The sequence below is a fragment of the Terrabacter aeriphilus genome (assembly GCF_039542985.1).
GTDB lineage: Bacteria > Actinomycetota > Actinomycetes > Actinomycetales > Dermatophilaceae > Terrabacter > Terrabacter aeriphilus.
In genome coordinates, this window is the sequence record NZ_BAABIW010000014.1 from 110840 (window position 1) to 166155 (window position 55316).

55 protein-coding genes, 3 tRNA genes and 1 pseudogene (2 of these 59 running past the window's edge) are annotated in these 55316 nt (G+C 73.9%); 30 read left to right on the plus strand and 29 right to left on the minus strand.

Translation table 11 applies throughout. The features are described from left to right. On the plus strand, positions 1-79 hold the 3' end of the coding sequence (locus ABD979_RS09675) for an ANTAR domain-containing protein (RefSeq protein ID WP_345507265.1). The gene continues 665 nt to the left of window position 1, outside the view; only the last 79 of its 744 coding nucleotides appear in the window; its start codon lies beyond the left edge, outside the window; it ends in the stop codon at positions 77-79. A gap of 88 nt (positions 80-167) precedes the next feature. On the opposite strand, the gene ABD979_RS09680 is transcribed toward ABD979_RS09675, so the two are convergent. Continuing rightward, positions 168-482: a MerR family transcriptional regulator gene (locus tag ABD979_RS09680; protein ID WP_345507266.1), complete on the minus strand. Its 315-nt coding sequence runs from the start codon at positions 480-482 to the stop codon at positions 168-170. Positions 483-624: 142 nt separating this feature from the next. Here ABD979_RS09680 and ABD979_RS09685 point away from each other — a divergent pair, with 142 nt between their 5' ends. Next, positions 625-1068: an Hsp20/alpha crystallin family protein gene (locus tag ABD979_RS09685; protein WP_345507267.1), complete on the plus strand. Its 444-nt coding sequence runs from the start codon at positions 625-627 to the stop codon at positions 1066-1068. A gap of 10 nt (positions 1069-1078) precedes the next feature. Next, positions 1079-1426, plus strand: a complete 348-nt coding sequence (locus ABD979_RS09690; protein ID WP_345507268.1) for a hypothetical protein — start codon at positions 1079-1081, stop codon at positions 1424-1426. Here ABD979_RS09690 and ABD979_RS09695 read toward each other — a convergent pair. The 9 genes from ABD979_RS09695 to ABD979_RS09735 form a co-directional block, all read right to left on the minus strand. Beyond that, on the minus strand, positions 1404-2087 hold the full coding sequence (locus tag ABD979_RS09695; protein WP_345507269.1) for a GAP family protein: 684 nt from the start codon (positions 2085-2087) through the stop codon (positions 1404-1406). The genes ABD979_RS09690 and ABD979_RS09695 overlap by 23 nt on opposite strands. Before the next feature lie 67 nt (positions 2088-2154). Continuing rightward, the gene (locus ABD979_RS09700; protein ID WP_345507270.1) at positions 2155-2586 is read right to left on the minus strand and encodes a DUF6325 family protein; all 432 of its coding nucleotides are present in this window, start codon (positions 2584-2586) and stop codon (positions 2155-2157) included. Between the two features lie 88 nt (positions 2587-2674). Beyond that, complete coding sequence (locus ABD979_RS09705; RefSeq protein WP_345507271.1) at positions 2675-3007, minus strand: DUF202 domain-containing protein; 333 nt, start codon at positions 3005-3007, stop codon at positions 2675-2677. Then, positions 3004-3369 (minus strand): YidH family protein, encoded by a 366-nt coding sequence (locus ABD979_RS09710; protein ID WP_345507273.1) that lies wholly within the window; start codon positions 3367-3369, stop codon positions 3004-3006. Before ABD979_RS09710 ends, ABD979_RS09705 begins: the two co-directional genes overlap by 4 nt. Before the next feature lie 101 nt (positions 3370-3470). Beyond that, positions 3471-3887 carry a copper chaperone PCu(A)C gene (locus ABD979_RS09715; RefSeq protein ID WP_345507274.1) on the minus strand — a complete coding sequence of 139 codons (417 nt, stop codon included), beginning with the start codon at positions 3885-3887 and terminating at the stop codon, positions 3471-3473. A gap of 167 nt (positions 3888-4054) precedes the next feature. Next, on the minus strand, positions 4055-4798 hold the full coding sequence (locus ABD979_RS09720; protein ID WP_345507275.1) for a response regulator: 744 nt from the start codon (positions 4796-4798) through the stop codon (positions 4055-4057). Further along, the gene (locus tag ABD979_RS09725; protein WP_345507276.1) at positions 4774-6633 is read right to left on the minus strand and encodes a sensor histidine kinase; all 1860 of its coding nucleotides are present in this window, start codon (positions 6631-6633) and stop codon (positions 4774-4776) included. Before ABD979_RS09725 ends, ABD979_RS09720 begins: the two co-directional genes overlap by 25 nt. A gap of 73 nt (positions 6634-6706) precedes the next feature. Beyond that, entirely contained in the window at positions 6707-7210 is a 504-nt protein-coding gene (locus ABD979_RS09730) for a pyridoxamine 5'-phosphate oxidase family protein (RefSeq protein ID WP_345507277.1), read from the minus strand. Then, positions 7207-7884, minus strand: a complete 678-nt coding sequence (locus ABD979_RS09735) for a hypothetical protein (protein WP_345507278.1) — start codon at positions 7882-7884, stop codon at positions 7207-7209. The genes ABD979_RS09730 and ABD979_RS09735 overlap by 4 nt, the downstream gene beginning before the upstream one ends. Positions 7885-8065: 181 nt before the next feature. Between ABD979_RS09735 and ABD979_RS09740 the strand changes: the two genes are divergently transcribed. Continuing rightward, the gene (locus ABD979_RS09740; protein ID WP_345507605.1) at positions 8066-8587 is read left to right on the plus strand and encodes a universal stress protein; all 522 of its coding nucleotides are present in this window, start codon (positions 8066-8068) and stop codon (positions 8585-8587) included. Positions 8588-8597: 10 nt separating this feature from the next. Here the strand turns inward: ABD979_RS09740 and ABD979_RS09745 are convergent, their stop codons facing one another. The 5 genes from ABD979_RS09745 to lysX all read right to left on the minus strand — a co-directional run bounded on the left by ABD979_RS09745 (position 8598) and on the right by lysX (position 16605). Further along, a complete protein-coding gene (locus ABD979_RS09745; protein WP_345507279.1) occupies positions 8598-10019 on the minus strand; it encodes a cation:proton antiporter domain-containing protein in 1422 nt (473 codons plus the stop codon). Positions 10020-10129: 110 nt separating this feature from the next. Then, entirely contained in the window at positions 10130-11008 is an 879-nt protein-coding gene (locus tag ABD979_RS09750; RefSeq protein ID WP_345507280.1) for a sigma-70 family RNA polymerase sigma factor, read from the minus strand. Between the two features lie 182 nt (positions 11009-11190). Further along, positions 11191-12180 carry an SGNH/GDSL hydrolase family protein gene (locus ABD979_RS09755; protein WP_345507281.1) on the minus strand — a complete coding sequence of 330 codons (990 nt, stop codon included), beginning with the start codon at positions 12178-12180 and terminating at the stop codon, positions 11191-11193. Further along, positions 12173-13288: an alpha/beta hydrolase gene (locus tag ABD979_RS09760; RefSeq protein ID WP_345507282.1), complete on the minus strand. Its 1116-nt coding sequence runs from the start codon at positions 13286-13288 to the stop codon at positions 12173-12175. The genes ABD979_RS09755 and ABD979_RS09760 overlap by 8 nt, the downstream gene beginning before the upstream one ends. After that, positions 13279-16605 (minus strand): bifunctional lysylphosphatidylglycerol synthetase/lysine--tRNA ligase LysX, encoded by a 3327-nt coding sequence (gene lysX, locus ABD979_RS09765; protein ID WP_345507283.1) that lies wholly within the window; start codon positions 16603-16605, stop codon positions 13279-13281. Before lysX ends, ABD979_RS09760 begins: the two co-directional genes overlap by 10 nt. A 145-nt stretch (positions 16606-16750) precedes the next feature. On the opposite strand from lysX, the pseudogene ABD979_RS09770 reads away from it, so the two are divergent. Together ABD979_RS09770 and ABD979_RS09775 are read left to right on the plus strand one after the other, a co-directional pair. Continuing rightward, positions 16751-17643, plus strand: a pseudogene (locus tag ABD979_RS09770) (thiamine pyrophosphate-binding protein); the annotation flags it as partial. A gap of 12 nt (positions 17644-17655) precedes the next feature. Then, entirely contained in the window at positions 17656-18471 is an 816-nt protein-coding gene (locus ABD979_RS09775) for a thiamine pyrophosphate-dependent enzyme (protein ID WP_345507606.1), read from the plus strand. A gap of 20 nt (positions 18472-18491) precedes the next feature. Here the strand turns inward: ABD979_RS09775 and ABD979_RS09780 are convergent, their stop codons facing one another. Continuing rightward, complete coding sequence (locus ABD979_RS09780) at positions 18492-18953, minus strand: MarR family winged helix-turn-helix transcriptional regulator (RefSeq protein WP_345507284.1); 462 nt, start codon at positions 18951-18953, stop codon at positions 18492-18494. 75 nt (positions 18954-19028) lie between these two features. Between ABD979_RS09780 and ABD979_RS09785 the strand changes: the two genes are divergently transcribed. The 4 genes from ABD979_RS09785 (at position 19029) to ABD979_RS09800 (ending at position 21510) form a co-directional block, all read left to right on the plus strand. Then, positions 19029-19220 carry a hypothetical protein gene (locus ABD979_RS09785; RefSeq protein WP_345507285.1) on the plus strand — a complete coding sequence of 64 codons (192 nt, stop codon included), beginning with the start codon at positions 19029-19031 and terminating at the stop codon, positions 19218-19220. A 181-nt stretch (positions 19221-19401) separates the two neighbouring features. Next, complete coding sequence (locus ABD979_RS09790; RefSeq protein ID WP_345507286.1) at positions 19402-19725, plus strand: hypothetical protein; 324 nt, start codon at positions 19402-19404, stop codon at positions 19723-19725. Between the two features lie 132 nt (positions 19726-19857). After that, a complete protein-coding gene (locus ABD979_RS09795; protein WP_345507287.1) occupies positions 19858-20184 on the plus strand; it encodes a hypothetical protein in 327 nt (108 codons plus the stop codon). Between the two features lie 45 nt (positions 20185-20229). Then, positions 20230-21510, plus strand: coding sequence for an FAD-binding protein (locus ABD979_RS09800; RefSeq protein ID WP_345507288.1), 1281 nt, complete (start codon positions 20230-20232; stop codon positions 21508-21510). A 62-nt stretch (positions 21511-21572) separates the two neighbouring features. Here the strand turns inward: ABD979_RS09800 and ABD979_RS09805 are convergent, their stop codons facing one another. Beyond that, a complete protein-coding gene (locus tag ABD979_RS09805) occupies positions 21573-25274 on the minus strand; it encodes a PKD domain-containing protein (protein ID WP_345507289.1) in 3702 nt (1233 codons plus the stop codon). Positions 25275-25563: 289 nt separating this feature from the next. Next, positions 25564-27168: an O-methyltransferase gene (locus ABD979_RS09810; RefSeq protein WP_345507290.1), complete on the minus strand. Its 1605-nt coding sequence runs from the start codon at positions 27166-27168 to the stop codon at positions 25564-25566. Positions 27169-27268: 100 nt separating this feature from the next. Between ABD979_RS09810 and ABD979_RS09815 the strand changes: the two genes are divergently transcribed. Then, positions 27269-29407 (plus strand): glycosyltransferase, encoded by a 2139-nt coding sequence (locus ABD979_RS09815; RefSeq protein ID WP_345507291.1) that lies wholly within the window; start codon positions 27269-27271, stop codon positions 29405-29407. 25 nt (positions 29408-29432) lie between these two features. Here ABD979_RS09815 and ABD979_RS09820 read toward each other — a convergent pair whose 3' ends face one another. After that, complete coding sequence (locus tag ABD979_RS09820) at positions 29433-29966, minus strand: MarR family winged helix-turn-helix transcriptional regulator (RefSeq protein ID WP_345507292.1); 534 nt, start codon at positions 29964-29966, stop codon at positions 29433-29435. Positions 29967-30054: 88 nt separating this feature from the next. Between ABD979_RS09820 and icmF the strand changes: the two genes are divergently transcribed. Continuing rightward, positions 30055-33333, plus strand: coding sequence for a fused isobutyryl-CoA mutase/GTPase IcmF (gene icmF / locus ABD979_RS09825; RefSeq protein ID WP_345507293.1), 3279 nt, complete (start codon positions 30055-30057; stop codon positions 33331-33333). 122 nt (positions 33334-33455) lie between these two features. Then, complete coding sequence (locus ABD979_RS09830; RefSeq protein ID WP_345507294.1) at positions 33456-34223, plus strand: helical backbone metal receptor; 768 nt, start codon at positions 33456-33458, stop codon at positions 34221-34223. A gap of 126 nt (positions 34224-34349) precedes the next feature. Here the strand turns inward: ABD979_RS09830 and ABD979_RS09835 are convergent, their stop codons facing one another. Both ABD979_RS09835 and ABD979_RS09840 read right to left on the minus strand, forming a co-directional pair. Further along, positions 34350-35612, minus strand: coding sequence for a cupin domain-containing protein (locus tag ABD979_RS09835; RefSeq protein ID WP_345507295.1), 1263 nt, complete (start codon positions 35610-35612; stop codon positions 34350-34352). After that, positions 35612-35896 (minus strand): BatC protein, encoded by a 285-nt coding sequence (locus ABD979_RS09840; RefSeq protein ID WP_345507296.1) that lies wholly within the window; start codon positions 35894-35896, stop codon positions 35612-35614. Before ABD979_RS09840 ends, ABD979_RS09835 begins: the two co-directional genes overlap by 1 nt. Positions 35897-36006: 110 nt before the next feature. Between ABD979_RS09840 and ABD979_RS09845 the strand changes: the two genes are divergently transcribed. Then, positions 36007-36210, plus strand: a complete 204-nt coding sequence (locus ABD979_RS09845) for a hypervirulence associated TUDOR domain-containing protein (protein WP_345507297.1) — start codon at positions 36007-36009, stop codon at positions 36208-36210. Between the two features lie 46 nt (positions 36211-36256). On the opposite strand, the gene ABD979_RS09850 is transcribed toward ABD979_RS09845, so the two are convergent. Then, positions 36257-37078 carry an MBL fold metallo-hydrolase gene (locus ABD979_RS09850; RefSeq protein ID WP_345507298.1) on the minus strand — a complete coding sequence of 274 codons (822 nt, stop codon included), beginning with the start codon at positions 37076-37078 and terminating at the stop codon, positions 36257-36259. Positions 37079-37138: 60 nt separating this feature from the next. Between ABD979_RS09850 and ABD979_RS09855 the strand changes: the two genes are divergently transcribed. The 7 genes from ABD979_RS09855 (at position 37139) to ABD979_RS09885 (ending at position 40834) form a co-directional block, all read left to right on the plus strand. Continuing rightward, positions 37139-38134: a hypothetical protein gene (locus ABD979_RS09855; RefSeq protein WP_345507299.1), complete on the plus strand. Its 996-nt coding sequence runs from the start codon at positions 37139-37141 to the stop codon at positions 38132-38134. Between the two features lie 97 nt (positions 38135-38231). Beyond that, positions 38232-38304 (plus strand) — tRNA-Thr (locus ABD979_RS09860). Between the two features lie 57 nt (positions 38305-38361). After that, a tRNA-Met gene (locus ABD979_RS09865) sits at positions 38362-38438 on the plus strand. Positions 38439-38593: 155 nt separating this feature from the next. After that, the gene (gene rpmG, locus ABD979_RS09870) at positions 38594-38764 is read left to right on the plus strand and encodes a 50S ribosomal protein L33 (protein WP_034801502.1); all 171 of its coding nucleotides are present in this window, start codon (positions 38594-38596) and stop codon (positions 38762-38764) included. An 86-nt stretch (positions 38765-38850) separates the two neighbouring features. Beyond that, positions 38851-39297, plus strand: coding sequence for an FAS1-like dehydratase domain-containing protein (locus ABD979_RS09875; RefSeq protein ID WP_345507300.1), 447 nt, complete (start codon positions 38851-38853; stop codon positions 39295-39297). Next, the gene (locus ABD979_RS09880; RefSeq protein ID WP_345507301.1) at positions 39297-39743 is read left to right on the plus strand and encodes a MaoC/PaaZ C-terminal domain-containing protein; all 447 of its coding nucleotides are present in this window, start codon (positions 39297-39299) and stop codon (positions 39741-39743) included. Before ABD979_RS09875 ends, ABD979_RS09880 begins: the two co-directional genes overlap by 1 nt. Before the next feature lie 17 nt (positions 39744-39760). Beyond that, on the plus strand, positions 39761-40834 hold the full coding sequence (locus ABD979_RS09885; RefSeq protein ID WP_345507302.1) for a UDP-N-acetylmuramate dehydrogenase: 1074 nt from the start codon (positions 39761-39763) through the stop codon (positions 40832-40834). Between the two features lie 39 nt (positions 40835-40873). On the opposite strand, the gene ABD979_RS09890 is transcribed toward ABD979_RS09885, so the two are convergent. The 4 genes from ABD979_RS09890 to ABD979_RS09905 form a co-directional block, all read right to left on the minus strand. Further along, positions 40874-41599 (minus strand): hypothetical protein, encoded by a 726-nt coding sequence (locus ABD979_RS09890; RefSeq protein WP_345507303.1) that lies wholly within the window; start codon positions 41597-41599, stop codon positions 40874-40876. 95 nt (positions 41600-41694) lie between these two features. After that, the gene (locus ABD979_RS09895) at positions 41695-42771 is read right to left on the minus strand and encodes an adenosine deaminase (protein ID WP_345507304.1); all 1077 of its coding nucleotides are present in this window, start codon (positions 42769-42771) and stop codon (positions 41695-41697) included. A gap of 101 nt (positions 42772-42872) precedes the next feature. Further along, the gene (locus ABD979_RS09900) at positions 42873-43394 is read right to left on the minus strand and encodes a DUF5709 domain-containing protein (RefSeq protein ID WP_345507305.1); all 522 of its coding nucleotides are present in this window, start codon (positions 43392-43394) and stop codon (positions 42873-42875) included. A 74-nt stretch (positions 43395-43468) separates the two neighbouring features. Further along, a complete protein-coding gene (locus ABD979_RS09905; RefSeq protein WP_345507307.1) occupies positions 43469-44809 on the minus strand; it encodes an aspartate aminotransferase type Ic in 1341 nt (446 codons plus the stop codon). A gap of 191 nt (positions 44810-45000) precedes the next feature. On the opposite strand from ABD979_RS09905, the gene ABD979_RS09910 reads away from it, so the two are divergent. The 7 genes from ABD979_RS09910 to ABD979_RS09940 all read left to right on the plus strand — a co-directional run bounded on the left by ABD979_RS09910 (position 45001) and on the right by ABD979_RS09940 (position 51200). After that, positions 45001-45073: transfer RNA gene (locus ABD979_RS09910), tRNA-Trp, on the plus strand. A 113-nt stretch (positions 45074-45186) separates the two neighbouring features. Continuing rightward, complete coding sequence (gene secE / locus ABD979_RS09915; protein ID WP_345507308.1) at positions 45187-45456, plus strand: preprotein translocase subunit SecE; 270 nt, start codon at positions 45187-45189, stop codon at positions 45454-45456. A 24-nt stretch (positions 45457-45480) separates the two neighbouring features. Continuing rightward, positions 45481-46407 (plus strand): transcription termination/antitermination protein NusG, encoded by a 927-nt coding sequence (gene nusG / locus ABD979_RS09920; RefSeq protein ID WP_345507309.1) that lies wholly within the window; start codon positions 45481-45483, stop codon positions 46405-46407. A gap of 93 nt (positions 46408-46500) precedes the next feature. Beyond that, positions 46501-46935 (plus strand): 50S ribosomal protein L11, encoded by a 435-nt coding sequence (rplK, locus tag ABD979_RS09925; protein ID WP_345507310.1) that lies wholly within the window; start codon positions 46501-46503, stop codon positions 46933-46935. A 121-nt stretch (positions 46936-47056) separates the two neighbouring features. Beyond that, a complete protein-coding gene (gene rplA / locus ABD979_RS09930) occupies positions 47057-47773 on the plus strand; it encodes a 50S ribosomal protein L1 (protein ID WP_345507311.1) in 717 nt (238 codons plus the stop codon). A 152-nt stretch (positions 47774-47925) separates the two neighbouring features. Next, complete coding sequence (gene ggt / locus ABD979_RS09935) at positions 47926-49860, plus strand: gamma-glutamyltransferase (RefSeq protein ID WP_425583953.1); 1935 nt, start codon at positions 47926-47928, stop codon at positions 49858-49860. Positions 49861-49991: 131 nt separating this feature from the next. Continuing rightward, complete coding sequence (locus ABD979_RS09940; protein WP_345507312.1) at positions 49992-51200, plus strand: thiolase family protein; 1209 nt, start codon at positions 49992-49994, stop codon at positions 51198-51200. A 39-nt stretch (positions 51201-51239) separates the two neighbouring features. Here ABD979_RS09940 and ABD979_RS09945 read toward each other — a convergent pair whose 3' ends face one another. Next, positions 51240-52148 carry a DUF3152 domain-containing protein gene (locus ABD979_RS09945; protein WP_345507313.1) on the minus strand — a complete coding sequence of 303 codons (909 nt, stop codon included), beginning with the start codon at positions 52146-52148 and terminating at the stop codon, positions 51240-51242. Positions 52149-52540: 392 nt separating this feature from the next. On the opposite strand from ABD979_RS09945, the gene rplJ reads away from it, so the two are divergent. Both rplJ and rplL read left to right on the plus strand, forming a co-directional pair. Next, on the plus strand, positions 52541-53128 hold the full coding sequence (gene rplJ / locus ABD979_RS09950) for a 50S ribosomal protein L10 (RefSeq protein WP_345507314.1): 588 nt from the start codon (positions 52541-52543) through the stop codon (positions 53126-53128). Between the two features lie 66 nt (positions 53129-53194). Next, on the plus strand, positions 53195-53581 hold the full coding sequence (rplL, locus tag ABD979_RS09955; protein ID WP_345507315.1) for a 50S ribosomal protein L7/L12: 387 nt from the start codon (positions 53195-53197) through the stop codon (positions 53579-53581). 157 nt (positions 53582-53738) lie between these two features. On the opposite strand, the gene ABD979_RS09960 is transcribed toward rplL, so the two are convergent. Beyond that, positions 53739-54866 carry a pyridoxal-phosphate-dependent aminotransferase family protein gene (locus ABD979_RS09960; protein ID WP_345507316.1) on the minus strand — a complete coding sequence of 376 codons (1128 nt, stop codon included), beginning with the start codon at positions 54864-54866 and terminating at the stop codon, positions 53739-53741. Continuing rightward, positions 54866-55316, minus strand: the final stretch of a protein-coding gene (locus tag ABD979_RS09965; RefSeq protein ID WP_345507317.1) for an FAD-binding oxidoreductase. 941 nt of this gene lie beyond the right edge of the window; the window shows 451 of its 1392 coding nt (coding positions 942-1392); its start codon lies off the right edge, out of view — the gene reads right to left on this strand; it ends in the stop codon at positions 54866-54868. Before ABD979_RS09965 ends, ABD979_RS09960 begins: the two co-directional genes overlap by 1 nt.

The window sequence follows — 55316 nt, forward strand, 5'->3', positions numbered from 1 at the left end:
CAACGTCAAGCTGCACGCGGTGGCGCAGGCAGTACGGAGTGGCGATCACGAGATCGGCGTTCCGAGGAGTAGCCCATGACGGGCTGCCTCGAGCGATGGTGAATGTGACTGCCCTCGGTGGGTACTGGCGCAGTGAGCCGCTGGCCGGGTTCAGCCGCGCAGCTCGGTCAGTGGCGTCCCCCGACGCGCAGGGCGGCGACGCGGGCCCGCAGCGCCCGGTTCTCCTCCTGGAGCTCGAGCAGCATCCGGATGCCGGCCAGGTTGACGCCGTCGGCGAGCAGGGCGCCGATGCGGCGCAGCCGGGTGAGGTCGTCGGCACTGTAGCGGCGCGTGCCGCCGGGGGTGCGGTGCGGCGTCAGCAGGCCTCGGGCCTCGTAGAGCCGGAGGCTCTGCACCTCCATGCCGACCAGCTCCGCGGCGACCGTGATGCCGTAGACGCCGCGCGCGGGGTCGGGCGCGGTCGCGTGGTCGTCGCCCGCCATCCGTGCCTCCTCCGCCCGGTGGTGTCGGGCTCTTGCGCACAGTGTGCCAGTCGTGCTACACAAAATCTACAGCGCATGCCACAGATCGACAGACGCGATCGTGGCCACACCGGAGCATCTGGACGCGATGGAGGTGACAACGATGCTGATGCGCACCGACCCGATCCGAGAGTCCTTCCGTGACCTCGACCGCCTGGCCCAGCTGGCCATCGGCGGCAACGGCACCCTCGCCCGCCCCTCGGCCATGCCGATGGACGCGTGGCGCGACGGCGACACCTTCCACGTCGAGCTCGACCTGCCGGGCGTCGACCCGGGGTCGATCGACCTCGACGTGGAGCGCAACGTCGTCACGGTCAAGGCCGAACGCCGCGCACGCGCGAGCGACGCCGAGCTCATCGCCGCCGAACGCCCGCGCGGCGTCTTCAGTCGCCAGCTCGTGCTCGGCGACAGCCTCGACACCGAGCGCATCGAGGCGAGCTACGACGCCGGCGTGCTGAGCCTCGCGATCCCCGTGGCCGAGCGGGCCAAGCCGAGGCGCATCGAGATCGCCCAGCCGGGCGAGGGCCGGGCGACCATCACCGCCTGAGGCGAGTGCGATGACCGAGCCGATGACGTATGCCGGGTCGACCCGGCAGACCGACGTGGACGAGGCGTTCCTCGAGATCGTCCTGGGTGACCCCGACCTGCTCGACGCGCAGTTCGCGGAGATCGTCCGCGCGGACGGGCCGCGCGCCACACCAAGCCCGACGCCGGGGCCTCCCGGACGACGGCGGGCTCCCGGCGCCGGGCGCGGGAGCGGGGCGGCCCCCGGCGGGACCCGCCGCGAGGGGGACTCCATGGCGCCGCGTCGGGAGCGGTCGCCCCCGTCGAGCCGCGGGCACGCGCCCGCCGAGCCCGGCGCGCGGACCCCCGACCGCCGGGTCAGACCAGTCCGAGGCCCGTGAGCCCCTTGACCGCGAACCACGCCCCGAAGACGAGCCCGACCCCGATCACGAGCGGCCGGTTGTGCCGCGTCAGCCAGCCGGCCGCCGGCCCGAGGACGTCGTCGGCCCGGCGTGGCGCGACGAAGGCCACGACGAGGGCGGCCACCTGCAGCGTCTGGGCCAGCACCACGAAGAGCACGAACGTCAGCACTCCCGTCGCGGTCGGCAGCGCGGCGTCGTGGATGGCCGCGACGGCTCCCAGCGTGAAGACCCAGAACTTCGCCCCGACGACCATGCTCAGCGCGCCGAACAGGTAGGCCCTGCCCGGGCGCATCGAGGCGGTGGCCTCGAGCCACCGCGGGGGTGGGGCGTCCTCGTCGGGTTGGTCGAGCGCCTTGCGCCCGGCCATGACGAGGAGCAGGACGCCCAGCACGAGCAGGAGCGAGGCCGTGAACGGCGACGCCGCGTCGGGTCCGGGCGCGCTCGTGGTCGGGGTCTCGGGGCGAAGCACGACGCCGAAGACGAGCCCCTGCAGCAGCCGGACGGTCGAGACGCCCGCCACCCAGGCGAGGGCGGGCACCCGTCCTCCGCCCTGGAGGAGCAGGAGCACGACGACGACCTGGATGGGGACGACGGCGCTGCCCACGACGAGCGGCAGCAGCGCGCCCCAGACGCCGTTCACGGCGACACCCGACGATGGGTCATCGGCACGTCCGGCTGGTCGGCTCCGTGCGGGAGCGGTGGGGTGCTCACCCGCTGATCGACTCGAGCGCCTCTCGCACGTCCTCGGCCGGGATGCGCTCGAGCGTGAGCAGCTGGCCGCCGGACGCCTGCACGGCGGCCGCGATGTGGGCCGCCCAGACGTTCTCCCAGACGACGACGACCACCGACGAGCCGGGCGCCATCTCGGCGGCGATGGCGAGGGCGTCGTCCTCGCCCACCATGTCGGGCAGGTCGGCCGGGAACCCGAGCAGCTCCTCGACGCCCTCGGTCGTCTCGGCGTCGAGCATCGTCACGGCGCCGGTGTCGTCCTTGCGCACGACGAGCACGTCGAGCACCCGCACGACGCCCTCGGCCACGGCGCGCGCCACGGCGGCCGCGACACCGGTGCCACGCAGGTCACCGGTGAAACCGATGACGGCGATGTCGACCGGACCGACCGGTCGCACGGCTCTGCTCATGCGCTCACCTCCTCGACGGGGCTCCATGCTCGCGCGGGTCGGGTGGCGGCCACGTCACCCGCACCGGGTGAGGCGGAGGGTGGGTGGCTCAGTGCCCGGCGATGACGAGGACGCCGACGAGGGCGGCGACCGCCGTGACGGCCGTGGCCAGCGCCACCCGGGCCATGACGGCGCCCTCGGGGCCGCGGTGACCGACCCGTCGTAGCACGAGATTCGCGTCCCGGTGCCGACGCCGCGCGACGACGGCGAGGTCGATGCTCCAGCCGAGACCGAGGAGGCACACGGCATACCCGTACGCCCCCAGCTCACCCGGGAGCACCCGGAGGCCCACGAGCGAGCCGACCGCCACCGACAGCGCGGTGCGCCGCCACGCGAGCGACGTGCGCTCGGCCTGCAGGCCCGGGTCGGCGGGGGAGGTCACCCGAGGACCCCGACGAGCACGGCGATCGCGACGATGCCGAGGATCACGGCTATCGGCAGCTTGAGGCCGGAGGACGGCAGCGGCGCGAGGTGGCGCATCGCCCGCTCCGTGCGCACCCAGGAGATCCAGGCCTGGGCCGTGGCCGCCACCCCGGCGAGCACGAGCAGGACCGAGATCGTGACGCGCAGCCACGCCGCGACCGGCACCTGCAGCGCCTCGACGGCGAGGCCGGCCGCGACGAAGGCGAGGGCCGTGCGGATCCAGGCGAGGAAGGTGCGCTCGTTCGCGAGGCTGAAGCGCGGGTCGGGGTCGTCGCCGGCCTCGTAGACCGACCTCGGGAACCGGCTGCGCTCCGGGGTCACGGCGTGCTCCTCATCGGTGGTGCGGCTGGGGTGGTGCGACTGGGCGGTGCAACAGGTTGGCGGAGCGGCTCGCTCGCGTCTCGCCCGTCGGGACGCCACCATCATCCACCGGGTCGGTGGTGCGGCGGCGGGCGGCCTCCGCGCAGCCCTCCCGGTCGGAATAGACGACTGCCGGGCAGGTCGGTCCCGACCGGGGTCTCCGGCCCGTCGGTGCCCTGTCGCATCACGACGCGCGTGGCGTAGACCGTGCTCACGGCGAGCAGGCGGTCGGCGGTGTCGCCGTCGTTCGACAGGGTCGTGAAGAGCCCCGTGTTGGTGCCGCCCAGCAGATTGCGGTCGGCGGGGGCGTCGATGCGGGTGGCGAGGAGCCGGATCGCGCCGGCCTCGGCGTTGACGCTCGTGCCGCGGGCCGGGTTGGTGATCCGGGCCTGGGTGGGGTCGGGCTGCGACGTGCACGCGGTGAGGGTGACGGCGCACCCGAGCACGAGCGCGGCCGACGCGATCCGGCGGGTCCTCATGCCGTCACGCTAGGGGCGGGCCGGGCGTCGGCGACTCCCCCTCCGCGGGTGATCGGAGCGCCCGCCCGGGCTGCGCGCGCAGGCGAGGCGGCACCCGCTCGGGGGATCGGGTGCCGCCTCACCCCCTCATCGCCGCGGGCGCGCGCGGCGTTACACCGCGCGCCGACTCATCCCTCGGCGTCGGGGTTCGGGTGCTGCGCGCCCCAGACCGCCGCCTGCGTGCGGCGCTCGAAGCCGAGCTTGGCGAGCAGCCCCGACACGTAGTTCTTGACCGTCTTCTCGGCGAGGTGCAGCCGCTCGCCGATCTGACGGTTGGTCAGGCCGTCGGCGATGAGCGCGAGGATCTGGTCCTCGCGGTCGGTCAGGGCCGGGGCGGGGCGACCGTCGACCATGACGCCGTGCCGACGGCCTCCGTGGAGCGGCGCACCGGGACCCTCGCCCCTGCCGCCCGCAGGGGCGTCGGGGGAGCGGAGTCGGGCGAGCAGCCGTTCGACGAGCGCGGGGTCGATGAGCGAGTGGCCGCGTGCCACGTGCGCCACCGCTTCGGTGAGCGACGGGCCGCGGATCTGCTTGAGCAGGTAGCCCGAGGCGCCCGCCATGACCGCCGCGAAGAGCGCGTCGTCGTCGTCGTAGGAGGTGAGCACGATCGAACGGGTGCCCGGGCTCGTGACCGCGATCTCGCGGCACACGTCGATGCCGTTGCCGTCGGGCAGCCGGGCGTCGAGCAGCGCCACGCGCGGCGCGAGGACGGGGATGCGGCGGCGGGCCTCCGCCGCCGTCGCGGCCTCGCCCACGACGGTGAAGCCGCCGTGCGACTCGAGCAGGTCGACGAGCCCGCGCCGCACGATCTCGTGGTCGTCGAGCAGGAAGACGGTGACGGGGCCGGTCAGCTCGTCAGGGGCACGGTCCACGTCAGGGTCCTTCCTCGTGCGTGCGAACGGAGCGAGCTCTCGCCACCGCGGGCCCGGGCGCGCACGCGTAGGTTGCGCAGGCCGTGACCGCCCCGGTCGCGGGGGTCGTATGCCCGCGCCGGCCCGTCGCCCGCACCCTCGGGTCGGTCGCCGGTCGGGTCGTCGGTCGGGACCCCCGTCCGGTCGTCGTCGGTGTCGGCGTCGGCGTCGGGGAGGTGGGTGGTGTCGGTGACCTCGACCGTGACGGTCTCGGCCGAGGCCGCGACCGTCACGGTGACCCCGGTGGCGCGGGCGTGCTTGACGACGTTGGTGAGGGCCTCGCGCAGCACGGCCGTGACGTCGTGCAGCAGGTCGGGGTCGACGACCGTCGCGACCGGGCCCTCGAGGTGCAGGGTCGGCTCGAAACCCAGACCGCTGCTCGCGGCGCCGACGACGGTGAGCAGCGCCGAGCGGACATCGGCGGTGGTGGCGTCCTGGAGCTCGAAGATGGTGGCGCGGATCTGGCGGATCGTCTCGTCGAGATCGTCCACGGCCCGCCCGACGGCGGCCGACACGGCATCCGGGTCACGGCGGGTGCGCGCGGCGTCGAGGAGCAGGCCGGTGGCGAAGATGCGCTGGATGACGTGGTCGTGCAGGTCGCGCGCGATGCGGTGCCGGTCCTCGAGCAGGACGAGGCGCTCCTCGTCGGTGCGGCGGTCGGCCAGCTCGAGGGCGACCGCCGCGTGCGCCGCGAACTGCTCGGCCATCTCGACCTCGGCGACCCCGAACGGCCGGCTGCCCGGGCCCCGCGCCACGACGACTGCACCGCGCACGCCTGCCTCGTCCACGAGCGGGCAGGCCATGACCGGCGCGTCGGAGCTCCCACGCACCCGGTGCCGCAGCCTCGGGTCGGCCGGTCCGGGGGTGTCCGCCAGCACCGCGCTGCGCTCGCGCAGGGCGGCTGCGGCCAGCTGGGCGACCGCCGGCGCCGGGTAGGACGTGCCGACGAGCTCGTCGGCGCCGAGCCCGCGGGCCACCTCGACGAGCAGCTCGTCGTCGTCCGTGGTGGAGCCGTGGTCCGGACCCCGCGCCCGACGACCCTCCGGACCGTCACCGTCCGGTTGGGCCCGCGTGGCGCGGGGCAGGGCGATCGCCACGACGTCGGCGTCGGCGAGGCGCAGCACGGCGTCGGCGATGCGGACGAGCACGTCCGACCCGAGGCCGGGCCGCAGCAGGTCGCTCGTGATCTCGGCCGACGCGCGCAGCCACTCCTGGCGCAGCCTCGACTCCTCGTAGAGCCGGGCGTTCTCGACGGCCACGCCGGCGCTCGCGGCGAGCGCGACCACCAGCTCCTCGTCGGCCTCGGTGAAGTCCGTGCCGTCGAGGCGGTCGGCCAGGTAGAGGTTGCCGAACACCTCTCCGCGCGATCGCACCGGCACCCCGAGGAAGCTCTGCATCGGTGGGTGACCGTCCGGGAAGCCGGCGGAGCGCCGGTCGTCGGCGATGCGGTGCAGGCGGATCGGGGCGGCATCCTCGATGACGGCACCGAGCACGCCGCGACCCGTGGGCAGGTGGCCGATGCGCTCGACGTCCGGGGCGTCGAGGCCCGAGTGGACGAACTGCTCGAGCCGCCCGTCCACGCCGAGCACCCCGAGCGCGGCGTAGCGGGCCCGGGCCACCTCCCGGGCGGCCTCGACGATGCGGCGGAGCACGGCGGGGAGGGCGAGCTCGGACACGACCGAGCGGTTGGCCGCCAGCACGGTGCGCAGGCGGTCGTCGGCCCCGGCGGCCGGCTCGGCCCCGGGTGCCGGCTCGGGTGGCCCTTCCGGCCGGCGGGTCGCGCGCGACGACCTCATGCCTCCAACATAGGGCGGCCCGGGCGCCGCGGGGGCCGAAGCGGCCGGCTCCGGCCCCGCGCGCACCCCGACCTCAGATGGCGTCGTGGGTCGGGAGGGGCAGCTCCGGGGAGCCGAAGACGCGGCCGGTGAGCCGCTCGACGGTGATGCCGATGAAGACGTTGCGCACCCCGCCCGCCCAGGGCTCGGCGCCGTCGACGGTCCACAGGTGCGTGAGCAGGGCGGGGGAGGCGACGGCCTGGGCGCGGCCGCGGGCGATGACGCTCCACCCCGTGTGACGCGCGCGGTCGAGGTCGTCGACCTCGAAGGCCACGTGGGCCGGGTGCACGAGCTCGGACAGCACCCCGAACGGGGAGGTGCGGAAGACGATGAGGTCGGCCGCCAGGGCGTAGCTGACGGGGAAGATCTGCGGGCCGTGCCCGGCGTTCCAGCTGACGCGACCGATGTCGTGCGACTCGAGCAGTGCCTGGCTCTGCGCCGTCGAGAGGTCGGCGTAGCCGAGGCGGCGCCCGGCACGCCGGGCCGGGTGCGTCTCGCGGGCCGTGGCGGCTCGGCCCGGGTGCTCCGAGGCCCTCATGACCCGCCCCCCGCCGCGCCGACGCCGAGTCGCCGACGGCGGCCGCCGTGCCCGGGCGTGAGGCCGGTCGGCGAGTGACGGTCGCGGGCCGCCGACCGTGCCTGCTCGCGGCAGCGCTCGAGCTCGGCGCGCACCCGGGCCAGCTCGGCGCGCACCTCGAGCAGGGCAGCCAGCTGCCCGCCCACGGTCCGCGACCACGCCTCGACGGCGCGCCAGTCGGCGCACCACGTCAGGGGGATGCTCGCGTCCTCGCGACCGGTCGGCACGGCATACGGCGACGGTGGGCCGGGCGGGGCGGCGGGCGGCGGGACGGAGGCTGCGAGCCGTCGCGCGCCGGCCTCCCGGTGGCTGACGCGCAGGCCGTCGACGACGACCACGAGGTCGAACACGTCGGTCGGGGGTGCCGCGACGAAGGGGCGGCAGGCCACCCGGTGGCCGGCGACCGTGAGCTCGTGGGTGATGCCGGCGGCGATGGCCTCGTCGATGCCGGCCGTGGTCGCCGCGACGTCGGGTGCCGCGCTCGCGACCGCGGCCGCGTGCGCGTCGGGACGGTCGCCCGGCGCGTCCGCCGGGGGCGTCCGGGCCGGGGTCGTCCGGTCCACGGGCGTCCCGTCGCAGGGCGCCTCGTCCGGTGGCGCGGGAGGGGTCGAGTAGGTGACGAGGACGCTGCCCATGGTCTTCTCCCAGCTGTTCCGCCGCGGGTGCGGCGCTCTCCCTCCGATGGTGCGAGCGCCGGGCGGGCCCCGACACGGCCGAAGGTCGGTCCGGTTCGGGACCTTGGTCCTCGGGGGAGGGGCCCTGGGCACCTGCCGCCGCGACCGTCCGCGCGCGAGGCTGGATCCAGAGGTGAGCGAGATGGGCGACATGGACGAGACGAGCAGGACCAGCAGCACCGGCAGCACCGGCAGCACCGGAACCAGCAGCGGGCGACCCGAGCCGGTGGGGGAGCGGGGAGCCACGATCGTCGTCGGGGTCGACGGCTCCAAGGCGAGCCGGATCGCCCTGCGGTGGGCGTGCGCCGAGGCCCGCGCGCGCGGCGGGCACGTCGTCGCGCTCTCGGTCTGGCACCTCTACCCGCTCGCGCCGCCGGACCGCGTGGGGTCCTCGCCGTGGTGGTTCACGACCGACCCGGAGGAGGCGACGCGCGCGCTCCTCGACGAGGTCGTCGGCGAGACCGCACCCGACTTCCCCGACGTCACCATCGAGAGCGAGGTCGTCCCGGGGCACGCGGCCGAGGAGCTGGTCAGGCGCTCGGAGACCGCCGACACGCTCGTCATCGGCGCGACCGGCACCGGCGGCTTCGCCGGCATGCTGCTCGGGTCGACCGGTGGCGCGGTCGTCGAGCACGCGCACTGCACCGTGGTGCTCGCCCGCTGACGCCGGTGGGTCAGGTCGTGCCGACGGCCGCGGCCCGTTCGCGTCGACCCTCGAGATAGCGCATCACCGGGGTGGCGAGGGTGCCGTGCACCATGACCGAGAGCAGGATCGTGAAGGCCACCGTCGACCACAGCCAGCGCTCGTCGTCGAACCGGTGCTCACCGGCCGCGTAGGCCAGGTAGTAGAGCGAGCCGATGCCGCGCACCCCGAAGAAGGCGGCGGCCAGGGTCTCCTTGCGTCCGAGGCCGCCGGGCAGGTCGGCGCGGCGCGCGGCCACGCGCAGGCCGAACCAGCCCGACAGCGGCCGCACGACGAGCACGAGCGCGAGGGCGATGAGCACGCCGCGCCAGTCGAGCTCGCCGAGCACGCCCTTGGTCATGGCCATGCCGAGCAGCAGGAGGATGACGAGCGTCAGCAGCCGCTCGAGACGCTGCACCACCTCGTGCATCGAGCGGTGGTAGTCGTGGCTGCGCTCGGCCGCCCGCAGGGTCATGCCGCAGGCGAAGACGGAGAGGAAGCCGTAGCCCCCGAGGAGCTGGCTGGCGCCGTACGTCATGACGAGGGCGGCGAGGGCGAGCAGCGGCTCGCCCTGCTCGGCGAGGCGCAGCGACGGACGCCTGGAGCGGAAGGCGACCCGCGCCAGGCCGCGTCCGACGACGACGCCGACGACGACGCCGATGACGACCTTGCCGACGAGGTCCCAGGCGAGCCAGTGCAGGGTCGACGACACGGCCCACGACGACACGCTGCCCGCCCCCGCGACGAGCAGCGCCGCGGCGACGAAGGGGAACGCGAGGCCGTCGTTCAGCCCGGCCTCCGAGGTCAGGGCGAAGCGCACGTCGTCCTTCTCGTCGACGGGTTCGCCGAGGCCGGACCCGTCGGCATCCTCGGCATCCTCCGCGTCGTCCGCATCCTCCGCGTCGTCCGCTCCGTCCGACGACCTGCCCTTCGACCCGCCGGCCGCGTCGAGGTCGACGGCGGGGCCGGCGACCTGCACGTCGCTCGCGAGCACCGGGTCGGTGGGCGCGAGCACCGCCCCGAGCAGCAGCGCGGCAGCGGGCGCCAGACCGAGACCCCAGCCGAGCACGGCGACCCCACCGATGGTGAGCGGCATCGCGATGCCGAGCAACCGCCACGTCGGCGACCACGTGCGCCACGACGCCCGTCGCCGCAGGTCGAGCGGGCGGTCGAGCGCCAGGCCGACGCCCATCAGCGCCACGAGCACGGTGAACTCGGCCACGCGCTCGATCTGCGGCCGGATCTCGAGCGGGTCGAGCCGCATCCCCTCGGGCAGGGGCAGCAGCCCGATGCCCATGCCGAGCAGCAGCAGCACCATCGCCGCCGAGACGGCATAGCGTTCGAGCAGGGCGGGCAGCACGGCGGCGAGCAGCATCGCCGCGCCGGCGATGACGTAGATCAGGTCGATCGACATGGCGACACGGGTGGGGACTCCTACAATGGGGGCACCCGGTGACGTACCCGCTGCCGCCCCGCGCCGGTCACGGGTGCCGCCCGGTCACCCGGACGCGGCCCGACCCCGGCTCACGAGGCCGTGCCGAGCGCCCCGTCCGAGAACGCCCGAGCAGCGTGGAGCGCCACGGCGCCGCCCGTGCCCGCCGCGTCGTCGTCGGCGCCATCGACGCGCTCGACGAGGCGGTCGTGCAGCTGCTCGGTGATCCGCCGCAGGGCCCGCGAGACGTGCATCTGGCTCACGCCCCTCGTCTCGCCGATCTCGCGCTGGGTCATGCCGTCCACGTAGCGCAGCAGGAGCAGCTCGCGCTCGTCGTCGTCGAGCTCGGTGAGGGCCGCGGAGAGGCAGAGCCGGTCGTCGGCACGCTCGAGGTCGGCGTCCGCGTGGGCGAGGAAGGTCACGAGGCCCGACCGGTCGTCGTCCGGCGAGGCGCTGTCGAGCGACAGCGGGCGGAAGCCGGTCGCGACCGCGGCCAGCTCGCGCACCTCCTCGACGCTGGCGCCCACCGCCTCGGCGAGCTCGGCGTCGGTGGGCGTGGCACCGAGCTGCTGCTCGAGCGAGGCCCGCACCGTCTGGAGGTTGGCCCGCAGCTCCTGGAGCCGCCGGGGCGGGCGCACGACCCAGCCCCGGTCGCGGAACCACCGCTTCAGCTCGCCCGAGATGGTCGGCACGGCGTACGACGCGAACGAGGGGGCGTGCCCCGGCTCGTAGCGGCGCACCGCCTTGACGAGGGCGAGGCGGGCCACCTGCACGAGGTCGTCGTGCTCGATGCCGCGCCCGTGGTAGCGGGCGGCCATGGTGGAGCACAGGTCGAGGTAGAGGTGGACGATCCGCTCCACCACCTCGTCCACCTCGCTGGGGTTCGAGGCGTCGGCGAGCCGGGCGAAGAGCGCCGCGGTCTGCTCGTCGCGCTCGGCGAAGGATGGACGCTGTGAGTCCGAGGGTGCCATCGACTCATCTCCGATGCATGACGGAAGACGGAGTCGGCACTGTCCTGGACCGATCTGACCACCTCGAGCGTGCCACGAGTCCGTCGCGGGTGCAACGGTGCCCACGCGCGGTCTGCCCGCGGAGGGCCGCAGCCGCCGTCGCTGCCGCCGGATGCCGGTCGCCGGGGCCCGCGGGCCGGTGGTCAGCCGCTCGTCCACCTCTGGACGGCGCCGTCGCGCTGTAGGGCGTCGATGACCGCCGTGCCGAGCAGGGTGTGCCCGCTCGCGTTGGGGTGGTCCCCGTCGTCGAGCAGGTCGCCGGTCGGGTCGCGTGTCCCGCTCGTGCCCTTGAGGGGTGCGTAGGCGTCGACGTACAGGGCGTGGGTGGAGGTCGCCACCTGCGCCACGGTGTCGTTGACGAGCCGGGTCAGCTCGTCGCTGCCGAGCACGAAGTCGGTGCCGAGGGCACGCCCGACGGCGCCGTCGACCGTGACGTTCCAGTAGCCGATGACGGCGATGCGCAGGTCGGGCCGCGGGTCGATCGCCCGCACGTCGGTGATGATCCGCTGCAGGCCGTGCCCCATGGCCGTGAGGGTCGCGGTCCAGCAGTCGGAGGTCGCGGCCGGGAGGCAGTCGGGGTCGCCGACGTGGGCGAGGTCGAAGTCGTTGGCGCCGACCTCGATGACGACGAGGTCGGCGTCGGCCAGGTGGTCGCGCGTCGGGCCGGACGTGACGTGCTCCTCGACGTCGGCCGTGGTCGCCCCGCCGTTCGCGTCGTTGTGCACGACCCACCGGCGCCCGGTCGCGCGCCCGAGCTGGGCGCCGACCTGCTCGAGGTAGCCGGTGCAGCCGCACGTCTCGGCGGACGGCACCGAGTCGCCGAGCCCGACGAGCGTCATGGGTCCGGGCGGGACGGCCGAGGTCGTCGACGTCGCCGGCGGTGTCGTCGTCGCCGCCGACGAGGGCGACGGGGTCTGGCCCGCGGATCTCGTCGCGCCGGTGGATCCCGTTGCAGCCGTGGGACCTTCGCGGTGCTGCGACGAGCTCGCGGCCAGCGGGTTCGGCACGACCCCGCCGAGCATGAGGGCGCCGCCGACCACCACGACGAGCACGACGACGCCGAGGACCACGTCCAGGTGCCGCGGCAGGAAGGTCGACGGCATACGGCCTCGGCGGCCGCGGGGCTCAGCCACGGAACCCGGGCATCGTCTGGCCGAGCCAGGTCAGGGCCTGGGGCACGAACGGGGTGAAGACGGAGTCACGGTGGCCGCCGTGCGCGAGGACGGTGCCCGTGACGTCGAGGGGTGGCCGGGCCACGCTGAGGAACTTCGAGGTCGTCGGGTACGACAACGTGTCCTCGCGCGAGGTCAGCACCCAGAGGGCGACCGGCGGCGGCGCGGTCCTCGCGAGGTCGACGAGGTCGTAGCCGCGCTCGGTCGCCGGGGTCAGGGGGTCGTAGGCCGGGCTGAAGTCGGGCCGGAAGTAGCCGAGCAGCGAGATGGCGGCCCCGAAGACGTCGGGGTGGCGCATCGAGAGCGAGGCCGCGCACCAGGCCCCGTAGGAGTAGCCGAGCGCGGCCCACGCGGTGCGGGTGCGCTCGACGTGGAAGTGGCGCGCCGTCCAGGCCGGGATGTCGTGCGAGAGCCAGGTGTCCGTCTGCGGCTCGCCCGCCGCCCCGTTGACGCACTCGGTGTCGAGGCCCGCCGGGGTGTCGATGCGCGGCACGACGACGATCGAGGGGGCGAGCCGGTGCTCGGCCGTGAGCGCGTCGACGGTGCTGAGGAAGTTGAGCCGCAGGAACCCGCGCGGCCCGCTGGGGAAGCCGTGCAGCCCGAGGATGACGGGGTAGGCCCGCGGTGACCGCGGGTCGTAGCCGACCGGGAGGTGGACGTAGACCTGGCCCTCCGCGTTCGAGCGCTGGTCGATCACGGTGTAGGTCTGCAGGCGCGACCCCGGCTGCGGCAGCGGGGGGAGCACCGCGGGGGTGGTCATGCCCCGGAACCCGGGGCCGGCGACGGACGCGGCGACGACGGCCGTGGACGAGCCGCCGTGGTGCACCTGCACGGAGGTCGAGCGCGAGCCGAAGAGGTCGCCCCAGCTCGAGTAGAAGACGTACTGGTCGTTGAGCGCCGCCCCGGCGAGGGCCAGCACGAGGACGTTGAGCACGAGGACCTGAAAGCCTCGCGCCACGGCCTGCAGCGGTCGCCCGCCGCGTCGGGGCTGGCCCGCGACCACCAGCGCGAAGACGCCGAGGGCGAGGGCCCCGAGCAGGACGAGCAGGCTCGTGTCGGTCAGCTCCATGTCGGCCTCGGCTCTGTGTGGGATCGCGCGGCGGGAACCGGCCGGACGAAGGGGAAGGTCAGGACGGAGCGGATGGAGGTGCCGGTGAGCACCATGACGAGGCGGTCGACCCCGATGCCCAGCCCGCCGCTCGGCGGCATGCCCAGCTCGAGGGCGTGGAGGAAGTCGTCGTCGAGCTCCATGGCCTCGGGGTCGCCGGCGGCCGCCTTGAGCGACTGCTCGGTGAGCCGGGCCCGCTGGTCGACGGGGTCGGTGAGCTCGCTGTAGGCGGTGCCGAGCTCCATCCCGGCCACCACGAGGTCCCACCGCTCGACGAGGCCGGGCTGGGTGCGGTGGGGCCGCGTCAGGGGGGAGGTCTCCCGGGGGAAGTCGGTGAAGAACGTGGGCATCAGGGTCACCGGCTCGACGAGCTCGGCGTAGAGCTCCTCGACGACGGCGCCGGCCCCCATCTCGGGCCGGATCGTCACGCCGTGCGCCGCGGCGATGCCGAGCAGCACGTCCATGTCGGTGGCGAGGGTGACCCGGCTGCCCACGGCGCGTGAGACGGCATCGAGCACCGGCACGACCGGCCAGGGGTCGCTGATGTCGACGAGCTCCACCCGCCCGTCGCGGGTCAGCGGCAGCGCCTCACGGCCGTGGAGGCGGACGGCGGCCTGCCGCACGAGCTGCTCGGTCAGCGCACGCATCGCGACGTAGTCGGCGTGCGGCTGGTAGACCTCGAGGGAGGTGAACTCGGGGTTGTGGGTGGAGTCGGCGCCCTCGTTGCGGAAGTTGCGCCCGAGCTCGTAGATCGGGCCGAGCCCGGCGACGAGGAGCCGCTTGAGGTAGAGCTCGGGGGCGATCCGCAGCGTGAGGTCGAGGCCGTAGGCGTTGATGAAGGTCGTGAACGGGCGGGCCGTCGCGCCGCCGTGCGTCGTGTGGAGCACCGGGGTCTCGACCTCGAGGAAGCCGGCCGCCTCGAGGGTGTGGCGGATCGAGGCGACGACGGCCGAGCGCCAGCGGAGCAGCTCGAGGCCGTCCGGGTGCACGATGAGGTCGGTCGAGCGACGTCGTGCTCGGGCACCGGGGTCCTCGAAGGCCCGGAACGGCACGGGGTGCAGGCACTTGGCCTCCATCCGCCACGACCGGGCCAGCAGGCTGGGCGTGCCGGACCGGGAGCTGCCCCTCGTGCCCTCGACGCGCACGAGGTCGCCGACGTCGACGACCTCGGTGAAACGGTCCAGCTCGGACGCCCCGGTGCGCGCGGCGTCGAGCAGCACCTGCGCGCTCGCCGGTCCGTCGACGAGGGTCGCGAAGACGACCCCGCCGTGGTCGCGGAGCGACCGGACGCGCCCGACGACCGAGACGGTGCAGGCCGCCCGGTCGTCCGCGCCTGCCGTCGTGGACGGTGCCGACCACGACGCGAGCGGCGTCGTCGCCGCCGTGCCGGCGCCGACCGGGTAGGCGTCCATGCCGGCCGCCCGCATCCGGTCCAGGGTCGCCCGCCGGCGGCGGAACTGGTCGGAACGCCGGGGCCCGGCGTCGGTCGGGGCCGGGGCGGCCGCGAGCGCCCGCACGTCCGCCAGGTGGGCGTCGTCGAGCGTCGCCGGGGTCGACCGCAGGGACGGCAGGCGCACGAATCCCTCGGCCGCCCCGGCCGCCACGGCCACCTGGGGGAGGGACACGGCGTCCTCGTAGCAGAGGAAGCGGGGCAGCCACTCGGGCTCGTACTTCCTGTTCGAGCGGTAGAGGCGCTCGAGCTGCCAGAACCGGTCGAAGAGGCCGAGCACGGATGCGCCCACCCGGGTCAGCGAGCCCGACCCGAGGCGCTCGGCGTCCTCGAAGACGGCACGGAACATGCAGAAGTTGAGCGAGACCCGACGCAGCCCGAGCTCCCGCGCCCGCGTGAGGAGCTCGTTCACCATGAGCTCGGTCACCCCGTTGGGGGCCTCGGGAGAGCGGCGCATCACGTCGAGCGACACCCCCGAGCGTCCCCACGGGACGAGGGAGAGCAGCCCCACCAGCGCCCCGTCGGGCGCGTGCGCCGTGACGTGCAGCACCTCGGTGTCGGCCGGGTCGCTGGAGCGGCTCAGCGCCATCGAGAAGCCCCGGTCCGACTCCCCGCCACGCCACCGGTCCGCGCCGGCCGAGATCTCCGCGAGCTCCTCGGCCCGCAGGTCGCCCTGGCGGCGGACGAGGACGACGAGGCCCGCCCGGGTCGCGCGGGCCACCGAGTGGCGCACGGGGGAGAGGGAGGCCCGGCGCAGGTCGTAGCGTGCCGGCTCCAGCACCGCCTCGTCGCCGAGCCGCAGCACCCGCAGGCCCGCTGCAGCCGCGTACGCGCGCGCGCCGCGCTCGCTCGCCCCGAGCACGGCCGGCACCCAGCCGAACTCGTGCGCCTCGGCCCGCCAGGCGTCGATCGCCGCCTGCCAGCTGTCCGGGTCGCCGACCGGGTCGGCGGACGCGAGCGACACCCCGGCCAGCACGCGGTACGTCACGGCCGCCCTGCCGTCCGGGGAGAAGACGGATGCCTTGTCGCGCCGGGTCGCGAAGTAGCCCAGGGAGTCGTCCGTCCCGTGCCGGGCGAGCAGGGTGCGCAGGGCCACCTCCCGGTCGGGCGACCACCGGCTGCGCGGACGGGCGGAGGCGAGGAAGAGCGTGACGGACGCGAGGATCGTCAGGCCCGCGCAGACGGCCACCACCTCGACGACCCAGTGCGGCACGAGCGCCAGCGTCCGGCGGCTCACGCCACCGAAGACCGCCAGCACGGTGTCGAGGAGCGGGTCGACCTGCGTCGTCGGCGCGTGGGCGACGCCGAGGAGCAGGCGGGCGACGCCGAGGGTGAGCAGGGTGCCCGTCAGCAGGGCCGCGAGCGCGAGACCCCAGGAACCGCGCTGGAGCCGTCCAGTGAAGCGTCCGCGCAGCCGCCAGAGCCACCAGAGGGCGAGCACGGCCACCCCCGTGGAGACGATGTCGAGGCCGCGGCCGAGCTCGCCGCGGCTGGCCCACATGTCGGTGCGCGGCAGGCGCGCGGCGGGCACGAGCGCGACGAACCCGACGTAGAGCCCGAGCGCCTGGAAGACAGCCACGAACCAGAGGCCGATCCGCTTGCGGCCCAAGAGGGCCCGGGTGGCGAGGGCGAGCACGACGACCGAGACGAAGGTGGGGGCGACGGGCACGTTGAGCAGCCCGAACAGCCCCTCGGCAAGGAGGGGGTGCGGGCGCCGGCGGGCGAAGAGGGTGAGCAGGACCGCCACGAGGGTGGCCAGGGCGTACGTGCCGGTCAGCAGCCTGGCCGAGCGGTGCGAGGCCGATGCGCGAGGTTCCCGGGTCCGCATGGTGCCGACGATGCTCCCCACCGCTGGGTGGTGGCTGGACGTCGGCTGGGAAGGCACTCACAGCGCACGTCCAGCCGGTGCCCAGCAGGAGGTTGGGGGTAGGTCGCTGGTGGCGGCGCGCGTGCCGCCGGACGAGAGGACACCCATGACGACCGTTGCCGAGCACCTCATCACCTCGCTCGCCCAGGCCGGGGTCAGGCAGGTGTGGGGCGTCGTCGGCGACGCCCTCAACCCGCTGACCGACGCCATCCGCCGCGAGGACCGCATCGAGTGGATCGGGTGCGTCACGAGGAGGTCGCCGCGTTCGCGGTGAGCGCCCAGGCGCAGCTCTCCGGCACCGTCGGGGTCTGCATGGGCACCGTCGGGCCCGGGTCGATCCACCTGCTGAACGGCCTCTACGACGCGAAGAAGTCGCACGCGCCCGTGCTCGCCATCTGCGGCCAGGTGCCGAGTCCCGAGATCGGCACCGACTTCTTCCAGGAGGTCGACAACGCGGCCCTCTTCGCCGACGTGTCGGTGTGGTCGCAGACCCTGTCGTCGCCTGCCCAGCTGCCCTTCCTGCTCGAGCAGGCCGTCAACGCCGCGGTGTCGCTGCGCGGCGTCTCGGTGCTCACCCTCCCGGGCGACGTCGGCGACCTGACCGTCGACAAGGACGTGCGTCCCGCGACGTTCGCCTCCTGCGGGGCCGCCGCTGCCGCGCCCGACGAGCAGCTCGAGGCCGCGGTCGCCGCCCTCGCGGACGACGCGGACGTGACGCTGCTCGTGGGGTGCGGCGCGGCAGGGGCGCGCGCCGAGGTGCTCGAGCTCGCCGACGTGCTCGCGGCGCCGATGGTGCTCAGCCTCAAGGGCAAGGAGGTGCTGGAGCGCGACAACGTGTTCCAGGTGGGCCAGTCGGGGCTCATCGGCAACCCGGCCGCCGCGGCCGCCATGGACGACTGCGACGTGCTCGTGCTCGTCGGCACCGACTTCCCCTACCGCGACTGGTACCCGACCGGGAAGGTCGTCGTCCAGCTCGACGCGCGCGGTGAGCACATCGGGCGCCGCACCCCCGTGCAGCACGCCCTCGTCGGTGACGCGGCGGCCACCCTGCGCGCCCTCGTGCCGCGCCTCGAGCGCCGCACCGACCGCACGCACCTCGAGAAGGCGGTGTCGGCATACGCCTCGTGGCAGGAGCGGCAGCGCGGCCTGCGCGACCCCGGCCACGACCGCACCCTGCTCGGGCGTGCCCGCGCCGTCCTCGACAACCCGGAGCGGCTGATCCGGCCCGAGGCGCTCGCGGCCGCCGTCGACCGCATCGCCCCCGACTCGACGATCTTCACGAGCGACACCGGCATGTCGACCGCGTGGCTCTCGCGCTTCGTCACGATGCGGGGCACGCGCCGGCTCGTTGGCTCCTACAACCTCGGCTCGATGGCGAACGCCCTGCCGATGGCGCTCGGCGCGCAGGGCCTCGACCGCGGACGACCCGTCGTCGCCTTCGCCGGCGACGGCGGCCTCATGATGCTGCTCGGGGACCTCCGCACCGCGGTGACCTACCGGCTGCCCGTCGTCGTCGTGGTCTTCGACAACGGGCGGCTCGGCATGGTCGAGCTCGAGCAGGAGCAGGGCGGCCTGCCGGAGTTCGGCACCGAGCTCGACAACCCGGACCTCGCCGCCGTGGCCACGGCGATGGGGCTGACGAGCCGCCGCGTCACCGACCCGGAGCAGCTCGACGACGCCGTGCGGTGGGCGTTCTCGGCGGACGGTCCGGTGCTGCTCGACGTCGTGACGAACCCCGAGGAGGTGGCGGTGCCGCCCAAGCCGACCGTGTCGCAGGGCTGGGGCTTCGCGATCGCCAAGGCGAAGGAGACCTTCGAGAGCCGGTAGTCGCCGGCCGTGGCTCGCCCTCAGCCCGCCGGGGAGGTGGCCGCGATGACGCGGGTCAGCGAGGCGTGCAGGGCCTGCAGCTCGTCGAGGTCCATGCCGAGGGCGGCCACGACCCGGGGCGGCACCCCGAGCGCCTGCTCGCGCAGGGCCCGGCCGCGCCCCGTGAGCGTGATCGCGAGCGCGCGCTCGTCGTCGGGGTGGCGGTCGCGGGAGACGAGCCCGGCCGCCTCGAGCCGCTTGAGCAGCGGCGACAGCGTGGCGGGCTCGAGGCGCAGCAGGTTGCCGATCTCGCGGACGGTGAGCGGCGAGCGTTCCCAGAGGGCCAGCATGACGAGGTACTGGGGGTGCGTGAGGCCGAGCGGCTCGAGCACGGGCCGGTAGAGGGCGATGACGTTGCGCGCGGCCACCGCCAGCGCGAAGCAGACCTGCTGGTCGAGCTTGAGCAGGTCGTCGGGGGACACCTCTGCCTCGGGGGTGCGCATCGAGCCTCCTGTCGTTCGTCGCCGGCTTCTGTGTACACTAACATTTAGTGCACTAACGAACCGGAAGGCGTGACCGTGCCGCGAGCCAACTCCACCGAGGGCCTGTCCGTCGGCTACCGCATCGGCTACCGGCTGCGGATGATCGGATTGACCGTCTTCGGCCCCGCCCAGCTGGGGGAGGGCAACGACCCCAAGGCGCGCCTCGAGCGTGAGCGCGCCGCCCGTGTCGCCCGGGCGCGCGCGGCCCGCACCGCCCCCGAGGACTGACCTCGGGATGGCCCGGAGCTGACGGGGGGCCGACGGGGACTGCAGGCGTGCTGCCCGTCGGGACGCCGGTGTCGGTGTCTGTGTCGTGTCGGTGTCGGTGTCGGTGGCCTCGGTCGCGTGTCGGCCGGCGAGGGTCTGGGTACGACGGGCGGAAGATGCACCCGAGCACCGGAGGAGACCCATGGGTGACCGCGCAGGACTGTTCGTGATGCTGGGCGTGATCGTCGTGCTCGCCGCCATCCTCGTCGTGATGCGACCGCGTCGACGCGCCGGCGACGACGCCGAGCACGAGACGTTGAACCCGGCGGTGGAGGCGGCGCACGGCGGGCCGGTGCCCCGGCCCGATCCCGACCGACTCGTCGGCAACCCGCCGACCGACGCCGTCACGGCTTCCGGCGAGGGTGGCGCCGTGCCCGGCGAGGGCGCGGGTGGGCGGACCCCCGACGTGCGCGACCCGCTGCGCGCGACGTCCGACGACGTGGGGAGCTCGCCCGACCAGGGCTGAGCCCCGGTCACCCGACCGGCGGTGGCCCGCGGCCCCGCCGGTTCGAGCGCGCCGTCCGGCTCCGTCGATCCGTTCCCGTCACGACCCCGGCGGAGTACCGTCGAGGGTGACGGATCGGACCCGGGAGGTGCCATGGGTGATCGAGTTGGGCTGTTCGTCATGCTGGCCGTCGTCGTCGTGCTCGTGATCGGCCTGCTCGTCGTCGGCCCGCGCCACGTCCGGCGCGGTGGCGACTCGAGCGAGTCGCTCAACGGCCACGTCGACGCCACCGAGCGCGCGCGGCGCGACCATCCCGAGGGTGCGGAGCGCTCGCACCTCGTGGGCAACCCGCCGATCGACACCATCACCGCCGACGGGTGGGGCGTGGCGCGACCCGGGGAGGGTGCCGAGCCGGAGGAGCTGCCGGTCGACGTCCACCCCGAGCTCCACGAGGAGCCCCGGCACCTGCGTCGGCACTAGCGACCCGCCACCGCACGTCGCGGCGCCGTCCCCGAGACTGGGGACGTGGGCACCGGGACGGGCAGGCCGATTGAGACGAACTGGGCGGGCAACCACCGCTACCGCGCGCGCATCGTGCGGGCGCGGTCGGTCGAGCACGTGCAGGAGCTCGTCGCGGGTGCCCGGCGCGTGCGCGCCCTCGGCTCGCGGCACAGCTTCACCGACCTCACCGACATCACCGACGCCGACGACGGCGTCCTCGTCTCGCTCGCCGACCTGCCGACGGGCGTGACGGTCGACGCGAGCAGCCGCAGCGCGCGCGTGACGGGCGGGGCGACCTACGGCGACGTGGCCGTCGCGCTGGAGCGGCAGGGCTGGGCGCTCGGCAACCTCGCCTCGCTGCCGCACATCTCCGTCGCCGGGGCCGTGGCCACCGGGACGCACGGGTCGGGTGTCGGGAACGGTTCTCTCGCAACGGCCGTCGCGGCCCTCGAGGTCGTCGGCCCCGACGGCGAGCTGCGCACCGTCGCGCGCGGCGACGCCGACTTCGAGGGCAGCGTCGTGGCGCTCGGCGCGCTCGGCGTCGTCACCGCGGTCACCCTCGACATCGAGCCGACGTATGCGGTGCGGCAGGACGTCTACACGGGGCTGGCCTGGGCGGCGCTCGTCGAGGACCTCGACCTCGTGACGGGCAGCGCCTACAGCGTCAGCCTCTTCACCCGCTGGCGCGAGGACGGCATCGAGCAGGTGTGGCTCAAGAGCCGGGCCGACGAGGCGCCGGCCGCGCTGCCCGGTGCCTCGGCGGCGACGACGACGCTGCACATGCTCGAGGGCGGTGCGACGGCATCGGTCACCGCGCAGGGCGGGGTGCCCGGCCCGTGGCTCGAGCGCCTGCCGCACTTCCGCCCGGGCGTCACGCCGAGCCGTGGCGAGGAGCTGCAGAGCGAGTACCTCGTGCCTCGCGAGCACGCGCTGACCGCCGTGGACCGCCTCCGGGCCCTGGGGGAGCGGATGGCGCCCGTGCTGCAGGTCAGCGAGCTGCGCACCGTGGCCGCCGACCGCCTCTGGCTGAGCGGCGCGCAGGGCCGCGACATCGTCGCCGTCCACTTCACCTGGGTGCGCGACCCGGTGCGGGTGTATGCCGTCCTGCCCGCGGTCGAGGCCGCGCTGCTGCCGCTGGGGGCCCGTCCGCACTGGGGCAAGTGCTTCGTCGCCGGGGTGCGCGAGCTCGAGCCGCTCTACGACCGGCTGCCCGACTTCCGTGCGCTGCGCGAGCGGGTCGACCCCGCACACGTTTTCGGCAACGCCTTCCTCGACCGGGCGCTGGGTCGTGACGGGGACGGGTGAGCGGGGCGCCCGGAGGTCCGGGCGCCCCGCTCGTCGGGACTCGGTGCGGCGTCAGCCGGACGTCACGGCTGGCCCAGCGCGATGGTCCACATCACCTCGCGGTCGGACCTGTTCGCCGTCGTGGCCGTCACGCCCGCCACCGTGCCGCCCGTCGCGACCGGCGCACCGGTGTCGACGAGGAGCGACTCGTAGCGGTACGCGCCGCTCGGGTCCTCCAGGTGGTCGCGCAGGGTGACGCCGTTGGGCAGCGTCCACGGCGACACCGCCGCGGTGAGGCCGGCCCAGTGCGAGACGACCCAGTCCCCGGCCCGGGCGGCGACCGGTGCGGTCGTGTGGGCACTCTGCCCGGCGTCGACCGCACTCACGGCACGCACGCTCGTCGCGTCGGCCCCGCGGTAGCTCGCGATCTCGAGCGTGCCGAGGCGGAAGGCGCTCGGGTCGTCGAACCGGGCGGACGCGCCGAGGTCGGCGGCCTCGGCCGTCTTGCGCCACACGGTCGAGGTGACGCTGCCGTTGACGACGGTCGCGACCTGCGTCCATCCCGTCACCCCGGTCGGTCCCGTGAAGGCGGCGGCGGTGGGGCGGGAGAACATCATGAGCAGCACGTCGCCGGGCTGCGTGCCGGACGGCACGGCCGCGGCCTTGAACTTCGCCGAGCCGGCCGCCGAGTGCGCGGCGCCGACGAAGGCCACGCTGCTCGTGGCGGTCACGTCGACGGTCGAGGTCGACGTGCCGGCGAGCCCGAGGTCGTCCGTGACCGTCAGGGTGACCGGGTAGCTGCCCGACGCGGCATACGCGTGCGTCGGGGTGGCGCCGGTGGTCGTCGAGCCGTCGCCGAAGTCCCACACGTAGGAGGCCACGCTGCCGTCGGTGTCGGTGGACGCGCTCGCGTCGAAGCTGCACCGGGCCGGCGTGCACGACGACGCGAAGCTCGCGGTCGGCGCCTGGTTGGCCGGCACGGTGACCGGCACCTTCACGGTCTGGGTGGCCGTGGCGCCCTTGTCGTCGGTGACGGTGAGGGTCACGGCATAGGTGCCCGACGCGGTGTACTTGCGGCTCGCGGTGACGCCGGCGCCGGTCGTCCCGTCACCGAAGTCCCAGGCGTAGGACGCGATCGTCCCGTCCGGGTCGCTCGCCGTCGTGGCGTCGAAGGTGCACGTCGCGCCCGAGCAGGTCTGGGCGAACGCCGCCTTCGGCGCCCGGTTGAGCGGCGGGCCGGCGAAGAGGAACATCGACCGGTTGGCCCACGACGTGCCGTCGACGGCCGGGCCGCTGACGGCGACGGGGGTGCCGGTGACGGCCCCGCCGGCCCAGCCGGCCCTGTAGAGCGTGCTGTCGGTGCGCGAGGCGTAGTACACGCTGTCGCCGGCCGCGAAGATGCCGCGGACCGTGCTGAGGTCGACCGAGCTCGGGACGGTGTTGGTGCGCTCGTCGACGATGCCGCTGTCGGGCGAGAACCAGCGCCAGAAGAGCCGGCTGTCGTTGTAGATGGTGTAGTAGAGCCGACCCGAGTCGTAGAACATGCCGGTGACGTTCGCCAGCTGCGGGTAGAGCGACGGGAAGGCGCCGTCGTAGGTGCCGCCGAGGTTGTTGCTGACGGTCATCCACTTGGGGTCGTGGTAGGGGTTGACCTGCTCTGCGGTGCCCCACGTCGTGCCCGTGAAGGTGCGCGACCAGAGGTAGCCGTCGGTCTGGGCCGTGAACACCTTGGACCCGACCATGAAGGCGGCACGGGTGCTCGACCACGGCACGCCCGTGGCTGCGGGCTCGGCCGGCGACGTGACGCCCGTCGCGCCCAGGCCGACCTGCGAGAGCGCGTCGGACGGAGCAGGCACGACGGTCGTCGTGCCGGTGCGCACGATCTCGATCGCGTTGACGAGCGGGTTGTTGCGCACGTGGCCGAAGGCCACGGCGACCTTGCCGGCGTTGACCCCGGTCGAGGGAACGGTGAGGTTGACGGCCTTCATCGTGCCCGTCTGGTCGCCCACGTCGGCGACGACGTCGTAGCTGCTCAGCCACCGCGAGCCGTTGACGTCGACGTTGAAGGTGCGAGCGCCGACGGCCTTGGTGCTGCTCGACCGGTTGGCGAAGTAGACCCGCAGCTGCACGGCCGTGCCGGCGGGCACCGGGAACGACCACTGCATCTCGGGCGCGGTCGACGGGTCGAAGCGCTCGCTCTCGAAGACGAGCGACGGGGTCGTCGCGGGCAGGGTGGCGCCGAGCTTGACGCCGCTCGTGGTCACCGTCGTGGCGGTGCTGCCGCTGTTGCGCAGCGGGTTCGTCGTGCCGGTGTCGCCGGCCCAGTCGGGCCCGCTGTCGACGGAGGCCACGGTCGCGCCACCCGCGTTGACGCGGTAGAGCACGTCGGTCGCGGGCGTCGGGGTGACGGGCCCGCCGACGAGCACGGTGCCCGGGAGGGCGCCGACGTTGGTGGCCGCGAGCGGCACGCCCCCGGCATACGGGAAGAAGGCGATCTTCTTGCGCACGTAGTAGAAGTTGCCGACGAAGTCGGTGTTCGACCCGACCCAGAGGCCCTCGGTCGTGGCGAGCAGGGCGTAGACGGCCTTGCCCGCGGGGTTGCGCCCCGGGTTCCACGTCAGGGGACGCCCGCTGCGCGGGTCGAGCGCGACGAGCCCGGGCCGCGCGACGCCGCCGGGGCCGGCGAAGTCGACGCCGTACGGGTTGTTCGTCCAGCGCTGGTGGCCGCCGACGTAGACGACGTTGTCGGTGATCTCGACGGCCCACATCGTGTCGCCGCCGGTCTCGCTGACCCATGTCGGCTGCACGTCGGCACCCGAGGTGTACGTCTCGAAGCGCGCGGCGGCGTCGCACAGGGTGTCGCGGCTGCCGCCACCGGTCGCGCCGATGACGAAGTACGAGCCGTCGGGCGAGTACGAGACGCCGCGCACGTAGGAGTCGAAGGCGTTCTTGATGCAGTAGGGGTTGTAGCGGTTCGTGTTCCAGTCCGGCGTCACGACGGCGGTCGTGCCGGTCGTCGTGACCTGCAGGACCTGGTCGCGGACGAGCCCGTCGGCCAGCCGGAAGTTGCCGATCACGGCGATGCGGTCGCCCGTGGGGCTGACGTCGAGGTTCCACGGCCCGACCGGGCCCTGGGCGCCGCTGCCGGTGTCGTTGTGGTGGCCGCTCAGCTGGATGTTCATCCACGTGTGGTCGACGGCGCCGGTCGTCGCGTTGAGCGCGACGAGGCCGGCGTGGGCCCTGCCGCCGACGAGGGTGAAGGTGCCGCCGAGGACGAGCCGGCCACCGACCATGACCATGTCGTTGACCGAGCCCCACGTGCCGAAGCCGGGGGTCTTGAAGGTGCTGACGATCGAGTTCGTCGCGATGTTGACGAGCACGACGTTCTTGACCGCCGTCGTGCCGACGAGGGTGAAGCTGCCACCGACGTAGACGGTGTCGGGTGTCGGGCCGGGCACGAGCGAGAGCACCTCGGCGTCGAAGGGCAGGTCGAACGACCCGAGGGCGCCCGTCGCGGCGTCGAAGGTGGCCACGCGGCTGCGTGCGACCCCGCCCACGCTCGTGAAGTTGCCGCCCATGACCATGGTGGTGCCGACCTTGGCGATCGCCCGCACGTCGCCGTCGTCGACGGCGGGGGTGATGGCCGAGGGCACCGCGTTGACCATCGCGGAGGCCGAGGGCGGTGGGGCGGGCGGCTGGATCGCGACGGCCGCCGGCACTCCGGCGGTGACGGCCGCCACGGCTGCGGCGACGACGGCGACGGCTGCGCTGCGCAGGCTCTTCATGGCACTTCCCCCTTGACGGACGAGGCCGGGCAGCGCACTGCCGCCCGGGATCGGGGGTAGTCGCGTCGTGCCCGAGCCGGCCCCCCGCCGAGTCGACACACCCCGTTCCCACGCTTCCCCACGGCCGACTGTAGGGCGCGGGGAAGCGGCCTGTTCGGGCTTTCACGTGCGTCGGGACCCCGCGTGCCCGACTCGAGGCTTTCATCCCGCTATGGCGATGCACCGGGTGAGACGACGACCGCCCACGACCTGCGGCGGCCCGTCCGGGACCGTTCCGGCGGCGAGGGTCTCAGCCGCGGCGCAGGCGCGACGCCTGCTTCTGGAGCGGCAGCCGAGTCAGGGTGAAGTCCGGCAGCACGGCCTGCCAGCGCGTCGTGACCTCCTGCTCGCCGGCGCGCACGGCGTCGTCGAGCACGACGCTCGCGCGGGGAGCGAGCCGGTCGCGCAGCAGCGGCACGGCGGGGAGGCGGACGAGCGGCCCGGTCGTGTCGGGCGGGCCGTCGACGAAGAGCAGCCCGATGTCGTGGAGGTCTTCGATCGCCTCGACGGCGTACCAGTCGGTGTCGTGGCCCTCCAGCCCGGCCGGGCCGAGGGGTGCGTCGCGCACCTCGGCCACGTGCGCGACCCCGTGGTCGCGCAGGGTCTGCCGCGTCTGCTCGGCGTACTCCGGGTCGTGGTCGAGCGAGACGATGCGCGTCTCGAGGCCGAAGTGGTCGATGACGAGGGCCATCCAGAGGGTGGAGACCCCGCTGCCGCACTCGACGACGAGCGCCGGGCGGCGGGTCAGCACTTCCTGCACGAGCACGACGACGAGGTCCGGCGAGGCCGCCCAGCCGCCCATGAACGGGATGACGCCTCGCACCGGCACGAGGGCGAAGAGGTTGGCGACGGCCTGCGTCTGGTGCATGGCCTGCAGCTCGGCCGGGTCGGTGAAGGTCTCGGCACCGCGCGGCTCGGGCAGGCGGCGCGCGGTCTCGAGCGCCGATGCCGTGACGACGGTGAGCGTGCGCTCGACGTCCTCGACGCGGGCGGCCAGGGCCGCGGTGTCGGCCTGCACGCCCGTGCCGACGTCAGCCAGCCGACGCTCGAGCCGGGACCGCGCCGAGCGCTCGCGCGCCCGGTCGGCCTCGAGCGAGGCCCGCAGCGCCCGTATGCCGCGCCGTTGCAGCAGCGCGAGGCCGGCCAGCGCGGCGGCACCGGAGAGCGCGAGCGCGGTCACCGCGAAGCCGACGTAGCCCGTCGTCGTCAGCTGCGCGACGACGACGGCGACCACGAGCACGAGCACGAGGACTGCGCCGCCGGCCGCGGCGGCCGTGCCGGCCGTGGTGCGGCTCCGGGTCGGTGCCGGGGTCCGGTCGGGGTCGCGGTCCTCTCGGCCCGAGGAGGAGGTCGGGGCGGGGGCGGTGGGGGTGTCGGCGCCCGCTGAGGAGGTGGTCGGGGACGTACCCGCTGCGGCCGGTGTCCCGTGGGCCGGTGTCCCGGCGGTCGTGTCGGGGTTCGTCTCGGCGGGCGTGTCGTCGGCAGCAGCGGCCGGTGCGTCGGCACCGGCGGGACGGGGCGGGGCGCCCACGGGCTCGAGCACGTCGAGCTCGAACCCGTCGAGCGTGACGTGCTCGGTCACGTGGCGGCCGGGGACGGCCCGGTCGTGGCGCGTCGACTCGACGAGGACCACTGCGTCGGCCGTGAGGCGCGGGGCGAGCCGCGTCACGGCTGCGGCGGCATCGGCGTCGGCCAGCACGACGAGGCAGGAGGCGAGCGGTTGGCCGGGCTCGGGGTCCGGCGCCCCGGTCGTGCTCAGCTCGGCCTCCGGGAACCGCGCGGCGAGCACGGCCGCCCGTGGCACGTCCTCCGACACGACGATGACGGACGCGTCCGTCCACACGGGATTCGTCACGCGTGCACCCTAGAGTAATCGCGGCGCGTCCGGTGGTCCGGACGCGCGCGCCCCACCGGGCCGCGACGTGGCGGCCGACCCGGCAGATCCTGGAGGACCCGTGCGCGCAGACGAGGGCCGGACGTCCGACCGTCCGGACGTCACCGTCCTCGTGCCGACCGCGCACGGCTCGGCCTGGCTCGGCGCGTGCCTGCGCTCGCTCGCCGCCTCGACCCTGCCGACGGACGCCTTCGAGGTCGTCGTCGTGCAGCACGGCCCCGACGACGGCACGCGCGCCGTCGTCGACGCGGTGCGGGTGGCGCACCCGGCGCTGCGCCTGCGCCACCTGACGACCCCGCCGCTGACGCGGGCGGCAGCGAAGAACGTGGGCCTGGCGACGGCCAGGGGCCGCTGGGTCACCGTCGTGCACGACGAGGACCGCGTCGCCCCGAACCTGCTCCGCGGGCTGCGGGACCGGGCCGGTGAGGGTGTCGTCGCGTCGGGCTTCGTCGTCGACACCCCTCCGCCCGGGCGCCCCGCGCGGTTCTCGGCGCCGCGCCTCGAGCAGCCGCTGCGGTTCCAGGGCCGCACCGTGGGGCTCGGCCGGGCGCCCTCGGCCCTCGGACACGGGGTGGCCAAGCTCGTGCCGACCCGGCTGGCCCGCGACACCGGCTTCGACGACGACCTGACCGCGTCCGAGGACGCCGTCTTCTGGGCCCGGCTCCTGCTCACCGGGCCCGTGCAGGTCTCGTTCTGCGCCGTCACCGACGACGCCGTCTACTACCGCTCCGCCGCACCCCGGCGCACCCGGCCGGCGCCGCCCGCGGGCACGCTCCTCGCCGGGCTCGAGCGGCTGCACACGCTGCCCCTCACCGGCGCCGCGGCGCTCGCCGCGCGGGCCTGGATGGTGGTGGAGGAGACCGACGAGGCCAACCGGGTGCTGCGCGCGCACCCGGACGGCCACCGCGAGGCGGTGCGCGAGCGCGGCGCCCGCGGGCTGTCCGGCGTGCAACCGGCCCGGCTCAACCGGGGTGTCGCCCGCGACCTCGCGATCCTCTACCTCGCGGTCCCTCTCGTCGACACCGCGGCGACCGTGGCGGCCCGCCGCGTGCGCGAGGCCGAGCGGGTCGTCGACGTGCTCACCCTGGCCCACCGGCCCGAGGACCGCATCGACCGGTCGTCCGAGCTCGTGTGGCGCGACTACGTCGGCGAGGTGTGCACCGTGGACACGCCGCCGGTCTGGGTCTGGTGGCCCGGCGTGACGGCGTTCGTCCGCCGCGGCATGGCCGAGCTCGAACGGCGCGGCGTGGGTGAGCGCTACCGCTCGGTCTACAGCCGGAGCACGCCGCTCGCCTCCCACGTGCTCTCCGCCCTCGTCGTGCTGCGCCACCCCCACCTGCGGTGGGTGGCCGAGTTCTCCGACCCGCTGCTGCACGACATCGACGGGTCGGCGCGGGCGAGCGAGGGACCCGCCGACCCGGCCCTGCTCTCCGAGCTGCGCCGCGGGCTCGAGGCCCGGGGCGTCACCCCGCCGGCGTCCGACGACATGTTCCTGTGGGCGGTGACGCTCGCCTACGCCCTCGCCGACGAGGTCGTCTTCACGAACGACAACCAGCGCGACCTCATGCTCGAGGACTTCCCCGACCGGGCGCTCGCGGCCCGGGCGGCCGAGCGGGCCGTCGTGCGACCGCACCCCGTGCCGAGCGCCGACCTCTACGGGAGGGTGCGCACGGCATACGCCCTCGAGACCGGGGTCGTGCACCTCGGCTACTTCGGCGTGCTCTACGCCACGCGCGGACTCGGGGAGGTCGTCGACGCGCTGCAGCGTCTGGACCCGGCCACGCGCGCCCGGGTGCGCCTGCACGTCTTCACGCGCGACCCCGACCAGCTCGCGGCGGCCGTCGCGGACGCCGGCCTGGCCGACGTCGTGCACGTGGGCCCCTATGTCGGCTATCTCGAGTACCTCGACCTGTGCACGCGACTCGACGTCCTCCTCGTCATGGATGCGCGCACGGCGCAGACCCATGCCGCCAACCCCTACCTGCCGTCGAAGTACTCCGACTACGTCGGGTCGGGCACGGACGTGTGGGGCATCGTCGAGGAGGGGAGCGAGCTGAGCCGCCGCCCGCTCGCCCACCGCACGCTGCTCGGCGACGTCGCGGCCGCCGTGGAGGTGCTCGAGCAGCTGGCGAGCGCTGTGCCGGTCGCCCCGGGTGCCCCGGGTGGTCCGGGTGCTCCGGCCGTGGGGCGCGCGGGCTAGGAGCCGGAGCGCGGCGCGGCAGGCCTCAGAAGTCGCCGGCGCTGCGGCGCAGCCGGGTCAGCACGTCGACGAGCGAGCGCACGTCGCCCTCACCGAGGTCGGGCTGCTCGAAGACGTCGGCGTTGAGGGCGTGGGTGGCGCGCTCGGCGAGCTCGCGCCCGGGCGGGGTGAGCGCGACGACCATGGCGCGACGGTCCTCGGGGTGGGTCGAGCGCGTGACGAGCCCGGCGTCCTCGAGCCGGTCGACGGCATTGGTCACGCTCGTCGGGTGCACCTGCAGGCGTGAGGCGATGACCTTCATCGGCAGCGACCCCCGCCGGCTGAACCAGAGCAGCATGAGCACCTCGTAGCGGGCGAACGTCACGCCCAGCGGACGCAGGGTCGCCTCGACCCGGGCCAGCACGATCTGGTGCGCGCGCATGAGCGAGGTGATGGCGGCCATCCCGTCGGCGGCCGCGCCCCAACCCTGCTCGCGCCACTGCTCGCGGGCCCGGGCGATCGGGTCGAAGCCGAGGCCGGAGCCCGCCGGGACGCCGGCCGGGCTGGTCTGCGCGCTCATCCGCCCATCGTAGGGTCCGGACGCGTTGACGTCCATTAGTAGGAAGTCCTACTATTTTCGGGTCAACGTCGCACCCCGGAGGCCAGTCGTGACCGAGCAGTCCCAGCCCGCCAAGCCCACGCTCCACGCCCCGCGCCACCACGTGCGGCTCGTGACGGCGAGCAGCCTCTTCGACGGGCACGACGCGTCGATCAACATCATGCGGCGCATCATGCAGACGCAGGGGGCGGAGGTCGTGCACCTCGGCCACAACCGCTCGGTCCAGGAGGTCGTCGACGCGGCGATCGAGGAGGACGTGCAGGGCGTCGCGGTCAGCTCCTACCAGGGTGGGCACGTCGAGTACTTCGAGTACCTCGTGCAGCTGCTCCGCGAGAACGGCGCCGGGCACGTCCGCGTCGTCGGCGGCGGTGGCGGAGTCATCGTGCCCGAGGAGATCGCGCGGCTGCGCGAGTCCGGGGTCACGATCTTCAGCCCCGAGGACGGCCAGCGCCTCGGGCTCGCCGGCATGATCAACACCGTCGTCGCCGACTGCGACTTCGACCCGTGGCAGCTCGAGGCGCCCACGCTCGAGGCGGTCCTCGCCGGCGAGCGGGCCGCCGTCGCGCGTGCCCTGACCGGTGCGCAGGAGGGCGAGCTGGGTGAGGAGCTGCTCGACGGCATCCGCGCGGCCGCCGGGCGGCGCCGGGTGCCCGTCCTCGGCATCACGGGCACCGGCGGGTCCGGCAAGTCGAGCCTCACCGACGAGCTCATCCGCCGGTTGCGCCTCGACCAGCAGGACAAGCTGCGCGTGGCCGTGCTCGCCGTCGACCCGACCCGCAGCCGCGGTGGTGGCGCCCTCCTCGGCGACCGCATCCGCATGAGCTCGCTCGACGGCGACCGCGTCTTCTTCCGCAGCCTCGCGACGCGGGGCGGCTCCCAGGTGCCCACCCACCTCGACGACGTGCTCGACGTCGTGCGGGCGGCCGGCTTCGACCTCGTCGTGCTCGAGACGCCCGGCATCGGGCAGGGCGACGCCGCGATCGTCGACTACTCCGACGTCTCCCTCTACGTCATGACGCCCGAGTTCGGCGCGAGCAGCCAGCTCGAGAAGATCGACATGCTCGACCAGGCCGACGTCGTGGCCATCAACAAGTTCGAGCGCCGCGGCGCCGAGGACGCGCTCCGCGACGTCGGGCGCCAGATGGTGCGCAACCGCGAGGCCTTCGGCCAGGGCCCGGCCGACATGCCCGTCTTCGGCACCTCGGCGGCCACGTTCAACGACGACGGCGTCACGGCGCTCTACCAGCACCTGCGGAACCTGCTGTCCGACAAGGGGATGCCGGTCGCCGAGGGGGTGCTCGCTCCTGTCGCGACGAAGCAGTCCACGCGCATCGCCGCGATCGTGCCGCCGTCGCGCGTGCGCTACCTCGCCGAGATCAGCGACACCGTCCGTGGCTACCACGAGGCCACCGAGCGGTATGCGGCGGCGGCGTCCCGCGTGCAGCGCCTCGAGTCCGTGCGGGGCGAGCTGACCGACGCCGCCGCGTCGGACGAGCTGCGCAGCGCGGAGAGCGCGGTGGAGGCGGTGGAGGCCCTGCTCGACGAGGCGCGCACCGACGTGCCGTCCGAGGTCGCCGGAGCGCTGGAGCGCTGGTCGTCGGTCGTCGAGTCCTACTCGGGCGACGAGCAGGTCGTCACCATCCGCGGCAAGGAGATCCGCAACGCCCTGACGCGAGAGTCGTTGTCGGGCAACAAGATCCCGCGTGTTTCGCTGCCTCGCTACCGCGACCACGGCGAGCTCGTCTCGTTCCTGCGCCGTGAGAACCTGCCCGGCTACTTCCCGTTCACGGCGGGCGTCTTCCCGTTCAAGCGCGAGGGGGAGGACCCCGCCCGCATGTTCGCCGGCGAGGGTGACCCGTTCCGCACCAACCGCCGCTTCAAGCTGCTCTCCGAGGGCCAGCCGGCCACCCGGCTGTCGACCGCCTTCGACTCGGTGACGCTCTACGGCCGCGACCCCGACCCGCGCCCCGACGTCTACGGCAAGGTCGGCACGTCGGGCGTCTCGATCGCGACGCTCGACGACATGAAGGCGCTCTACGACGGCTTCGACCTCGTCTCGCCGACCACCTCGGTCTCGATGACGATCAACGGCCCGGCGCCGACGATCCTCGCCTTCTTCCTCAACACCGCCATCGACCAGCAGGTCGACGCCTTCCGGGCACGCGAGGGGCGCGAGCCGGGCGAGGCCGAGCGGGCCGAGCTGACGGCATACGCCCTCGCGAACGTGCGCGGCACGGTGCAGGCCGACATCCTCAAGGAGGACCAGGGCCAGAACACCTGCATCTTCAGCACGGAGTTCAGCCTCAAGATGATGGCGGACATCCAGGAGTGGTTCATCGAGCACGAGGTGCGCAACTTCTACTCGGTGTCGATCTCGGGCTACCACATCGCCGAGGCGGGGGCGAACCCCATCAGCCAGCTGGCGTTCACGCTCGCCAACGGCTTCACCTACGTCGAGGGCTACCTCGCGCGCGGCATGGCCGTCGACGACTTCGCGCCGAACCTGAGCTTCTTCTTCAGCAACGGCATGGACCCCGAGTACTCCGTGCTCGGCCGCGTCGCCCGGCGCATCTGGGCGGTGGCGATGAAGGAGCGGTACGGCGCCAACGACCGCTCGCAGAAGCTGAAGTACCACGTGCAGACGTCGGGCCGCTCGCTGCACGCGCAGGAGATGGACTTCAACGACATCCGCACGACGCTGCAGGCGCTCATCGCGATCTACGACAACGCGAACTCCTTGCACACCAACGCTTTCGACGAGGCCGTGACGACGCCGTCGGAGGAGTCGGTGCGCCGGGCGCTCGCGATCCAGCTCATCATCAACCGCGAGTGGGGCCTCGCGATGAACGAGAACCCGCTCCAGGGCTCCTTCGTCGTCGACGAGCTGACCGACCTCGTCGAGGCGGCCGTGCTCAAGGAGTTCGACCGCATCACCGAGCGTGGCGGCGTGCTCGGCGCCATGGAGACCGGCTACCAGCGCGGCCGCATCCAGGACGAGTCGATGCTCTACGAGCACCGCAAGCACGACGGCAGCCTGCCGATCATCGGCGTCAACACGTTCCGCAACCCGCACGAGGGCGAGACGCCCCGCAAGGTCGTGCTCGCCCGGGGCACCGAGGACGAGAAGCAGAGCCAGCTCGCCCGGGTGCGCGCCTTCCGGAGCGCGCACGAGGTCGAGGCCGCGGCCGCCCTCGACGAGCTGCGGGCCGTCGCCATCGAGGGTGGCAACGTCTTCGACGTCCTCATGCGGGCCGCGCGCGTGTGCTCGCTCCAGCAGGTGACCGAGGCCTTCTTCGAGGTCGGCGGCCAGTACCGCCGCAACGTCTGACCACCCCACCGTCGAAAGGCCAGAGTTCGTGGGTCCTCACCCGTCGAGAGGCCAGAGTTGGTGGGCGCGGGACCGTCGAGCGGCCAGAGTTCGTGGGTGCGGGACCGTCGAGAGGCCAAAGGATGCGACCTGTGACCACCGCTGACGACCTCGGGTGTGCCGTGTCGTTCGACGCGCCGCCGCGGCGGGTCGTGTCGCTCGTGCCCTCGATTACCGAGGCCCTGGCGGCGACCTGCCCCGAGCGGCTCGTCGGCGCGACCGACTGGTGCACGCACCCGGCCGACCTCGCGGTGCCGCGCGTGCGCGGGACCAAGAACCCCGATCGCGCAGCGATCGCGGCGTTGCGCCCGGACCTCGTCGTGGCCAACAAGGAGGAGAACCGAGAGCTCGACGTGCAGCGGCTGCGTGCTGACGGCATACGCGTCTGGGTGACCGACATCGAGACGGTGCCGGGGGCGCTCGACTCGCTCGATCGGCTCTTCACCGACGTGCTCGACGTCGGCACGCCGGACTGGCTCGCGGACGCCCGTGACGAGTGGGTCGGGCCGCTGCCCGAGCCGTCGGCGGAGGTCGCCGTCGCAATCTGGCGCGACCCGTGGATGGTCGTCGGCCGTGACACCTTCACCGGCGACGTCGTGAGGCGCCTCGGGTGGCGCAACGCGTTCGCCGACGCGGCCGACCGCTACCCCCGCGTGGAGCTCGACGACCTCGACCGCGAGGGCCTCGACGTGGTGCTCCTGCCCGACGAGCCCTACGTCTTCACGGTGGACGACGGCCCGGAGGCGTTCACCCGCACGCGCACCGCACTCGTCAGCGGCAGGCTGCTCACGTGGTACGGCCCGAGCCTCGTCGGTGCGAAGGCCGCCCTCACCGCCGCGCTGACGCGCTGACCCGCGAAGTCCGGCCTCTCGACGGCCCGGGACCCGCGAACTCTGGCCTTTCGACGGCCCGGGACCCGCGAACTCTGGCCTCTCGACGACCCGGGACCCGCAAACTCTGGCCTCTCGACGGTTGAGTCAGGGGGTGTCGGGGTTCTCGTCGGCGACGACGAGGAGGCCGGCGAGCAGGAGGCGGCGCGCGAGGTCGAGGCCGACCATGTCGGCGCAGAGCACGCCGTCGTCGACGAGCGCGACGAGCGTGCCGACGTCGCGGGGCTCGACCGGGAAGTCGGCGAGCCGGCTGCGCAGGACCGCGCCGCCACCGCCCGTGGGCACGAGCCGGGCCGCCACGTGGGGGCGCAGGCGCAGGGTCGTGTCGTCGCGCAGCGCCTGCGCGGCCGACACCTGGGCGAGCGGACCGATCGGGGCGGGGCGCTGGGTGCCGCGGGCGCGGGCCTCGAGGGCGTCGACGACGGCGACGGGGTCGATCGAGCCCAGGGCCCGCACGAGGCTCTCGCGAACGAGCTCGACGTCGGGCGCCAGGCGCTCCGTGCCGAAGCCCGAGGACGACACCGCGAGCGAGGACCGCAGCTGCTCGTCGCGGCTCAGCTCGGCGAGGGCGATGGAGACGAGCTCGTCGGCCACGTGGCGGCGGGTCCAGACGTGGACGCCGAGGGTGAGGTGCGTGCTGACGCCACCGAGGGCGGTCGCCGAGTGCACCCACCCGCGGGGGAGGTAGAGCACGTCGCCGGGCCGCAGGGTGAACTCGAGCTCGGGCTCCCGGCTCCCGGCGGCCTCGACGGCGGCGCGGTGGTCGGTCCACGGCTCGTCGCGCAGCGGCGCGGGGTGGACGGGTGGGCGGAGCCGCCAGCGCTTCTCGCCGGCCATCTGGAGGACGAAGACGTCGTGCACGTCGTAGTGGTCGCTGAAGCCGGTGCTCTGGCTCGGCGTCACGTAGGCGTTGGCCTGCACGGGGTGCCCGAGCTCCTCGGCGAGCTGCTGCGTGAAGTCGACGAGAGGACCCCACGTGCGGTGCAGGCCCTGGAGCACGATCGTGGCGCCGTCGGCGAAGAGCCGCAGCAGCTTGTCGTCGCTCACCTGGTCGGTGACCGAGGCCCCGACGCCGCCGCCCTGGGTGAACTCGCGGTCACCGAGGGTGCGCCCGTTCTTGGCGACGCGCAGGAAGGGGGCCCGCAGCCCGCGCCTGGACACGAGCTCGTCGACCTGCGCCTCGCCGAAGAGGTCGAGGATGCCGCCCGGCAGCTCGGCGGCCGGGGTGACGACCGGGGCGTGCGCCCAGTGCTCCCGCGCGAAGGTCTCGGCGGACAGGGGGACGAGGCGCTCGAGCGCCGAGCGCCCACGCGTCGGCGTGGGCACCCGGCTCGTCGTGCCTGCGGTCATCAGATCGCGTTGGCCGGGTCCGCCCCGGCGCCGCCGTCGGCGCCGCCGTCGTGGCTCTCCGTGTCGGCTCCGCCGTCGGCCGGGCCCTCGGTGTCGGCGCCACCGTCGGCGCCGCCGTCGTGGCTCTCCGTGTCGGCTCCGCCGTCCGCGGGGCCCTCGGTGTCGGCGCCGCCGTCGGCGCCGCCGTCGTGGCTGCTCGTGTCGGCTCCGCCGTCGGCGGGGCCCTCGGTCAGCGGGTCGTCGCTGGTGGACTCGCCCACCGGGTCGATCGGGGTGTCGCTCATGGCTTCTCCTCCACACGCTGTGAGTGCGGCGCCGGACGACGCCGTCGCCGTGCACCTACCCGGTCGGGGCGCCTCTGGCACAGGCGCGCCCGACGTGTTCTCATCGAGCCATGGCGATCAGCAAGGGCGACACGGTCCACTGGAACACCTCGCAGGGCCGCACCACCGGCACCGCGGTCGAGAAGCGCGTCAAGGAGTTCACCTTCGACGGGCAGAAGTTCAAGGCGTCCGACGACGAGCCGTACTGGATCGTCGAGTCGGAGAAGACGGGTGCCAAGGCGGCGCACAAGGAGTCGACGCTCGACGCCGGCTGACCCGCCGGCCCGCACGCCGACCCGGCCGACCGGTTATGCCGCCTGGTCACGTCAGGTGGTCGAAGTCCCCTCGCGTCCAGGCTGCGTGCCGGTCCGCCGAGCGCCGGACGACCTCCTGGGCGCCGGTCGGCACGACGCCGCCGAAGTTGTTGTAGAGCCGGTCGAAGTGCAGGGTCTCGAGCTGTCCGGCGATGCGCTGGACCACGTTGCCCGACAACGGGATCCGGTTCGGATAGCTGCGCATGAAGCTCACCGACCGGCGGTCGGGGTTCGGGAAGACGGCGTCGCCCGCGAGCAGCACGCCGGCGCCGTCGTTCCCGCCGGTCCACTCGACGACGGCCTGCCCCCTGAAGTGCCCGCCGACGCGGTGCAGGGTGAGGCCGGGCGCCACCTCGCGCCGGTCGTCGTAGAGCTCGACGAGGGGGTCGCGCCGGCGCACCCACTCCGCGTCGGCGCCGGCGACAAGCACCGGCACGCCGCCCAGCTCCCGAGCCCACTCGGTCTGCACGCCGTACATGTGCGGGTGGCTCGCGGCGACGGCGAGGGTGGGCCCGAGCGAGCGCACCAGCTCCAGCGCCGCGTCGTCGACGTAGCCGACGCAGTCGAAGAGGAGCACGCCCTCGGGCACGCGGACGACCATCGTCTGCTGGCCGATGCCGACCTCGGGCTCGGCGCGCAGGCCCCACAGGTCGCGCTCCACCTCGGTGACCGTGATGCGCGTGCCGCGCTCGCGCAGCTCGTCGAGGGTCGTCCACCGCTGACCGTCGGTGGGCACCCACTGGCGCTCGTCCTCGCAGACCGCGCAGGTGTCCGGCGGGGTGGGCAGGTCGTCGGTCTCGACGGCGCACGTCGCACAGATCCAGATCACCGGCCCAGCCTGCCGGTCCGCGGCCTGCCGCACCACCGGGTTCTACGACAGGATGCTCGGGTGATCCTGCACCTGCGTGCCGCCGTCGAGCAGCTGTACGCCGCTCCACCGACGCGCTTCACCGCGCTGCGCTCCGAGCTCGTCGCGGAGGCACGGTCGGCGGGGGAGCGCGACCTCGCGGCCTCGATCGGGGCGCTGCGCAAGCCGACCACGGCCGCCTGGGCCGTCAACCACTTCGTGCGCAGCCGCCCCGACGAGCTCGAGCAGCTCCGGTCGTTCGCCGAGCTGCTGCGCGAGGCGCAGCGAACCCTCGACGCGGACCAGCTGCGCCTCCTCGGCCGCGAGCGGGCCACGCGGGTCGACGCCGTGGCCGAGAGGATCGCCGAGGAGGCGGCCCAGGCCGGGCAGCGGTTGGGCGCCGGGGTCGCCCAGGAGGTGCGTGACACCCTGACGGCGCTCATCGCCGACGAGGACGCCGAGGCGTCGGTGCTCACGGGGTCGCTCGTGCGGGCCCTGACGTACTCGGGCTTCGGGTCCGTCGACGTCGCCGACGTCGTGGCGATGGGCGACGACGACGCACCCGACGACGCCGTCGACGATGACGCCGCCACCTCCCGTCGGCCGGCGCTCTCCGTCCTGCGCGGCGGTGGCGGCCGCGGTGGTGGTGGCGGTGGTGGTGGGGAGGCCGAGACCGGCGCCGACGACGAGGAGGCCGTCGACCCCGTCGAGGCCGTCGACCTCGAGGAGCGTCGCCGTTCGCGCCGCGCGGCCACCCGCACCCGCCTGCAGTCCGCGCTCGACGCGGCGCGTGGCGCCCTGCGCTCGGCCGACCGGCAGGTCGGCGTGCTCAGCGCCCGCCAGGAGGAGGTGACCGAGGGGATCGCCGACCTCGAGCGCCGGCTCGCCACGGCCCGAGCGCGCCTCGAGAAGGTCACCGCTCAGCTCGACGAGGCGGGCGGCATCCGTGATCGGCGCGAGGCGGAGGAGGAGGCGGCGCAGCAGGCGCTCGACGCCCACGACGACGCCAACGACGACGGCCACGACGACGCGAACTGACACCGCCCGTGCGTGACCCGCGCCCGATTTCGTATCCGCGCCGACGACCGTGTAGTCTCACCGTCGCACAACAGGTCGGCCCCGCGGGGCCGACCGCGCCCCAATAGCTCAGTCGGCAGAGCGTTTCCATGGTAAGGAAAAGGTCTAGGGTTCGATTCCCTATTGGGGCTCTGGTCGGTCGCTCCCGGCCCGTCGCAGCTGCGGCGGGGCCGGGGACGGCAGCCCATGGCGGGGTAGCTCAGCTGGTTAGAGCGCACGACTCATAATCGTGAGGTCGCGGGATCGAGCCCCGCTCCCGCTACCATGTCCGCGCGGACCCGGTCGATTTCTCGAATCATCGGGGTGTCGCGTAATCTTGGACGTCGCGCCTGCGTGTCACCCGGTTGCCCGGGGCCGAGACGCGGCTCCCGTCGCAAGACGACCGAAAACCCGAGTACGTTCCCGAAAGAGCAGGTTGCCGTGGCCAGCAAGAGCACCGACGTCCGTCCCAAGATCACGATGGCGTGCGTGGACTGCAAGGACCGCAACTACATCACGAAGAAGAACCGTCGGAACAACCCCGACCGTCTCGCGATGAACAAGTTCTGCCCCAAGTGCGGCAAGCACACGGAGCACCGCGAGACCCGCTGACCCCAGCGCAGCACGCATCCGACGCTCCCTCGGCCCACGGCCGGGGGAGCGTCGTCGTTCCCGGCGCCGGTCGGTAGGGTGCCGGTATGCCGGTGAACGCAGACTTCCAGGGCCGGGTCTACCCGCCCACCGAGACCTACCGGGTCGGTGCCGCCAAGATCCGTGAGTTCGCCGAGGCGGTCGGCTCGACCGACCCCGTGCACGTCGACGCGGAGGTGGCCCGGGCGCGCGGCTACGCCGACGTCATCGCGCCGCCGACCTTCGCGGTGCTCATCGCCCAGCAGTGCGACGCGCAGCTCATCGCCGACCCGGAGGCCGGCATCGACTTCTCTCGCGTCGTGCACGGCGAGCAGCGCTTCACCCACCACCGCCCCCTCACGGCCGGCGACGCCGTCGTGGGCACACTCCACGTCGACACGGTGCGCGAGGCCGGCGGCCACGCCATGGTGACGACCCGCACCGAGCTCGCCACCGAGTCCGGTGAACCGGTGTGCACCGCGACCTCCACCATCGTCATCCGAGGAGCCGAGTGATGGCCACGCCCAGCCCGCTGCCCGCCGTCCGCGCCGTCGCCGACGTGGCCGTCGGCGACACCCTCCCGGCGCGCACGGTCCACGTCGACCGACCACGCCTCGTGCAGTACGCCGGTGCCTCGCTCGACCGCAACCGGATCCACTGGGACGAGCCGTTCGCCAAGCAGGTCGGCCTTCCCGACGTCATCGCCCACGGCATGTTCACGATGGGCTCGGCCGTCACCCTCGTCACCGACTGGGTGGGCGACGCGGGTCGCGTCGTCGAGTACGGCGTGCGCTTCACCCGGCCGGTCGTCGTGCCCTACGACGGTGGCGCCGACATCGAGGTCACCGGCGTGGTCAAGGCCGTCGACCCCGAGACCAAGCGGGTGACCGTCGAGCTCACCGCGACGGCGAACGGCGAGAAGGTGCTGGGCCGCGCCCTCGCCGTCGCCCGCCTCGACTGACCGGCAGGACACCCCCCGTGCGCGAGGACCACGACGTCCCCCTCTCGACCCTGACGACGATGCGGGTCGGCGGCCCCGCCGCGCGCCTCGTGACCGTCACGACCACCGACGAGCTCGTCGACGCGGTGCGCGAGGTCGACGACGCCGACGAGCCGCTCCTGGTCCTCTCGGGCGGCTCCAACGTCGTCGTGCCCGACGCGGGCTTCGCCGGCACCGTCGTGCACGTCACGACGTCCGGCATCGAGCCCGAGTCGGCGGACTACTGCGGCGGCGCCGTCGTGCGGGTCGCTGCGGGCGAGGTGTGGGACGACGTCGTGTCGCGCGCCGTCGCCGAGGGCTGGGCCGGCATCGAGGCGCTCAGCGGCATCCCCGGGCGCACCGGCGCGACGCCGATCCAGAACGTCGGCGCCTACGGCCAGGACGTCTCGCAGACGATCGCGCAGGTGCGCACGTGGGACCGACAGGAGCAGGCCGTGCGCACCTTCATGAACGACGACTGCGGGTTCACCTACCGCCACTCGCGCTTCAAGGGCCACTCGCGCTACGTCGTGCTCGACGTCCAGTTCCAGTTCGAGGTCGGCGACCTCAGCCGCCCGATCGCGTATGCCGCCCTGGCGACGGGTCTCGGGGTCCCCCTCGGCACGCGCGTGCCCCTGTCGGACGCGCGCGAGGCGGTGCTCGACCAGCGCCGCGCCCGCGGCATGGTGCTCGACGACGCCGACCCCGACACCTGGTCGTGCGGCTCGTTCTTCACCAACCCGGTGCTCAGCCGCCGCGAGTTCGACGACCTCGTCGAGCGCGTGGGGGAGCGCTTCGGGTGGGAGGGGACGACCCCGCCGCGCTTCCCCGAGGGTGACGGGCACGTCAAGACGAGCGCGGCCTGGCTCATCGAGCACGCCGGCTTCGGCAAGGGGTTCGGCCTGCCGGCGCCCGCGGCCCTCTCGACGAAGCACACCCTCGCCGTGACGAACCGCGGGGGCGCGAGCGCCGCCGACGTGCTCGCCCTGGCGCGCCAGGTGCGCGACGGGGTCCGGGACGCCTTCGGCGTGACGCTCGTCAACGAGCCCGTGCTCCTCGGCGAGCAGCTCTGACCCGTTGCGGCCAGTGGCCCGCGGCCACGCGGGTCGTGCCTACTTCGACAGCACCGCCGAGAAGGTCTTCGCGGTGATCTTCTTGTCGGTCGTGCTCACCTCGTAGGCGGGCCGGTTGAACGCGAGGCGCAGCGAGCTCGTCGTGCCCTTGTCGACCTTGAAGAAGACCCACCCGCGGCTGCGGTCGTCGCGCTTCGCCGTGGTGAGCGGCTCGGCCTTGTACGCCTTGCCGAACTCGGCGGTCACGGGCACGTTCTGCTTCGGGCTCGTCGCGATGAGCGAGAGCATCGAGGGCTCGAGGGCGGCGGAGTAGCGCGAGCCGGCCCGGAAGTCCACCTTGACGCCGACGATCTCGAAGGCCTCGGCGCCCACCGGCTGGTTCTTGGGGAACGGCAGGTTGCGCGAGAGGCGCAGCGCCGTGATGGTGTGGCCGAGGTCGGGGTCCTTGATGACGGCCGTGATGGTGCGCGTGGAGTAGGCAGGAGCCTTCGTCGGGGCGGCGGCCGAGGTCGCCGTGGCCGCCGGGGTCGACGGTGTGGCCGACGAGCTGGGAGGCGTCGTGCCCGGCGTCGTCGCGGCGCCCGAGGAGGCCGCCGTGGCCGTGCCGGGGGCCGTCGGGTCGGCGGTCACGGACGGCTCGCCGCTGCAGGCCGCGAGCGCGAGCACGGGGGCGACGAGGCCGACGGCGGCGAGCCGGCGCAGGCGCGAGGTCGGCCCGGCAGGGACGGTCGCGGATCGGTCGGGGGCGGCGGCAGGAGTACTCATCGTCCGACCAGCATGACCGGGCGCACCGATGCTGAGCAAACCCGGTGCACCGTGCACCCGCCCCCGGGCCTGCTCGCAGTGTCCGTTCTGCACCGTTACGAGGGGGTGCCGGCTGTGGCCGGTGTCACGGCCGCCGCGGGCCGGCCGGCGAGCCACGCGTCGACGTCGGCGAGCGCGGCCGCACGCCGGTCGGCCGGCATCCGGCTGCCGCGGAGCGAGCCGCGCGCGAGCCCGGCCAGACCCTCGTCGTCGAAGCCGAGGGCCCGCGCCGACGCGTACTGCTCGGCGAGGCGTGACCCGAACAGGAGGGGGTCGTCGGCCCCCAGCGCGACCGGGACGCCGGCCTCGACGATCCGCCGCAGCGGCACGTCGGCCGGCTCCGCGTAGACGCCGAGCGCCACGTTGCTCCCGGGGCACACCTCGAGGGTGGCGCCGGCCTCGGCGACGGCGTCGAGCACCTGCGGGTCCTCGACGGCGCGCACCCCGTGGCCGATGCGGTCGGGCTCGAGGTGCTCGAGGGTCTCCATGACGGCCTGGGCGCCGAGCAGCTCGCCGCCGTGCGGCACGAGCGCCAGCCCGGCCCGCCGCGCGATGGCGAACGCGGGCGCGAAGTCGGCCACCAGCCCACGCCGCTCGTCGTTCGACAGGCCGAAGCCGACGACCTCTCCCGCGCCCTCGCCGGCGTGGTGCGCGGCGAGTCGGGCGAGCGTGCGGGCCTCGAGCGGGTGGCGCATCCGGCTCGCCGCGACGACGACGCCGACGCCGACGGGGCCGGCGGCCGAGACGGCACGGGCCTCGTCGAGCACGATCTCGAGCGCCGGCGTGATGCCACCGACGAAGGGGGCGTACGACGTGGGGTCGACCTGCAGCTCGAGCCACCGCGAACCCTCCGCCGCGTCGTCCTCGGCGGCCTCGCGCACGATCCGGCGCATGTCGGCCTCGCCGCGCACGCAGGCCCGCGCGGCGTCGTAGAGCCGCTGGAAGCGGAACCAGCCGCGCTCGTCGGTGGCGCGCGCGAGTCGGGGCGGCCAGCCGCCCGTCAGCGCCTCGGGGAGGCGGATGCCGTGCGTGACGGCGAGCTCGCGCACGGTCGCGACCCGCATCGACCCCGTGAAGTGCAGGTGCAGGTGCGCCTTCGGCAGGTCGAGGACGCTGCGCGTCTCACCGGTCATGCCGGTCAGTGTGTCACCGCGACCAGGGCGTCGCCCGCCCGGCTGCCGACGCCAGGCTGCCGTCTCCCGCCCGGGTGTCGTCGCCCGGGCGGGAGGGACCGTCAGTAGTCGTCCGGCGCGTCGGCGATCTCGTCGACGACGTGGACGGCGGCCTCCTCGGCCGACGCGGCCGCACCGTCGATGCCGACGTCGGTGGCCCACGCCTGCTTCTCGGTGTCGTCGTGCGCCCCCTCGTCGTCGGCCACGAGACGGCCGGCGCGGGCGTCGCCGACCTCGTGGTCGCCGAGCCAGTCGTCCTCGGCCGCGATGGAGTCGGGGTCGTCGCCGCCGACCCGCGGCTCGTCGAGGCCGCTCTCGTCCTCCGGGGCGCCGTACGCCGTGTCGGGGTCGGGCACCTCCTGCTTGATCCGCTGGTCGATCGTCTCGTCCAGCGACTCCTCGTAGGGCGTCGTGCCGAAGGCGTCGGTGCCGCTCTCGCGCTCCGGTGGGGAGTAGCCGCGGTCCAGCTCGTCCTCGACGTCCTCGTCGGGGAGGCCGTCGACGTTCGAGGGCTGGTCCTCGCCGTCGACGCTGTAGCTCGTGAAGTCGGTGTCGATGTTCTCGCTGGGACCGGTGTCGCTCACGGTGCTGGCTCCTTCGTCGGGCTGCTGGTCTCGGGTGACGACGTCACCCGCTCGCCGGTCTCGGGCTCACCGGCTCACGCGGTCGCGTCGTCTCCCTCTGCCCCTACCCGCGCGGCGGACCCGCCCTCACGGTCGGCCACGAGCTTCTCCGCGGCCGCGAGGGCCACGCAGGTCGCCACCCCGGCCATCGCGGTGCGCACCTCGTCGAGCACCGGGAAGGTCGGCGCGAGGCGGATGTTGCGGTCGCGGGGGTCGTCGCCGTGCGGGAACGAGGCGCCGGCCGGCGTCAGGGCGATGCCGGCGGCCTTGGCGAGGGCCACGACGCGCGAGGCCGTGCCGTCGAGCACGTCGAGGTTGACGAAGTAGCCACCGGTCGGGTGCGTCCACTCGGCCACCTCGAGCCCGCCGAGGCCCTCGGTCAGCGCCTCGTCGACGGCGGCGAACTTCGGGGCGATGATGTCGCGGTGACGGCGCATGTGCGCGCGCACGCCCGCCGCGTCGTGGAAGAACTCGACGTGGCGCAGGTGGTTGACCTTGTCGGGCCCGATCGAGCCCATCGACAGGTGCCGCAGGTACCACGCGACGTTCGCCGCGCTCGCCGCGAGCACCGCGACGCCGGCGCCGGCGAAGGTGATCTTCGAGGTCGATGCGAACATGATCGGGCGGTTCGGGTGCCCCGAGGCAGCCGCGAGGCTGAGGATGTCGGCGCTCTTCGCCTCGTCCTCGGTCAGGTGGTGGAAGGCGTACGCGTTGTCCCAGAAGATCGTGAAGTCGGGCGCCGCGGCAGGCATGGCGGCGAGGCGGGCCGCGACCTCCTGCGAGACGACGGCGCCCGAGGGGTTCGCGTACGTCGGCACGATCCAGATGCCCTTGATGCTCGGGTCGTCCTTGACGAGCGCCTCGACGGCGGCCACGTCGGGCCCGTCGTCGTGCATCTCGACGGTGACCATCTCGATGCCGAGCTCGGCGAGCATCGAGAAGTGCCGGTCGTAGCCGGGCACGGGGCAGACGAAGCGGACCGTCTCCTCCTGCGACCACGGGCGCGGCGAGTCGACGCCGCCGAAGAGGAGGAAGTCGACGATCGTCGCGTACATCATCGACAGGCTCGAGTTGCCGCCGGCGACCACCTGGGACGGCTCGACCCAGAGCAGCTCGGCGAAGATCTCGCGCAGCTCGGCGAGGCCCTCGAGGCCGCCGTAGTTGCGCACGTCGACGCCGGCCCGGTCCGTGGTGCCCGTCGGCAGGTGCAGCAGCGCGTCGGCGAGGTCGAGCTGCGCGGCCGAGGGCTTGCCGCGGGTCAGGTCGAGCTTGAGGTGGCGCTCCTGCAGGGCCGCGTAGGCCTGCTGCTGCTCGGCCAGGAAGCCGGCCAGGTCGCCGTCGGACAGGGACGCGAGGGGGGTGCGCAGGTTCGTCACAGCCCGATCCTGCCACTGCCCGCGCGAGCAGGGGTCCCGCGGTCCGTATGCCGGGTGGCAGGCCTCGTGGTGGACTGGGTGAGGTCGGTTCGCGTTGGGGCGCATCCGTCCCGTATGATCGATCCCCGGACGGCTTCGCTGGCCATGCTGCGGCATGCCGTCCCACCGGGCACCACCCCAGGTCCCGGTGAAGGGCAATAGCTCAATTGGTAGAGCACTGGTCTCCAAAACCAGCGGTTGGGGGTTCGAGTCCCTCTTGCCCTGCGCATCCCCGTGATGTGGTCGTCGTGCAAGGCGGCACGCGGCGTCTGCCCGTCGTGGGACACCACGGGTGGGGCGGCCGACGCGGGCCGGAACCCAGGCAGAAAGAAGGAATCGTGACCGAGACGAGCGCCAAGCGCGGGTCCGGCCGGGCCGACAAGGCTCCCGGCGGCAACCCGCTGTCGCGCCTCTTCGGGGCGATCAGCCTCTTCGTGCGCCAGATCCTCGACGAGCTGCGCAAGGTCGTGCGGCCCACGGGCCCCGAGCTCGTGCGCTACACGACCGTCGTGGTCATGTTCGTCGTGATCATGATGGCGCTGGTCTCGGGTCTGGACTTCGTCCTGACCCGGGTCATCTCCTGGGTCTTCACCGGCTCGGTCACCTAGCACCGACGGGACCACGGTCCCGGGATGTCAGCACCAGCCGCGACCGGCTGGTCCACGAGCAAGGAAGTAGGCAACAGCGTGTCCGAGCAGTTCTCCCCCGAGGGTGCCCCGAACGGCGAGAACGACGTCGTCGACCCCACCGTCGAGGCCGACCTCGCGGCGCCCGACGCCGACGAGCCCGACGCGCAGCCGGCCGACTCCGACTCCGAGGCGGACCTGACCGACGTCGAGACCGACGAGGCCGAGGACGCCGACGCTGACGCCGAGACCGACGGCGCTGACGAGGCCGACGACGCCGAGGGCGTCGCCGACGAGGACGGCGTGCCGGCGCCCACGGGCAGCGGGGACCCCGTCGCGGACTTCAAGGCCGACCTGCGCAGCCGCTTCGGCGACTGGTTCGTCATCCACTCCTACGCGGGCTACGAGAACCGGGTCAAGGCCAACCTCGAGACGCGCATCCAGACCCTCAACATGGAGGACTTCATCTTCGAGATCGAGGTCCCCATGGAGGAGGTCACCGAGATCAAGAACGGGCAGAAGAAGCAGGTCCGCCGCGTGCGGATGCCCGGCTACGTCCTCGTCCGCATGGACCTCACGGACGAGAGCTGGGGCGCGGTGCGCCACACGCCCGGCGTCACCGGCTTCGTCGGCAACGCGCACCAGCCCGTGCCGCTCTCGATCGACGAGGTCTTCACGATGCTCGCCCCCACTTTCGAGGCGCAGGTCGCGGCCGACGGCGGGGCCCCGGCGAGCTCCGGCGCCCCCAAGGACGTGCGCGTCGTCGACTTCGAGGTCGGCGAGTCCGTCACCGTCATGGAGGGGCCCTTCGAGACCCTTCCCGCCACGATCTCCGAGATCAACGCCGACACCCAGAAGCTCAAGGTGCTCGTCTCCATCTTCGGCCGGGAGACCCCGGTCGAGCTCTCCTTCGCCCAGGTCGCCAAGATCTGATCGAGGGTCGTTCCACCTCGTGCGGCTGACCGCACGAGGACATGCAACCGGGTCATCGCCCACGGCGTCGGTCCAGCAACAAGGAAGGCAACCATGCCCCCCAAGAGCAAGAAGGTCTCCGGCTTCATCAAGCTGCAGATCCAGGCCGGTCAGGCCACCCCCGCCCCGCCCGTCGGTCCGGCCCTCGGCCAGCACGGCGTCAACATCATGGAGTTCGTCAAGGCGTACAACGCCGCGACGGAGGCCCAGCGCGGCAACGTCATCCCGGTCGAGATCACGGTCTTCGAGGACCGCTCGTTCACCTTCGTGACGAAGACCCCGCCGGCCGCGGAGCTCATCAAGAAGGCCGCCGGCGTCGCCAAGGGCTCCGGCGAGCCGCACAAGACCAAGGTCGCCAAGCTCTCGCGCGAGCAGGTCCTCGAGATCGCCCGCCAGAAGATGGAAGACCTCAACGCCAACGACGAGGAGATGGCGGCGCGCATCATCGCCGGCACCGCTCGTTCGATGGGCATCGACACCGAGCTCTGAGCCCCGCTCACGACCCGGCGTCACCCCTGGCCGCACGGCATACGGACCGTATGCCGTCGGCCACGTGGGAGGGCCAGCGCTGGCCCGCACCACGACTCCACCACCACGCAAGGAGCAGAACATGAAGCGCAGCAAGAACTACCGCGCAGCCGCCGAGCTCATCGCGCCCGGCAAGGTCTACGCCCCCCTCGAGGCCGTCCGCGTCGCGAAGCAGACCGCCAAGGCCAAGTACGACGAGACCGTCGAGGTCGCCATGCGCCTCGGTGTCGACCCGCGCAAGGCCGACCAGGCCGTCCGCGGCACGGTCAACCTGCCGCACGGCACGGGCAAGACCGCCCGCGTCCTCGTCTTCGCCAACGGCGACAAGGCCGAGGCCGCCCGTGAGGCCGGCGCCGACCACGTCGGCTCGGACGACCTGCTCGAGAAGGTGCAGGGCGGCTGGCTCGACTTCGACGCCGTCGTCGCGACCCCCGACCTCATGGGCAAGGTCGGTCGTCTGGGCAAGGTGCTCGGCCCGCGTGGCCTCATGCCGAACCCGAAGACCGGCACCGTGACGATGGACGTGGCCAAGGCCGTCACCGACATCAAGGGCGGCAAGATCGAGTTCCGCGTCGACAAGCACGCGAACCTCCACTTCATCATCGGCAAGGCCAGCTTCGACGAGACGAAGCTCGTCGAGAACTACGCGGCCGCGCTCGAGGAGATCCTGCGTCTCAAGCCGTCCAGCTCCAAGGGCCGCTACATCGAGAAGGCCACCATCAGCACGACGATGGGCCCGGGCATCCCGCTCGACTTCTCCAAGACGCGCAACCTCCTCGTCGAGGAGGAGCAGGCCTGACCGCCTGACACCCGCTCGTGCAGAGCCCGCCACCTCGCAAGGGGTGGCGGGCTCTCGCGCGTCCGCGGCGGGCCGCCGCCCCCGCCGGGCCCGCGGAATCTCGCTGGGTCGCTCGCCCCGATCGGCCCCGGGGGCGGCAGTACGGTCGGGAGATGAGTCGTTCCAGCGCACGCACCACGACACGATCCCGTTGGGTCCTCGGCGCCCTCGTCGTCGGACTCCCGCTCTCGCTCCTGCCCGCCACGGCGACCGCCGGCGCGACGCCGGCACCCACGCCCTCACCCGCGCCGTCGTCCAGCGCGTCCACGTCCCGGCACGGCGGCGGGTGGCACGGCCACCCGACCGACCTGCCGAAGGTGCCGGTCATGAAGGGCGGCGGCGGGGCCGTCAGCTCCGTCGACCGCGACGCCTCCCAGGTCGGCATCGACGTGCTCCGGCGCGGGGGCAACGCCGCCGACGCGGCCGTCGCCACCGCGGCCGCCCTCGGCGTGACCGAGCCCTACAGCACCGGCATCGGCGGCGGCGGGTTCCTCGTCTACTACGACGCCAGGGCTCGCCGGGTCAGCACCATCGACGGGCGCGAGACGGCGCCGGCCACCTTCACCTCGAAGAGCTTCACCGACCCGAGCACCGGCAAGGCCCTGGACTTCACCACCGTCGTCAACAGCGGCCTGTCGGTCGGGGTGCCCGGCACCCCCGCCCTGTGGGCCAAGGCGCTGCGTGACCACGGCACGCTCTCGCTCAACCGGGCCCTCGCGCCCGCCGAGCAGCTCGCGCGCCAGGGTTTCGTCGTCGACCAGACCTTCGCCGACCAGACCGCCGCGAACGCGGCGCGCTTCTCGGTCTTCCCCGAGACCGCGCGCGTCTTCCTCCGTGACGGCAAGGCGCCCGCGGTCGGCTCGACCTTCCGCAACCCCGACATGGCCAAGGCCTACCGCACGCTGCGCACGCAGGGCGTCTCGGCGCTCTACGCCGGCTCGATGGGCCGGGCCGTCGTGGCCGAGTCGCGGTCGCCGCACACCGACGGCAGCTCCGTCATGGGCGGCCAGCTGACGATGCGCGACCTTCGCGCCTACCGGGCCCTCACCAAGGCGCCGATCCACTCGAGCTACAAGGGCTTCGACGTCTTCGGGATGCCGGTGCCGAGCTCGGGCGGCATCGCGGTGGCCGAGATCCTCAACCTCATGCGGGCCTACGAGAAGGCGACGGGCGTGCGGACGAGCGCGCTGAGCGAGGCCGACTACCTGCACCGCTTCTCCGAGGCCTCGGCGACCGCGTTCGCCGACCGCAACCGCTGGGTCGGTGACGTGCCCGGCGTGCCGGTGCGCCAACTGACGAGCCCGGCCTTCGCGGCCGAGCGGGCCTGCCTCTTCGACCCGGCCAAGGCGCAGCCGCGCCCGATCCCGTTCGGCTCGCCCGACGGCCGCTACACCTCGTGCGCGCCGGGCAAGGCCGCCCAGCCGGAGCCCTACGAGGGCCTCTCGACCTCGCACCTGACGGTCATGGACCGGTGGGGCAGCGTCGCCAGCTACACCCTGACCATCGAGCAGACCGGCGGGTCCGGCATCACGGTGCCGGGCTACGGCTTCCTGCTCAACAACGAGCTCACCGACTTCAACTTCACGCCGCTCACCCCGGGTGTGCCCGACCCGAACCTGCCCGGCCCGGGCAAGCGCCCGCGGTCGTCGATGAGCCCGACGATCCTGCTCCACGAGGGCCGCCCGTTCCTCGCGGTGGGCTCGCCCGGTGGTGCCACGATCATCACCTCGACGAGCCAGACGATCCTCGGCTACCTCGACCGTCGCCTCTCGCTCGTCGACGCGATCCGCGCCCCGCGGCTCAGCTCGCGCAACGGCTCCAGCGAGGGTGCCGAGCCGCAGATCCTCGACGGGCCGGTCGGGGCCGCGCTGCGGGCCAAGGGCCACGTGCTGGCTCCCGGGGCGGCTGCTCCGGCGGTCAACGAGATCGGCGCCGTCACGGCGATCCGCTACCTCGGTCACGGCCGGTTCGAGGCCGCCGCCGAGACGACCCGCCGCGGGGGCGGGTCGGCGATGGTCGTCCAGCCCTCGCGTCACCAGCGGCACTGACGTCCCGCTGCCGGATGCCGTCCGGTGGGCCGCGTGCCCGCCGGACGGCATCCGTGCGTCCGGGCGGCGGTGGGCGAGGGATAGCCTGACCTCGCTCCTGCAGCCCGACGACGTGTGAAGAGGGATCCACCATGGCCGAGGCGTTCGTCTACGACGCCGTCCGCACCTCGTTCGGACGTTACGGCGGGGCCCTCGCCGGCATCCGGCCCGACGACCTCGCCGCGCACGTCCTGCGCGCGCTCGTCGACCGCGCGCCCGGGCTGCGCGACGGTGGGGCGGCGCAGGTCGACGAGGTGGTGCTCGGCAACGCCAACGGCGCGGGGGAGGAGAACCGCAACGTCGCGCGCATGGCCGCGCTGCTCGCCGGCCTGCCGACCTCGGTGCCCGGCTCGACGGTGAACCGCCTCTGCGGCTCGAGCCTCGACGCGGCGATCGTCGGCTCGCGCCAGATCGCGACCGGGGAGGCCGACGTCGTGGTCGTCGGCGGTGTCGAGTCGATGAGCCGGGCGCCGTGGGTGCTCCCCAAGACCGAGAAGCCCTACCCGGCAGGCGATCTCGGGCTCGTCTCGACGACCCTGGGCTGGCGGCTCGTCAACCCGGCCATGCCGGGGGAGTGGACCGTCTCGCTCGGCGAGGCGACCGAGCAGCTGCGCGGGGAGCGCGGTGTCACCCGCGAGCGGCAGGACGCCTTCGCCGCGCGGTCGCACCGCCTGGCCGCGCAGGCGTGGGACTCCGGCTTCTACGACGACCTCGTCGTGCCCGTGCCCGGCGTCGAGCTCGCCCGCGACGAGTCGATCCGCCCGGACACCGACGAGGCCCGGCTCGCCACCCTGCGCACCGTCTTCCGCCGTGCCGACGAGGGCGGCACCGTGACCGCCGGCAACGCCTCGCCGCTCAACGACGGCGCGTCGGCGGTGCTGCTCGGCAGCGAGCGTGCCCACGGACTGCTCGGCCTCGACCCGCTCGCACGCGTGGCGGGCCGCGGGGCGAGTGCCCTCGAGCCGCAGCGCTTCGGCTACGCCCCCGTCGCCGCGGCGCAGCAGGCGCTCGAGCGCGCCGGCATCGACTGGTCGGACGTCGCCGCGATCGAGCTCAACGAGGCGTTCGCGGCACAGTCGCTGGCCTGCCTCGACGCCTGGCCCGTCGACCCGGAGATCGTCAACCGCCACGGCGGCGCCATCGCCCTCGGGCACCCGCTCGGTGCCTCGGGCGGCCGGGTGCTCGGCACGCTCGCCCGCGACCTGCAGCGCAGCGGGGAGCGCTGGGGCCTCGCGTGCATCTGCATCGGCGTCGGCCAGGGCCTCGCCGTCGTCCTCGAGAACGTCACCCCGCGCCCCTGACCCGGCGAGTGGCCGGTCCGAGCGGGGGCGCGGTCACGCTCAGGCCGGCTTCGGCGTCGGCCAGGGCCAGGCCGTGCAGCCCTTGAGACCGTAGGTCTGCTGCATCATGACGGGCGCCACCTTGCCCGGGCCGCCGCAGTAGGCGTGCGCGTGACCGATGCCGTGGCCCACCTCGTGGTTGACGAGGTAGGTGCGGTAGCCGGCGACGTCGGAGCCGTAGGCCTCCGCGCCGAGCACCCAGCGGCGCAGGTTGAGCACGACCCGCCCGCTGTTGTGGCAGCTGACCTGGCCCCGCGTCTCGAGCGGGGCGCACAGCTTGTCGGTCGTCCTCGGGCTGGCGAGGGTGATCCGCAGGTCGACCGCCGCGCCGGCCGCCGCCGCGGCGGGCGACACGTCGACGAAGCGCACCCCGTCCCTGGCCTGCCAGCCGCGGGGGTCGGTCAGGACGGTGCCGACGGTCGACGCGAACTCGGCGGGACGCACGTCGACGCCGCCCTCGACCTCCACGGTGTAGCGCACGGTGCGTCCGCTCGTGGGCGCGGGCCGCAGGGCCGATGCCGGCATCGGCACGACCGTGAACCGGCCGTCACCCGCCTCCACCACGGCCCCCTTCGCGTCGCGGCCGTCGCCCGTGCCGGAGGTGGACGTCGCCTTCTGGGGGGAGGTGCCGGCGGACGACCCCGCGCCCACCTGGGAGTCGGTCGCGGCGTCGGGCACGCGCTCGACCTCGGCGAGCGAGGCCGCCGGGCCGGTTCCCACGCCGAGCGCCAGCCGCCCGCTGCGGGCGAAGGGGCCGGGTTCGGTCGCCTCGCGGGCGCCGGCCCACGTCACCGCCCACACGTCCACCACGACGCAGAGGACGACGGCAGCACCCGCCGCCACCCTGCGCCGGCGCACGGCCGTCCACGAGGTCTGGGGCGGGCGAGCGACCGCACTGCCCCTCACCATGCGCTCCACGCTAGGTCACCCGTGCGGCAAAGGCGAGGACCCGGGCCGCGGACGCCGCCTCGCTGTGACGACGGTGTCGGCGGGCTGTCCGGTCCGTCCCCCGATGCCCGCTCTGCGCCCGCCCAGCGCCCGGCCGGCCGTCCCGATTTGGTCTGGCCGGGCCCAGCCCGTATTCTCGGTGTCGACCAATGACCGCCGGTTGGAGGACGTGGGCGACCACGACCTCTCGAAGGTTCCGCACGATGCGGGCAGCCAGCGCAGGACACTCAGCCTCACGGCATACGTGATCGTATGCCGCTGCGAGCCCCGAGCGCCCTGCGCCGGGGCTCTTTTCGTGCCGGCCCTCCGGGACACCTCCGCCCGGCGTCACCACGCAAGGGAAGGAGGCCCAGATGGCGAACGCCGAGAAGGACGTTGCCATTGCCGAGATCACGGACAAGCTCCGTGAGTCCGGTGCGGCCGTTCTCACCGAGTACCGCGGTCTGACCGTGGCTCAGCTCTCGCAGCTGCGCAGCTCGATCCGGGAACACGCCACCTACGCCGTGGTCAAGAACACGCTCACGGAGCGCGCCGCCAAGGAGGCCGGGATCACGGCCTTCGACGGCCACCTCCAGGGCCCGTCGGCCATCGCCTTCATCACCGGTGACCCGGTCGAGGCGGCCAAGGGTCTGCGTGACTTCGCCAAGGCAAACCCCCTCCTCGTGATCAAGGCTGGCGTCCTCGACGGCAAGACCTTGAGCGCCGAGGAGATCACGAAGCTCGCGGACCTCGAGTCCCGCGAGGTTCTGCTGGCCAAGCTGGCGGGTGCCATGAAGGGCTCCCTCACCAAGGCCGCCTACCTCTTCGTCGCTCCTCTGTCGCAGACGGCCCGCGTGGTCGACGCCCTGCGCCAGAAGGTCGAGGCGCAGGGTCCCGCCACGGAGGCCGCTCCGGCTGCCGAGGCAACCACCGACGTCGCCGAGGGTGGCGACGAGAGCTGACGCCCTCCGGCGTCCGCTCGATTCATCAAACAGCCACTCACGGCAAGCAACAGGAAGGAAGCCATCATGGCGAAGCTCAGCACCGACGAGCTCCTTGACGCCTTCAAGGAGATGACCCTCATCGAGCTCTCCGAGTTCGTGAAGCAGTTCGAGGAGACCTTCGAGGTCACCGCTGCTGCCCCCGTCGCCGCCGCTCCCGCGGCCGGTGCCGGTGGCGCTGCCCCCGCCGAGGAGGAGGAGAAGGACTCGTTCGACGTCGTTCTCACCGCCGCCGGTGACAAGAAGATCCAGGTCATCAAGGAGGTCCGCGCGCTCACGAGCCTCGGCCTCAAGGAGGCCAAGGACCTCGTCGACGGCGCCCCCAAGCCCGTTCTCGAGGGTGTCGACAAGGCTGCGGCCGAGAAGGCCAAGGAGCAGCTCGAGGGCGCCGGCGCGTCCGTCGAGCTCAAGTGATCTGACCCGGCAGGCTCACGCCGGCCGGGATCACTGCTCCACCGCGAAGGCGGGTCCGACCACTGGTCGGGCCCGCCTTCGCCGTTCTCGCCCCCGGGTCGTGGTGATGCGTCGCGGCATGCGGTCGCACCTCACCTCGACCCGGCCGGTGGGCGGCTCAGGCGGCGTGGGCCAGGGCGTCCTTCACAGCGGCGAGGACGAGGGCCACGCGGTCCGGGCGGGCGTTGTGCCCCATCAGCCCGATGCGCCAGACGGTCGAGGCGAACCGCCCGACGCCGGCGCCGATCTCCATGTCGTGCCGCTCGAGCAGGTAGCGCCGCACGGCCGCCGAGTCGACGCCGTCGGGCACCCGCACGGTGGTCAGCTCGGGCAGGCGGGCGCCCTCCTGGGCGAAGAGCGTCAGGCCCATCTCCTCGAGGCCCTCCTGCAGCAGGCGGCCGGCCTCGGCGTGGCGGTCCCACACCTTCTCGAGGCCCTCGTCGGCGATGCGCCGCAGGCCGGCGTGCAGGCTGGCCACCATCGCGGTCGGGGCCGTGTGGTGGTAGGTGCGCTGGCCGCTGCCGGCGGTCTCGCCGACGTAGCCGCCGAGCAGGCCGAGGTCGAGGTACCACGACGACGGCTTCTCGACCCGCCGGGCGAAGGCGCGGTCGTTGATCGTGAACGGCGCGAGGCCGGGCGCCACCCCGAGGCACTTCTGCGTGCCGGCGTAGCCGATGTCGATGCCCCAGTCGTCGGCCCGCAGCTCGATGCCGGCGATGCTCGTCACGGCGTCGACGAGCAGCAGGGCGTCGCCCTTGACCGCACCGAGCGCGGCGATGTCGGAGCGCACGCCCGTGGAGGTCTCGGCGTGCACCGCGGCGATGATCGCCGGTGACGGGTGGGCCGCGGCCACGCGCTCGGCGTCGACCGGGGTGCCCCACTCGTGGTCGACGCGCACGACCTCGGCGCCGTGGCGTCCGGCCACGTCGACCATGCGTTCGCCGAAGAGCCCGTTGACCGCCACGACGACGACGTCGCCGGGGGAGACGGTGTTGACGAACGCCGCCTCCATGCCCGCCGACCCGGTGGCCGAGATCGGCAGGGTGCGGCGGTTGTCGGTGCCCCACACGTGGCGCAGCAGGTCGCACGTCTCGTCCATGACGGCGAGGAAGTCGGGGTCGAGGTGGCCGAGGAGCGGCGCAGCGAGCGCGAGCGTCGCCTCGGGGTAGGGGTTGCACGGCCCCGGGCCGAAGAGGTGTCGCTCGGCGATGGGGCGCGAGCTCGTGGTGGGCGTCGACGAGGTCATCAGAATCCTGCTCCCGGGTTGAGGATGCCCTGCGGGTCGAGGGCCGACTTGATGCGGTGGGTGAGGGCCATGACGTCCGGGCCCAGCTGGTCGGGCAGGGCGGCGCGCTTGAGGCGGCCGATGCCGTGCTCGCCCGTGATGGTGCCGCCGAGGCCGATCGCCAGACCCATGACCTCCGAGAAGGCCTGTGCCGCGCGGTCCTTCGCGGCGGCGTCACCGGCGGGGTAGACGATGACGGGGTGGGTGTTGCCGTCGCCGGCGTGGGCGACGACGGGGATCTCGACGTCGTGCCGGCGTGAGATCTCGGTGATGCCGGTCAGCAGCTCGGGCAGCCGCGGCACGGGCACGCCGACGTCCTCGAGCATGATCGCCCCGCGCCGCTCGATGGCGACGATGGCGGCGCGGCGCGCGGCGACGAACATCTCGCCCTCGGCGGCATCCGTCGTCGTG

What these genes read in the sequence shown, in the direction of transcription:
- ABD979_RS09960 (WP_345507316.1), bottom strand. Translation starts at nt 54,866, where the DNA reads ATGACCTCGTCGACGCCCACCACGAGCTCGCGCCCCATCGCCGAGCGA.
- ABD979_RS09745 (WP_345507279.1), bottom strand. Translation starts at nt 10,019, where the DNA reads ATGTCGATCGACCTGATCTACGTCATCGCCGGCGCGGCGATGCTGCTC.
- ABD979_RS09685 (WP_345507267.1), top strand. Translation starts at nt 625, where the DNA reads ATGCTGATGCGCACCGACCCGATCCGAGAGTCCTTCCGTGACCTCGAC.
- ABD979_RS09880 (WP_345507301.1), top strand. Translation starts at nt 39,297, where the DNA reads ATGGCCACGCCCAGCCCGCTGCCCGCCGTCCGCGCCGTCGCCGACGTG.
- ggt (WP_425583953.1), top strand. Translation starts at nt 47,926, where the DNA reads ATGAGTCGTTCCAGCGCACGCACCACGACACGATCCCGTTGGGTCCTC.
- ABD979_RS09680 (WP_345507266.1), bottom strand. Translation starts at nt 482, where the DNA reads ATGGCGGGCGACGACCACGCGACCGCGCCCGACCCCGCGCGCGGCGTC.
- ABD979_RS09790 (WP_345507286.1), top strand. Translation starts at nt 19,402, where the DNA reads ATGGGTGACCGCGCAGGACTGTTCGTGATGCTGGGCGTGATCGTCGTG.
- rplL (WP_345507315.1), top strand. Translation starts at nt 53,195, where the DNA reads ATGGCGAAGCTCAGCACCGACGAGCTCCTTGACGCCTTCAAGGAGATG.
- ABD979_RS09820 (WP_345507292.1), bottom strand. Translation starts at nt 29,966, where the DNA reads ATGAGCGCGCAGACCAGCCCGGCCGGCGTCCCGGCGGGCTCCGGCCTC.
- ABD979_RS09715 (WP_345507274.1), bottom strand. Translation starts at nt 3,887, where the DNA reads ATGAGGACCCGCCGGATCGCGTCGGCCGCGCTCGTGCTCGGGTGCGCC.
- ABD979_RS09730 (WP_345507277.1), bottom strand. Translation starts at nt 7,210, where the DNA reads ATGAGGGCCTCGGAGCACCCGGGCCGAGCCGCCACGGCCCGCGAGACG.
- ABD979_RS09945 (WP_345507313.1), bottom strand. Translation starts at nt 52,148, where the DNA reads ATGGTGAGGGGCAGTGCGGTCGCTCGCCCGCCCCAGACCTCGTGGACG.
- ABD979_RS09795 (WP_345507287.1), top strand. Translation starts at nt 19,858, where the DNA reads ATGGGTGATCGAGTTGGGCTGTTCGTCATGCTGGCCGTCGTCGTCGTG.
- ABD979_RS09835 (WP_345507295.1), bottom strand. Translation starts at nt 35,612, where the DNA reads ATGACCGCAGGCACGACGAGCCGGGTGCCCACGCCGACGCGTGGGCGC.
- ABD979_RS09740 (WP_345507605.1), top strand. Translation starts at nt 8,066, where the DNA reads ATGGGCGACATGGACGAGACGAGCAGGACCAGCAGCACCGGCAGCACC.
- ABD979_RS09940 (WP_345507312.1), top strand. Translation starts at nt 49,992, where the DNA reads ATGGCCGAGGCGTTCGTCTACGACGCCGTCCGCACCTCGTTCGGACGT.
- ABD979_RS09895 (WP_345507304.1), bottom strand. Translation starts at nt 42,771, where the DNA reads ATGACCGGTGAGACGCGCAGCGTCCTCGACCTGCCGAAGGCGCACCTG.
- ABD979_RS09750 (WP_345507280.1), bottom strand. Translation starts at nt 11,008, where the DNA reads ATGGCACCCTCGGACTCACAGCGTCCATCCTTCGCCGAGCGCGACGAG.
- ABD979_RS09875 (WP_345507300.1), top strand. Translation starts at nt 38,851, where the DNA reads ATGCCGGTGAACGCAGACTTCCAGGGCCGGGTCTACCCGCCCACCGAG.
- ABD979_RS09840 (WP_345507296.1), bottom strand. Translation starts at nt 35,896, where the DNA reads ATGAGCGACACCCCGATCGACCCGGTGGGCGAGTCCACCAGCGACGAC.
- ABD979_RS09780 (WP_345507284.1), bottom strand. Translation starts at nt 18,953, where the DNA reads ATGCGCACCCCCGAGGCAGAGGTGTCCCCCGACGACCTGCTCAAGCTC.
- rplA (WP_345507311.1), top strand. Translation starts at nt 47,057, where the DNA reads ATGAAGCGCAGCAAGAACTACCGCGCAGCCGCCGAGCTCATCGCGCCC.
- rplJ (WP_345507314.1), top strand. Translation starts at nt 52,541, where the DNA reads ATGGCGAACGCCGAGAAGGACGTTGCCATTGCCGAGATCACGGACAAG.
- ABD979_RS09690 (WP_345507268.1), top strand. Translation starts at nt 1,079, where the DNA reads ATGACCGAGCCGATGACGTATGCCGGGTCGACCCGGCAGACCGACGTG.
- ABD979_RS09700 (WP_345507270.1), bottom strand. Translation starts at nt 2,586, where the DNA reads ATGAGCAGAGCCGTGCGACCGGTCGGTCCGGTCGACATCGCCGTCATC.
- lysX (WP_345507283.1), bottom strand. Translation starts at nt 16,605, where the DNA reads ATGCGGACCCGGGAACCTCGCGCATCGGCCTCGCACCGCTCGGCCAGG.
- ABD979_RS09830 (WP_345507294.1), top strand. Translation starts at nt 33,456, where the DNA reads ATGCGACCTGTGACCACCGCTGACGACCTCGGGTGTGCCGTGTCGTTC.
- nusG (WP_345507309.1), top strand. Translation starts at nt 45,481, where the DNA reads ATGTCAGCACCAGCCGCGACCGGCTGGTCCACGAGCAAGGAAGTAGGC.
- ABD979_RS09805 (WP_345507289.1), bottom strand. Translation starts at nt 25,274, where the DNA reads ATGAAGAGCCTGCGCAGCGCAGCCGTCGCCGTCGTCGCCGCAGCCGTG.
- ABD979_RS09890 (WP_345507303.1), bottom strand. Translation starts at nt 41,599, where the DNA reads ATGAGTACTCCTGCCGCCGCCCCCGACCGATCCGCGACCGTCCCTGCC.
- ABD979_RS09760 (WP_345507282.1), bottom strand. Translation starts at nt 13,288, where the DNA reads ATGGAGCTGACCGACACGAGCCTGCTCGTCCTGCTCGGGGCCCTCGCC.
- ABD979_RS09725 (WP_345507276.1), bottom strand. Translation starts at nt 6,633, where the DNA reads ATGAGGTCGTCGCGCGCGACCCGCCGGCCGGAAGGGCCACCCGAGCCG.
- rplK (WP_345507310.1), top strand. Translation starts at nt 46,501, where the DNA reads ATGCCCCCCAAGAGCAAGAAGGTCTCCGGCTTCATCAAGCTGCAGATC.
- ABD979_RS09735 (WP_345507278.1), bottom strand. Translation starts at nt 7,884, where the DNA reads ATGGGCAGCGTCCTCGTCACCTACTCGACCCCTCCCGCGCCACCGGAC.
- ABD979_RS09845 (WP_345507297.1), top strand. Translation starts at nt 36,007, where the DNA reads ATGGCGATCAGCAAGGGCGACACGGTCCACTGGAACACCTCGCAGGGC.